The 46,077-nt window shown below is 67.1% G+C and carries 40 protein-coding genes; 21 read left to right on the forward strand and 19 right to left on the reverse strand.

The window, feature by feature from the left end; genetic code table 11:
• The 3 genes from LQV39_RS25095 to LQV39_RS25105 all read right to left on the reverse strand — a co-directional run.
• Positions 1-1,386: FGGY-family carbohydrate kinase (locus LQV39_RS25095; protein ID WP_230029918.1), on the reverse strand; the 1,386-nt coding region annotated here is incomplete at its 3' end.
• Entirely contained in the window at positions 1,383-2,960 is a 1,578-nt protein-coding gene (locus tag LQV39_RS25100) for a glycerol-3-phosphate dehydrogenase/oxidase (RefSeq protein ID WP_230029919.1), read from the reverse strand. The genes LQV39_RS25100 and LQV39_RS25095, both read right to left, overlap by 4 nt.
• A complete protein-coding gene (locus tag LQV39_RS25105) occupies positions 2,957-4,561 on the reverse strand; it encodes an FAD-binding oxidoreductase (RefSeq protein WP_230029920.1) in 1,605 nt (534 codons plus the stop codon). The genes LQV39_RS25100 and LQV39_RS25105 overlap by 4 nt, the downstream gene beginning before the upstream one ends.
• A 102-nt stretch (positions 4,562-4,663) precedes the next feature.
• Here LQV39_RS25105 and LQV39_RS25110 point away from each other — a divergent pair, with 102 nt between their 5' ends.
• Complete coding sequence (locus LQV39_RS25110) at positions 4,664-5,695, forward strand: AraC family transcriptional regulator (protein ID WP_230029921.1); 1,032 nt, start codon at positions 4,664-4,666, stop codon at positions 5,693-5,695.
• Here LQV39_RS25110 and LQV39_RS25115 read toward each other — a convergent pair.
• Positions 5,687-6,430, reverse strand: a complete 744-nt coding sequence (locus tag LQV39_RS25115) for a YoaK family protein (RefSeq protein ID WP_230029922.1) — start codon at positions 6,428-6,430, stop codon at positions 5,687-5,689. The two genes, LQV39_RS25110 and LQV39_RS25115, sit on opposite strands and share 9 nt — an antisense overlap.
• Before the next feature lie 127 nt (positions 6,431-6,557).
• Here LQV39_RS25115 and dapC point away from each other — a divergent pair, with 127 nt between their 5' ends.
• From dapC to LQV39_RS25130, 3 genes are all read left to right on the forward strand, one after another.
• Complete coding sequence (gene dapC, locus LQV39_RS25120) at positions 6,558-7,799, forward strand: succinyldiaminopimelate transaminase (protein WP_230029923.1); 1,242 nt, start codon at positions 6,558-6,560, stop codon at positions 7,797-7,799.
• A gap of 27 nt (positions 7,800-7,826) precedes the next feature.
• Positions 7,827-8,651: a 2,3,4,5-tetrahydropyridine-2,6-dicarboxylate N-succinyltransferase gene (dapD, locus tag LQV39_RS25125; RefSeq protein WP_230029924.1), complete on the forward strand. Its 825-nt coding sequence runs from the start codon at positions 7,827-7,829 to the stop codon at positions 8,649-8,651.
• Between the two features lie 229 nt (positions 8,652-8,880).
• Positions 8,881-10,029 (forward strand): PilT/PilU family type 4a pilus ATPase, encoded by a 1,149-nt coding sequence (locus tag LQV39_RS25130; RefSeq protein WP_230029925.1) that lies wholly within the window; start codon positions 8,881-8,883, stop codon positions 10,027-10,029.
• Between the two features lie 91 nt (positions 10,030-10,120).
• Here the strand turns inward: LQV39_RS25130 and LQV39_RS25135 are convergent, their stop codons facing one another.
• A complete protein-coding gene (locus tag LQV39_RS25135; protein WP_230029926.1) occupies positions 10,121-10,498 on the reverse strand; it encodes a hypothetical protein in 378 nt (125 codons plus the stop codon).
• Between the two features lie 150 nt (positions 10,499-10,648).
• Here LQV39_RS25135 and LQV39_RS25140 point away from each other — a divergent pair, with 150 nt between their 5' ends.
• The 4 genes from LQV39_RS25140 (at position 10,649) to LQV39_RS25155 (ending at position 15,199) form a co-directional block, all read left to right on the forward strand.
• Complete coding sequence (locus tag LQV39_RS25140) at positions 10,649-11,011, forward strand: ArsC family reductase (RefSeq protein WP_230029927.1); 363 nt, start codon at positions 10,649-10,651, stop codon at positions 11,009-11,011.
• Positions 11,008-12,159 carry a succinyl-diaminopimelate desuccinylase gene (gene dapE, locus LQV39_RS25145; protein ID WP_230029928.1) on the forward strand — a complete coding sequence of 384 codons (1,152 nt, stop codon included), beginning with the start codon at positions 11,008-11,010 and terminating at the stop codon, positions 12,157-12,159. The genes LQV39_RS25140 and dapE overlap by 4 nt, the downstream gene beginning before the upstream one ends.
• Positions 12,160-12,181: 22 nt before the next feature.
• The gene (gene prmB / locus LQV39_RS25150; RefSeq protein ID WP_230029929.1) at positions 12,182-13,075 is read left to right on the forward strand and encodes a 50S ribosomal protein L3 N(5)-glutamine methyltransferase; all 894 of its coding nucleotides are present in this window, start codon (positions 12,182-12,184) and stop codon (positions 13,073-13,075) included.
• 123 nt (positions 13,076-13,198) lie between these two features.
• A complete protein-coding gene (locus tag LQV39_RS25155; RefSeq protein WP_230029930.1) occupies positions 13,199-15,199 on the forward strand; it encodes an ATP-binding cassette domain-containing protein in 2,001 nt (666 codons plus the stop codon).
• 120 nt (positions 15,200-15,319) lie between these two features.
• Here LQV39_RS25155 and LQV39_RS25160 read toward each other — a convergent pair whose 3' ends face one another.
• A complete protein-coding gene (locus LQV39_RS25160) occupies positions 15,320-15,829 on the reverse strand; it encodes a chemotaxis protein CheW (RefSeq protein WP_307727873.1) in 510 nt (169 codons plus the stop codon).
• A 131-nt stretch (positions 15,830-15,960) separates the two neighbouring features.
• Here LQV39_RS25160 and LQV39_RS25165 point away from each other — a divergent pair, with 131 nt between their 5' ends.
• Entirely contained in the window at positions 15,961-17,028 is a 1,068-nt protein-coding gene (locus LQV39_RS25165) for an HDOD domain-containing protein (RefSeq protein WP_230029931.1), read from the forward strand.
• An 81-nt stretch (positions 17,029-17,109) separates the two neighbouring features.
• On the opposite strand, the gene LQV39_RS25170 is transcribed toward LQV39_RS25165, so the two are convergent.
• From LQV39_RS25170 to LQV39_RS25180, 3 genes are all read right to left on the reverse strand, one after another.
• A complete protein-coding gene (locus tag LQV39_RS25170) occupies positions 17,110-18,963 on the reverse strand; it encodes a M2 family metallopeptidase (protein WP_230029932.1) in 1,854 nt (617 codons plus the stop codon).
• Between the two features lie 37 nt (positions 18,964-19,000).
• Positions 19,001-20,902 (reverse strand): flagellar assembly protein A, encoded by a 1,902-nt coding sequence (locus tag LQV39_RS25175; protein ID WP_230029933.1) that lies wholly within the window; start codon positions 20,900-20,902, stop codon positions 19,001-19,003.
• 96 nt (positions 20,903-20,998) lie between these two features.
• Positions 20,999-21,316 carry a hypothetical protein gene (locus tag LQV39_RS25180; protein ID WP_230029934.1) on the reverse strand — a complete coding sequence of 106 codons (318 nt, stop codon included), beginning with the start codon at positions 21,314-21,316 and terminating at the stop codon, positions 20,999-21,001.
• 294 nt (positions 21,317-21,610) lie between these two features.
• Here LQV39_RS25180 and ompR point away from each other — a divergent pair, with 294 nt between their 5' ends.
• The 4 genes from ompR (at position 21,611) to LQV39_RS25200 (ending at position 25,247) form a co-directional block, all read left to right on the forward strand.
• The gene (gene ompR, locus LQV39_RS25185) at positions 21,611-22,369 is read left to right on the forward strand and encodes a two-component system response regulator OmpR (protein ID WP_230029935.1); all 759 of its coding nucleotides are present in this window, start codon (positions 21,611-21,613) and stop codon (positions 22,367-22,369) included.
• Positions 22,370-22,381: 12 nt separating this feature from the next.
• Positions 22,382-23,746 (forward strand): sensor histidine kinase, encoded by a 1,365-nt coding sequence (locus tag LQV39_RS25190; protein ID WP_230029936.1) that lies wholly within the window; start codon positions 22,382-22,384, stop codon positions 23,744-23,746.
• 20 nt (positions 23,747-23,766) lie between these two features.
• Complete coding sequence (locus LQV39_RS25195; protein WP_374199485.1) at positions 23,767-24,738, forward strand: threo-3-hydroxy-L-aspartate ammonia-lyase; 972 nt, start codon at positions 23,767-23,769, stop codon at positions 24,736-24,738.
• A gap of 98 nt (positions 24,739-24,836) precedes the next feature.
• Complete coding sequence (locus LQV39_RS25200; protein WP_230029937.1) at positions 24,837-25,247, forward strand: YXWGXW repeat-containing protein; 411 nt, start codon at positions 24,837-24,839, stop codon at positions 25,245-25,247.
• 25 nt (positions 25,248-25,272) lie between these two features.
• Here LQV39_RS25200 and LQV39_RS25205 read toward each other — a convergent pair whose 3' ends face one another.
• Positions 25,273-26,802: a PAS domain-containing sensor histidine kinase gene (locus LQV39_RS25205; RefSeq protein ID WP_230029938.1), complete on the reverse strand. Its 1,530-nt coding sequence runs from the start codon at positions 26,800-26,802 to the stop codon at positions 25,273-25,275.
• 10 nt (positions 26,803-26,812) lie between these two features.
• Positions 26,813-28,348, reverse strand: a complete 1,536-nt coding sequence (locus tag LQV39_RS25210; protein WP_230029939.1) for an ATP-binding protein — start codon at positions 28,346-28,348, stop codon at positions 26,813-26,815.
• Positions 28,349-28,460: 112 nt separating this feature from the next.
• Between LQV39_RS25210 and LQV39_RS25215 the strand changes: the two genes are divergently transcribed.
• The 3 genes from LQV39_RS25215 (at position 28,461) to LQV39_RS25225 (ending at position 31,255) form a co-directional block, all read left to right on the forward strand.
• A complete protein-coding gene (locus LQV39_RS25215) occupies positions 28,461-29,891 on the forward strand; it encodes an aldehyde dehydrogenase family protein (protein WP_230029940.1) in 1,431 nt (476 codons plus the stop codon).
• Positions 29,875-30,819 carry an AraC family transcriptional regulator gene (locus LQV39_RS25220; RefSeq protein ID WP_230029941.1) on the forward strand — a complete coding sequence of 315 codons (945 nt, stop codon included), beginning with the start codon at positions 29,875-29,877 and terminating at the stop codon, positions 30,817-30,819. Before LQV39_RS25215 ends, LQV39_RS25220 begins: the two co-directional genes overlap by 17 nt.
• A gap of 88 nt (positions 30,820-30,907) precedes the next feature.
• Positions 30,908-31,255: a DUF4124 domain-containing protein gene (locus tag LQV39_RS25225; RefSeq protein WP_230029942.1), complete on the forward strand. Its 348-nt coding sequence runs from the start codon at positions 30,908-30,910 to the stop codon at positions 31,253-31,255.
• Positions 31,256-31,264: 9 nt separating this feature from the next.
• Here the strand turns inward: LQV39_RS25225 and LQV39_RS25230 are convergent, their stop codons facing one another.
• From LQV39_RS25230 to LQV39_RS25240, 3 genes are all read right to left on the reverse strand, one after another.
• Positions 31,265-34,219, reverse strand: a complete 2,955-nt coding sequence (locus LQV39_RS25230) for an EAL domain-containing protein (RefSeq protein WP_230029943.1) — start codon at positions 34,217-34,219, stop codon at positions 31,265-31,267.
• 99 nt (positions 34,220-34,318) lie between these two features.
• Entirely contained in the window at positions 34,319-35,029 is a 711-nt protein-coding gene (locus LQV39_RS25235; RefSeq protein ID WP_230029944.1) for a hypothetical protein, read from the reverse strand.
• A gap of 195 nt (positions 35,030-35,224) precedes the next feature.
• Entirely contained in the window at positions 35,225-36,067 is an 843-nt protein-coding gene (locus LQV39_RS25240; protein ID WP_230029945.1) for a PhzF family phenazine biosynthesis protein, read from the reverse strand.
• Positions 36,068-36,194: 127 nt separating this feature from the next.
• Between LQV39_RS25240 and LQV39_RS25245 the strand changes: the two genes are divergently transcribed.
• Positions 36,195-36,482, forward strand: a complete 288-nt coding sequence (locus LQV39_RS25245; RefSeq protein ID WP_230029946.1) for an autorepressor SdpR family transcription factor — start codon at positions 36,195-36,197, stop codon at positions 36,480-36,482.
• The gene (locus LQV39_RS25250; protein ID WP_230029947.1) at positions 36,479-37,123 is read left to right on the forward strand and encodes an SdpI family protein; all 645 of its coding nucleotides are present in this window, start codon (positions 36,479-36,481) and stop codon (positions 37,121-37,123) included. Before LQV39_RS25245 ends, LQV39_RS25250 begins: the two co-directional genes overlap by 4 nt.
• A 61-nt stretch (positions 37,124-37,184) precedes the next feature.
• Here LQV39_RS25250 and LQV39_RS25255 read toward each other — a convergent pair whose 3' ends face one another.
• Both LQV39_RS25255 and fabF read right to left on the reverse strand, forming a co-directional pair.
• Positions 37,185-39,005 carry an amidase gene (locus tag LQV39_RS25255; RefSeq protein ID WP_230029948.1) on the reverse strand — a complete coding sequence of 607 codons (1,821 nt, stop codon included), beginning with the start codon at positions 39,003-39,005 and terminating at the stop codon, positions 37,185-37,187.
• Positions 39,006-39,087: 82 nt separating this feature from the next.
• Complete coding sequence (gene fabF, locus LQV39_RS25260; RefSeq protein WP_230029949.1) at positions 39,088-40,332, reverse strand: beta-ketoacyl-ACP synthase II; 1,245 nt, start codon at positions 40,330-40,332, stop codon at positions 39,088-39,090.
• A gap of 129 nt (positions 40,333-40,461) precedes the next feature.
• Here fabF and LQV39_RS25265 point away from each other — a divergent pair, with 129 nt between their 5' ends.
• The gene (locus tag LQV39_RS25265; RefSeq protein WP_230029950.1) at positions 40,462-41,493 is read left to right on the forward strand and encodes an AraC family transcriptional regulator; all 1,032 of its coding nucleotides are present in this window, start codon (positions 40,462-40,464) and stop codon (positions 41,491-41,493) included.
• A gap of 9 nt (positions 41,494-41,502) precedes the next feature.
• On the opposite strand, the gene LQV39_RS25270 is transcribed toward LQV39_RS25265, so the two are convergent.
• Positions 41,503-42,402, reverse strand: a complete 900-nt coding sequence (locus LQV39_RS25270; protein ID WP_230029951.1) for a LysR family transcriptional regulator — start codon at positions 42,400-42,402, stop codon at positions 41,503-41,505.
• A gap of 103 nt (positions 42,403-42,505) precedes the next feature.
• Here LQV39_RS25270 and LQV39_RS25275 point away from each other — a divergent pair, with 103 nt between their 5' ends.
• Together LQV39_RS25275 and dkgB are read left to right on the forward strand one after the other, a co-directional pair.
• Positions 42,506-43,720: an MFS transporter gene (locus tag LQV39_RS25275; RefSeq protein WP_230029952.1), complete on the forward strand. Its 1,215-nt coding sequence runs from the start codon at positions 42,506-42,508 to the stop codon at positions 43,718-43,720.
• A gap of 23 nt (positions 43,721-43,743) precedes the next feature.
• Positions 43,744-44,547, forward strand: a complete 804-nt coding sequence (gene dkgB / locus LQV39_RS25280; protein WP_230029953.1) for a 2,5-didehydrogluconate reductase DkgB — start codon at positions 43,744-43,746, stop codon at positions 44,545-44,547.
• A 122-nt stretch (positions 44,548-44,669) separates the two neighbouring features.
• Here the strand turns inward: dkgB and LQV39_RS25285 are convergent, their stop codons facing one another.
• Positions 44,670-45,392 carry a glutathione S-transferase gene (locus LQV39_RS25285; RefSeq protein WP_230029954.1) on the reverse strand — a complete coding sequence of 241 codons (723 nt, stop codon included), beginning with the start codon at positions 45,390-45,392 and terminating at the stop codon, positions 44,670-44,672.
• A gap of 354 nt (positions 45,393-45,746) precedes the next feature.
• Positions 45,747-46,077 (reverse strand): hypothetical protein (locus LQV39_RS25290; RefSeq protein ID WP_230029955.1); only part of this gene is annotated, 331 nt, incomplete at its 5' end.

The following is a 46,077-nucleotide window of genomic DNA, read 5'->3' on the forward strand; positions in this document are numbered from 1 at the left end:
GTGCAGGCCCAGCCCGACCGCCGCATCGATCGCCGCCCCCAGTCCCGAGGTCTCGTACACGTGCGGCCGCGCGGTCGGCAGGCCGAAGATGTCGGCCGTCAGCTGCATTGCGCAGTCGCTCTGCGAGCCGCCGCCGGACACGCGCAGCTCGGTGATCGCCACCCCGCCCCGCTTCTCGATCCGCTCCTTCCCCTCGCGCAGCGCGTAGGCCAGGCCTTCGAGGATGGCGCGGTAGACGTGGGCGCGGGTGTGGACGTCGCCGAAGCCGATGATGCCGCCCTTCGCTTCGCGCCCCGGCACGCGGATGCCGGGCGTCCAGTAAGGCTGCAGCATCAGGCCCATCGAACCGGGCGGCACGCTGCTGGCCATGCGGTCGAACAGCTGCTCCGGCGCGACATCCTCGGCCAGTGCGCGGATCTGCTCGTGGTGGCCGAACTGCTCCTTGAACCAGTTGACCATCCAGTAGCCGCGGAACACCTGCACCTCGTTGCTGTAGGCGCCGGGGATCGCTGCCGGATAAGGCGGAATGAAGGGCGTCACCTCGGTGTAGCGCGTGCTGGTGGTGTTGATTGTGGCGGTGGTGCCGTAGCTCAGGCAGCCGACGTGCGGCTCGCGGCAGCCGGCCCCGATCACCTCGCAGGCTTTGTCGGCGGCCGCGGCCAGCAGCGGCAGGCCTTGCGGGATGCCGGTGTCCATCGCAGCCTGGGCCGAGATCGTGCCGAGGCGCTCTCCCGGCTCGGCCAGTTCGGGCAGCATGTGCGGCTCGACGGCCAAGGCCTGCCACTTCCAGTCGTGGCGGGCGGCCCAGCGCCGGCGCTTGTAGTCGAAGGGCAGATAGGCCACCTGCGAGCCGCTCGAATCCGCAAAGCGGCCGCACAGGCGCCAGTTCAGGTAGCCGGACAGCAGCAGGAATTTGTCGGTCGCCTTCCAGACCTCGGGCTGGTGCGCCTTGATCCAGTTGATCTCGGCCTCGCCGCGGAAGTAATCGATGGTGCCGTCGACCCGCGCCAGCTTGAACGCCGCCTGCCACCACCAGGCGATGGGCGGATAGACGCTGGTCCTGCGCTGGTCGAGCCAGGTGATGGCCGGGCGCAGCGGCTGGCCGTCCTTGCCGAGGCTGACCACGGTGCCGCGCTGGGTGGTCACGGCCACGCCCTGCACCGCCGCCTTGTTCACGCCGGGCTGGTCCCACAGTCCCTGGCAGGCCTTGCACAGGGAAGTCCAGTAATCCTCGGGCTCGTGCTCGGCCCAGCCGGGCTGGGTCGAATAATAAGCCTCCAGCATGACCTGGGACTTGGCGACGATATTCCCCTGCAGGTCGAACAGCAGCGCGCGCACGCTCTGGGTGCCGTTGTCGATGGCGAGGATGGTCGGCTGCATGCTCATGTTGTCTCCTCCTGCGGCAGGCCATAGTGGGCGCGCCACAAGGCCGCGTAATCCTGTTCTTCTTTTGCCCAGCGGGCATCAATCCAGCCCAGCTCCGGCTGGCAGATGGCGCGGATGCGCGGCATCAGCGCCCTGCCGCCTTCCTTCAGCTGCAGGCCCAGGCGGGTGCGGCGCAGCAGCAGGTCGTCGAGGCGCTGCACCGCTTCCGCGCGCGCGGCCCAGCGCAGCTCGGCCCACGGGGTCTCGGTGCCGGGGACGATCTCGTATTCGCCCTCGCCGGCCGCGGCCAGCAGCACGCCGGCCCGGGCGCCGTGCCGGCCCTGCAGGCGGCGCAGCATGCCGGCCGGCGCTTGCGTGGCGGATGCCGCGGGCGGCGGCGCAAACACCCGGCAGGGCTGCAATTCGTCGCGCCATCCCGGCAGCTGGGCGCGCACCTGTTTCAGGGCGTCGAGGGCGATGGTGCGGAAGGTGGTCAGCTTGCCGCCGGCCACCGCCACCAGTCCGTCCTCGCTCCAGACGCTGTGCTCGCGCCCTTCGCGCGAGGCGTCCGCGTGCCCGCCGGCGATCACCGGCCGCACGCCGGCATAGGTCGACAGCACATCGCTTTCGCCGAGGCCGAGCTGCGGGAACTGGGCTTGCAGGGCCGCCAGCAGGTAATCGAGTTCCGCCCGCGAGATGCGCGCTTCGCTGTCCATCGTCTGTTCGTGATCGAGGTCGGTGGTGCCGACCAGGGTCGTCCCTTCCCACGGATAGGCGAACACCGGGCGGCCGTCATGCGGATGCATCAGGCTCACGGCCTGGGACAGCGGCAAACGCCAGGCCGGCAAAATCAAATGGCTGCCGCGAAGCGGACGCAGGCGCGGACCCTTGCCGTGCAGGGCGCCGGACCAGGCCCCGGTGGCGTCGACGACTACGCGCGCCTTCAGCTCGTGGGTGGCGTCTCCGATCTCGTCGTGCAGCACGGCGCCGGCCACGCGGCCGTCAACGCGGATCAGCGAGCGCGCCGCCACGTAGTTGAGCGCCGCTGCGCCGTGGTCCATCGCTTCGCCCAGCACGCGCAGCACCAGGCGCGCATCGTCGGTCTTGGCGTCCGTGTAGACGATGCCGCCGGCCAGGCCTTCGCGCGCCACATTCGGCGCCCGCTCGAGAAACGCCTCGGTAGGCAGCCAGTGCCGCTCGCGCCGTCCGGCCAGCAGGTCGTAGATGGCGAGGCCGGCCAGGAAGCTGCGCTTGCCACGTTGGCCTTCGTAATGGGCGAAGGCGAAGCCTTGCGGCTCGACCAGTCCGGGCGCATCGCGCAGCAGGCTTTCGCGCTCGCGCACCGATTCGCGCGTGAGGTGCAGGTGGCCGTCCTTCAGGTAGCGCAGGCCGCCATGCACCAGCTTCGACGAGCGGCTCGAGGTACCCCAGGCGAAGTCGCGCCGTTCGACCAGCAGGGCCTTCAGTCCACGCCGCGCCGCTTCCAGCAGGATGCCGGCGCCGGTGATGCCGCCGCCGATCACCAGCAGGTCCCATTCCTTCTGCATCAGTCCAGGCAGTTCCGCGCGCCCGTCGCGTCTCCAGAGGTCGTTCATGGCCGCGTCTCATCCAGCAGCAGTTTGCCGGGGTTCATGCAGCCGCTCGGGTCGAACTGGCGGAACAGCGCGCGCAGCGCCGCCATGCCCAGCTCGCCCTTTTCCGCCTGCAGCCAGGGCGCATGGTCCGAACCGACGCCGTGCTGGTGGCTGATGGTGCCGCCGCTGGCGACGATGGCCTCCGACACCGCCGTCTTGAGGCGGCGCCAGCGCGCCAGGTCGGCATCGAAGTCTCCGGCCAGGCGCCAGATGAAGGTCGTGTAGACGCTGGCGCCCTGCGCATACAGGTGCGACAAATGGGTGTAGGCGTGCACCTGCTCGCCCTCGGCGGCCAGGGCTGCCGTCGCCGCGCCTTCCACCGCGCGCATGGCCGGGCTCACGCGCGGCCAGTCGACAGCCGTCTCCACGGTGTCGATCGCATAGCCGCGCTCCCAGGCCGCATTGCGCAGGTAGACGTTGCGGAAGCGGTTCTTCTTCCAGCGCTCGCCGAGGCCGCGGCCCGCGTGCACGCCCTTGTATTTGCGTGCGATCTTCAATGCAGCAGCCAGCGCCGCGCGCGATTGCGGTTTCGCTCCGCTGACGCCGACCAGCAGCATGCACTTGCCCTCGCCCGCACCGCGCAGGCGCAGCAGGGTCTCGAGCAGCGCCACCTGCCTGGCATGGCCAGCGAGCGTCAGCATGGTCGCCGTCTCCACCGGGTTCGACAGGCGCAGCATCGACAGCCCCAGGCGCGCCTGCACGATCGCGCGCACGGCGGCCTCCGCGCGTTCCCAGTCGGGCAGGAACACGGCGTGGAAGGCTTCGAATTCCGGCACCGGAGTGATGCGTACGGTAGCCTCGGTGAGGATGCCCATCCTGCCCTCGGAGCCCAGCACCAGCTCGCGGAGGTCGGGTCCGGCGGCGGACGCCGGGAAGGTCGGGATATCGAGCCGGCCCTGCGGCGTTTCCATGCGGCCGCCGGCAAACAGCTGCTCGATGCGTCCATAGCGCAGCGACTGCTGGCCCGACGAGCGCGTGACCACCCAGCCGCCCAGGGTCGAGTACTCGAAGGATTGCGGGAAGTGGCCCAGGGTGTAGCCGTGGGCGCGCAGCTGGGCTTCGAGGTCCGGCCCCGCCACGCCGGCGCCGAAGCTAGCCAGCAGCGATTCGCGGTCGAGGTTCGTCAGGGCGCGCAGGCGGCGCATGTCGACCGACAACGTGGGCCGGCCAGGCGCCGCATCGAGGTGGCCGCAGACGCTGGTGCCGCCGCCGTAGGGCACGATGGCCGCGCCGGCATCGATGGCGTAGCGGAGCAGTTCGCGCACTTCGTCTGTGCTTTCCGGGAAGGCCACGCCGTCCGGCGCCGCGTCGACGCGGCCGTAGCGCAGGCGCAGCCAGTCCTGCAGGCTCTGGCCCAGCGCGTGATGCAGGCGCACTGCCGCCGTGCTGTCCACCAGCGGATGCGGCGGCAGCTTCGAAGGCGCCAGCTGCGCGCACACCGCGTCGAAGGTCGCATCCTGCGGCCCCGTCCCCGGCCCCAGCTTCTCGGCGAGGAAGCGCAGCGCGCCCTCGCCGACCGGGACCTCGATCGTGTCATCTCCCCAGCCGTTCCATCGTCTCATGGCGCCCTCACCCTTTCAGCCATTGCTTTTATTTACACTTTGCAAGAATATAAGCCATCGTCTCCCCTGTATTGCGGATTCATGCCAAGCGCTTGTTCGAACATGCCAACCGTGCTGCCCCGGGTTACCGGCTCCTACCTGCAACCGCTGCTGGAGACGGCGGCCGCGCGCGGCGTGGATGCGCGTGCGCTGGCGCAGGCGGCCGGGCTGGCGACACCACTCGATCCGCCGCCGGAGTCGCTGGCGGCGCGCGACTACATCGCCCTGCTGGCAACGGGCGCGGAACTGGCCATGGACCCGCATTTCGGCCTGCACGTGGGCGAGCGCATGCGCCTTGGCGCCTACAGCGTGTACGGCCTGATCCTGCTGGCCTGCGCCGACTTCGCGCAAGCCCTCGAACAGACGCAGCGCTACGAACAGCTGGCCCACGACCTGGGACGCTCGCAGCTCCAGGTCGACGGTGAGTCGGGCCTGGCTTGCTACACCTGGACCAGCCACTTCCCAGACGCCACCCGGCACCTGGCCGAAAGCGTCTTCGCCGGCATCCGCACTTTCGGTTCCTGGCTGGCCGGCCGCCCGCTGGCGCCGCGGCGCCTGGCCTTCGCCCACCACAGCGATGCCGATCCGGCCGAGTACGAGCGCGTGCTGGGCATGGTCCCGGCATTCGGCGCCAATGCCCACCTGGCCTGCTTCGATGCTTCCCTGCTGGCGATGCCGGTGCCGAACGCGGACGCCGGCATGTACCCGGTGCTGCAGCAGCACGCCGAGCGCCTTCTGCGCGAACGGAAAGATGAACGCGAGCGCCACGGCATCGTCGCCCAGGTGCGCGCCGCCGTGATCCGCAACCTGGCGAACGACCGCGTGCGCCTGGCCAGCATCGCCGCGGAACTGGGACTGTCCTCGCGCACCCTGCAGCGCAAGCTGGCGGACAGCGGCGCCAGCTTCCAGCAGGTGCTCGACGCGGCCCGCTACGCGCTCGCCCAGGACTATCTGCGCCAGCGCGGCCTGTCGCTGGCCGACATCGCCTTCCTGCTCGGCTACCAGGAGCAGAGCGCGTTCACGCATGCCTTCCGTGAGTGGTCGGGCTTGAATCCGGGGGCGTGGCGCGAGCGGGCGCTGGCCGGTTCAGCTTGAACTGACGCGGCGCAGGTCGTCCACCGCAGGGACGATCGCCAGCGCGCACAGCAGGCCCGCCAGCGGCAGCGTCGCCAGGTAGCCCGCATGCTTGAAGCCCAGCGCGCCGGCCACGGCGCCGATGAAGAAGCCCAGCAGCAGCGACACCAGCAGGCGCAGGCGCGCGCGGTTGGCGGCCACCTTCGGCTGCGCCGTGTCGCGGTTCCAGTACAGCATCCGGCCCAGTTCGATGCCGATATCGGTGACGATGCCGGTCATGTGCGTGGTGCGGATCTCGGCCTGCGAGATCTTGGTGATCAGGGCGTTCTGCAAGCCCATCATGAAGCACAGCAGCATCACCGTGCCCGGCACGAACAGCGCATCGATGCCGGCCAGGCGCGCGCCCAGCACGCCGAAGGCCAGCAGCAGCACGGCTTCGACCAGCAGCGGCAGCGCGAATTCGCTGGCCAAGCCGCGCCGGCGCCCGTAGTTGACGGCGAGCGCGGTGCAGGCGGCGCCCAGCAGGAAGCTCAGCGCCGCGCCGAGACCATTCAAGGCCAGCTCCCAGGCGCCCAGCGCCAGGTTGTCGGCGGCCGCGGAGATCGCGCCGGTCAAGTGCGAGGTGTACTGGTGCACGGCGAGAAAGCCGCCGGCATTGATGGCGCCGGCAACGAAGGCCAGCGCCACGCCGAGGTGGCGGTTGGCGCGCGGGCTGCGCGCAGGGCCGAGAAGGCTGCGGGCGTAGTGGAGAGGCACGGTTGAAGTCGCTAGTCTAAGGAGCAGATTCCTGCGGTTAATATTACTGCATTCCAAGCCGCAGCAGCATCGGGCCGGCCTCGCTATAATTGATCTTCTTGCATAGCCTCTCCGACCTGGTAAAGCCGTGAATCCACATCTCGAAAGACTGCACCCCTACCCCTTCGAAAAGCTGCGCCAGCTGTTCGCCGGCGTCACCCCGAATCCCGAGTACGCCCATATCAGCCTCGGCATCGGTGAACCCAAGCATCCGACCCCGGCCTTCATCCAGAAGGCCCTGACGCAAAGCATGGCCGGGCTGGCGAACTATCCGAGCACGCACGGCGGCGAGCCGCTGCGCACGGCGATCGCCGGCTGGCTGGAGCGCCGCTACGGGGTGCCGCCGCTGGATGCGAACACGATGGTGCTGCCGGTGAACGGTTCGCGCGAGGCACTGTTTGCGATTGCCCAGTGCGTGATCGATCCGCGCGCAGCCTCTGCCAACGCCAACGGCGGCGCGCTGGTGATGTGCCCGAACCCGTTCTACCAGATCTACGAAGGCGCGGCCTATCTGGCCGGCGCCGAGCCTTACTTCGTGAACTCGGTCCCGGCCCGCAACTTCGCCCCGGACTACGCCAGCGTGCCTGATGATGTCTGGGCGCGGGTGCAGCTGCTCTACCTGTGCTCCCCGGGCAACCCGACCGGCGCGGTGCTGACCCTGGACGACTGGCGCGAGCTGTTCGAGCTGGCCGACCGCCACGGCTTCGTGATCGCCGCCGACGAGTGCTATTCCGAGATCTATTTCGGCGCGACCCCGCCGCTGGGCGCGCTGGAAGCGGCGCACCAGCTGGGCCGCAGCGCCGGCCTGCGCCCCTACGCCAACCTGGTCGTGTTCTCGAGCCTGTCGAAGCGCTCGAACGTGCCGGGCATGCGCTCGGGCTTCGTGGCCGGCGATCCGGACGTGCTGAAGAAATTCCTGCTCTACCGCACCTACAGCGGCGGCGCCATGTCCCCGCCGGTGCAATCGGCCTCCTGCGTGGCCTGGAACGACGAGGCCCACGTGCAGGAGAACCGCAACCTGTACAAGGAAAAGTTCAACCTCATCACCCCGCTGCTGAAGCAGGTGATGGACGTCGAACTGCCCGACGCCGGCTTCTACCTGTGGGCCGACGTGCGCGCCAGCGGCCTGTCGGACACCGAGTTCGCACGCGGCCTGTACGCCGAATATAATGTGACGGTTTTGCCCGGCTCCTACCTGGCGCGCGACGCGCACGGCAGCAATCCGGGACGCAACCGCATCCGCATGGCGCTCGTCGCCGAAGTGGACGAAGGACTGGAAGCGGCCAACCGCATCGTCCAGTTCTGCAAGGATTTGAAGTCCTCCTCCTGAAAAAGCATCGTAACCATCCAGATCATCATGACCCAACAACTCCAGACCATCATCGACAACGCGTGGGAACAGCGCGCCGAGATCAGCCCGACCAGCGCCGCCGCTGAAGTCCGCGACGCCGTCGCCCACGTCCTTGCCGGCCTCGACGACGGCAGCCTGCGCGTCGCCCAGAAAGACAGCGGCAGCTGGGTCGTGAACCAGTGGATCAAGAAGGCGGTCCTGCTGTCGTTCCGCCTCGAGAACAACGTGCCCGTGGAAGGCGGCGGCATGCAGTTCTACGACAAGGTCCCGACCAAGTTCGCCAACTACTCGCCGGAAGACTTCGCCAAGGGCGGCTTCCGCGTGGTGCCGCCGGCCGTCGCCCGCCGCGGCTCCTTCATCGGCAAGAACGTGGTGCTGATGCCGTCCTACGTGAACATCGGCGCCTACGTCGACGAAGGCACCATGGTCGACACCTGGGCCACCGTCGGCTCCTGCGCCCAGATCGGCAAGAACGTCCACCTGTCCGGCGGCGTCGGCATCGGCGGCGTGCTGGAACCGATGCAGGCCAACCCGACCATCATCGAAGACAACTGCTTCATCGGCGCCCGCTCGGAAATCGTCGAAGGCGTGATCGTCGAAGAGAACTCGGTGATCTCGATGGGCGTGTACATCGGCCAGTCGACCAAGATCTACAACCGCGAAACCGGCGAAGTCAGCTACGGCCGCGTGCCGTCGGGCTCGGTGGTGGTGTCGGGTTCGCTGCCGTCCGCCGATGGCAAGTACAGCCTGTACTGCGCCGTGATCGTCAAGCGCGTGGATGCGCAAACGCGTTCGAAGACCGGTATCAACGAGCTGCTGCGCGGCGTTTAAGATTTGCCCGTCGTGCCGGGCATTGCCCGACACGACTTCCCGCGGAGGCGGGAACCTAAGTTTGCATGCATTTCGACTGCTCACACAAACTTGGGTCCCCGCCTGCGCGGGGACGACGCATTATGTATTTCCCCCACACCGAGTGTCCTCCACCTCACCGCAATCCCCCCGCAAACAGGTAGAATCCCCAAAACGCAAAAAATTACCGCGAAGCAAGGGAGAGAAAACCATGATGATGGAACGCCTGTTCCAGTTGATGAAGGAAAAGAACGCGTCGGATATGTTCTTCGCGGTCAATTCTCCCGTCCACATCAAGATCAACGGGAACCTCATCCCGATCAACCAGAACAAGCTCGAGCCTGAAAACATCCAGGTGCTGCTGGCGGAGATTGCCTCGGAAGAGCAGATGGCCGAGCTGGAGCGCACCAACGAGCTGAACATGGGCATTTCGGTGCCCAACCTGGGCCGCTTCCGCTTATCGGCGTTTCGCCAGCGCGGTTCGATCTCGGCCGTGTTCCGCTTCGTGCCGGCGAGTATCCCGCCGCTGGACGAGCTGGGCCTGCCGCCCGTGCTGTCCGAGCTGATCATGGAAAAGCGCGGCCTGCTGCTGATCGTCGGCGCCACCGGCTCCGGCAAGTCGACCACCATCGCCTCGATGCTGGACCACCGCAACGAACAGCGCCCCGGCCACATCCTGACGCTCGAAGACCCGATCGAGTACCTTTTCAAGAACAAGAAATCCATCGTCAACCAGCGCGAGATCGGCAGCGACGCCACCAGCTTCGACGTCGCCCTGCGCAACTCGATGCGCCAGGCGCCGGACTGCATCCTGATCGGCGAGATCCGCGACAAGGACACCATGGCCGCTGCCCTCGCCTACGCGCAATCCGGCCACCTGGTGCTGGCGACCCTGCACGCCAACAACAGCTATAACGCGCTGAACCGCATCATCAGCTTCTATCCGATCGAGAACCGCCCCGCCCTGCTGCAGGACCTGTCCTCGGCGGTGAAGGCGATCGTCTCGCAGCGCCTGGTGCGCTCCAAGGCCGGCGGCAAGCGCCAGGCTGCGGTCGAGATCATGGTCAACACCCGCTACGTTGCCGACCTGATCGAAAAAGGCGAGATTGGCCAGATCAAGGAAGCGATGGACAAGAGCCTGTCACCGGGTTCGCAGACCTTCGAAAAAGCCCTGCTGGAACTGTTCCAAGCCGACCTGATCACCCAGGAAGAAGCGCTGGCGAACGCGGACTCGGCCACTAACCTGCTGTGGCTCATCAATAATGGGCCGGACAGCCAGATGGCGAAAACGGATGAGCCCGCCAAGCCAGCGGAAGAGCCAGCCGGACCTTCGTTCACTGAGTTCACGCTGGACAACTGACTAGCAGCAACTAATAGCCCGACAGTACAGGCGTGGATTTGTGACTCGGCGTCACAAATCCACCCGCAGCCCCAAAAGGCAGCCAGCCGCACTACCGGCGGCACACCGGTGGCCCGCTCGCCTGCCCATCCAGCCCCGTGATCACGACGTCGGTCGCAAACGCCTCGCGCTCGAAAGCCAGCTGCACCGGACCATTGCGCTGCACGAACACATCCTGGTCGACCGGCACGATCTCGATGCGTCCCGTCGTGGGCATTTCCGCGTAATAGCGGTTCGCCACGCGGTTGACGCGCATCAGCTCGCCGTTCGAGAGGTCGTAGGCGCCGGTCAGCTGGGCCGTCAGTAGTGGATCGACGAAATAGCGGTAGCGGCAAGCCTGCCCGTCGCGATCCGCGCCCGACGCCAGCGGCGCCAGCACGGCCAGTGCGACACCACACGCGGCCAGCGTGAGGGTGCTCATCCTGGACATATTGCCTCCATTTCAGCATCTGCCACGGTAAGACCGCCCGCTCAGCGGATGGTTCGCCAGTTCGGCGACAGCCTTGACATGGCATTGCTAAACTATGCTCTGGTGATGGCGGCCTGTGCTATCCTTCGCGGCTTTCCATAGAGCTAAACCATGAAGAAAACTCTCTACGGCATTCCGAACTGCGACACCGTCAAGAAAGCCCGCACCTGGCTGGCCGAGCATGGCCAGGACGTCGAGTTCCACGATTTCAAAAAGCAAGGCCTGTCCCGCGACACCGTCGCCGGGTGGCTCGAGCAGCTGGACTGGGAAGTCCTGGTCAACCGCAAGGGCACGACCTGGCGCAATCTGCCGGAAGAACGCCGCGCGCAGATCGTCGACAAGGCCAGCGCGCTGGAACTGATGCTGGAGAACCCGTCCGTGGTCAAGCGTCCGGTGCTCGAAGGCGCCGGCCCGCTGAAGGTCGGCTTCTCGACCGACGAATACGAGCGCAGCTTCGGAGACTGGCCTGCATGAAAACCTCGCGCACACTGCAGCTGACCGAGGAGCTGATCGCGCTCGATTCGATCACCCCGCAGGACAAGGGCTGCCAGCAGAAGCTTCAGGCGCTGCTGTCCCCGCTCGGCTTCCAGTGCGAGACCATCGAATCGAACGGCGTGACCAATCTGTGGGCGCGCCGCGGCACCGAATCGCCGGTGTTCGTGTTTGCCGGCCACACCGACGTGGTGCCGGCCGGCCCGCTCGACCAGTGGCATTCCCAGCCCTTCGCCCCGACCCGGCGCGACGGCAAGCTGTACGGCCGCGGCGCCTCCGACATGAAGACCTCGATCGCGGCCATGGTCGTCGCCGTCGAGGAGTTCGTCGAGGCGCACCCTGGCCATGCAGGCTCGATCGCCTTCCTGATCACCAGCGACGAGGAAGGCCCGGCCGTCGACGGCACCGTGGTCGTCTGCGAGATGCTGGAAGAGCGCGGCGAGACCCTGGATTACTGCCTGGTCGGCGAACCGACCTCCAGCCACGTGCTGGGCGACATGATCAAGAACGGCCGCCGCGGGTCGCTGTCCGGCTGCCTGAAGGTCAAGGGCGTGCAGGGCCACATCGCCTATCCGCATCTGGCGCGCAATCCCATCCACCAGGCAGCGCCGGCCCTGGCCGAGCTGGCCGCGGAAAAATGGGACGACGGGAACGAGTACTTCCCGCCGACCAGCTGGCAGATCTCGAACATCCACGCCGGCACCGGCGCCAACAACGTCATCCCCGGCGAGATGACGGTCGACTTCAACTTCCGCTTCTCGACCGCCAGCACGGCCGACGGGCTGGAAGCGCGCGTGCACGCCATCCTCGACCGCCACGGCCTGGACTACGACATGACGTGGACCCTGTCCGGCGAACCCTTCCTGACGCCGAAGGGCACGCTGTCGGATGCCATCTGCGCCGCCATCGGCCATGAACTCGGCGTGAAGACCGAACTGTCGACCACCGGCGGGACCTCGGATGGGCGCTTCATCGCCCGCATCTGCCCCCAGGTGATAGAATTCGGGCCACCGAACGCCAGCATCCACAAGATCGACGAGCACATCGAACTGCGCTACATCGATCCACTCAAGAACATCTATCGCCGCACGCTCGAGGCCTTGCTGGCGCCCTCGCCGCCTGCGGCCTAACCATTTCCGCGAGATCCCAGCCATGGCCACGACCACGCCCAATTTCTGCACGCCGCGCGACCTGCTGCGCTACGCCGTCACCCGTTTCAACACCGCCAAGCTGTTCTTCGGCCACGGCAGCGCCGAAGCCTTCGACGAAGCCGCCTACCTGATCCTGCACACCCTCAAGCTCCCGCTGGACAAGCTCGAGCCCTTCCTCGATGCGCGCCTGTTACAGGAAGAGGTGCTGCAGGTGCTGGCCGTGATCGAACGCCGCGTCAGCGAGCGCGTGCCGGCCGCCTACATCACCAACGAAGCCTGGCTGGGCAGCTACAACTTCTACGTCGACGAGCGCGTGCTGGTGCCGCGTTCCTTCATCGCCGAGCTGGTGCCGCAGATGTTCAGCCCATGGGTGGCGGATCCGGACAGCGTCGAAAACGTGCTCGAACTGTGCACGGGCTCCGGCTGCCTGGCGATCATGCTGGCCGACGCCTTCCCGAACGCCCTGGTCGACGCGGTCGACATCTCGAAGGACGCGCTGGCCGTGGCCGAGCGCAACATCCGCGACTATAAACTGAATGGCCGCGTGAACCCGATCGAGTCGGACCTGTACGAGAACGTGCCGTTCAAGAAGTACGACCTGATCATCACCAACCCGCCTTACGTCAACAGCGATTCGATGGGCAAGCTGCCGCCGGAATACCTGCGCGAACCGCAGATCGCCCTGGCCGGCGGCGAGGACGGCATGGACCTGGTGCGCAAGATCGTCGACGGCGCCGCCGAGCGCCTGACGCCGGAGGGCGTGCTGATCGTCGAGATCGGCAACGAGCGCGAGTATGCCGAGGCGGCCTTCGGGCATCTGGGCCTGACCTGGCTGACGACCAGCATTGGCGATGATGCGGTGTTCTTGCTGACGGCTGAGCAACTCGCGAAGTAATACTGGCCGCACACTAAAAACCGTCGTTCCCGCGAAGGCGGGAACCCAAGTTTCTGTGGTCCGCCACGAACTTGGATTCCCGCCTGCGCGGGAACGACGGATCAAAAGATAACTGGTTTCCCGATGATCCGATTCTCCAACGTCAGTCTGATGCGCGGCACCAAGCCGCTGCTGATAGACGCCGACCTCACCCTCAATCCCGGCGACAAGATCGGCCTGATCGGCGCCAACGGCGCCGGCAAATCCAGCCTGTTCGGCATGCTGCGCAACGAGCTGCACCCGGACCAGGGCGCGATCGATTTCCCGCAGCGCTGGCGCATGGCTTACGTGGCCCAGGAAACTCCGGCGCTGGACCGACCCGCGGTCGAGTACGCGATCGACGGCGACGTCAACCTGCGCAATCTGCAGGCCGAGCTGGAACGGCTCGAGGCGGCGCCGCATACGACTGAAAACGGCATCGCGCTGGGCGAGATCCACAGCCACCTCGCCGACGCCGATGCCTACACCGTGCAGTCGCGCGCCGAGCAGCTGCTGATCGGCTTGGGGTTCACGCTGGACCAGATGCAGCAGCCGGTGGCCAGCTTCTCGGGCGGCTGGCGCATGCGACTGAACCTGGCGCAGGCGCTGATGTGCCCTTCCGACCTGCTGCTGCTGGACGAGCCGACCAACCACCTGGACCTGGACGCCATCATCTGGCTGGAAGACTGGCTGAAGCGCTATGCGGGCACCCTGATCATCATCTCGCACGACCGCGACTTCCTCGACGAAATCGTGAACGTGATCGTGCACATCGATGAACGCAAGCTGAAACGCTACTCGGGCAACTACAGCGGCTTCGAGCGCCAGCGCGCCGCCGCACTGGTGCTGGCCGCCGCGGCCTTCGAAAAGCAGCAGCGCACCCGCGCCCACCTGCAGTCGTTCGTGGACCGCTTCAAGGCCCAGGCCACCAAGGCGCGCCAGGCCCAGAGCCGGATCAAGGCCCTGGCCAGGATGGAAGAGCTGGCCCCGCTGCGCGCCGCCGCCGAATTCTCGTTCGAGTTCCGCGACCCGCTGGCGGCCCCGAATCCGCTGCTGGTGATGGACGGCGTCGATGCCGGCTATCCGGTCCTCGACGAGCATGGCGACAAGGTCGGCGCCAAGTCCATCGTGCATGGCATCACCTTCTCGCTGACCATCGGCCAGCGTATCGGCCTGCTGGGCGTGAACGGCGCCGGCAAATCGACGCTGATCAAAACCATCGCCGGCGAACTGGCGCCGCTGACGGGCGACGCGACGCTCGGCAAGGGTCTGGTGGTCGGCTATTTCGCCCAGCACCAGGTCGAGATGCTGCGCCATGACGAGTCGCCGCTCTGGCACATGCAAAAGCTTGCGCCGACCGTGCGCGACCAGGAGCTGCGTAACTTCCTGGGCGGCTTCAACTTCCCGGGCGATATGGTAACCAGCCCGATCAAGCCCTTCTCCGGCGGCGAAAAGGCGCGCCTGGCGCTGGCCCTGATCGTGTGGCAACGTCCGAACCTGCTGCTGCTGGACGAACCGACCAACCACCTCGACCTGGAAACGCGCGAGGCGCTGACGCTGGCGCTGGCGCAGTTCGAAGGCACGCTGATCGTGGTCTCGCACGACCGCCACCTGCTGCGCGCCACCACCGAGGAATTCATCATCGTCGCCGACGGCCGCCTGCAGCCCTTCGATGGCGACCTGGACGACTACAAGGACTGGCTGTTCAAGACCAAGCTGGGCAAGGCCAACGAGGCTGCCGGCCTGCCGGCCAAGGACAAGGGCGCCGGCAAGCCATCGCCCGCGGCGCCGGTTCCGGCCGCACCCGTGCCCCCCGCCGACCGCAAGGAACAGAAGCGCGCCGGCGCCGAGGAGCGCCAGCGCCTGGCCGCCCTCAGGAAGCCGATCGAAAACCGTATCAAGCGCCTGGACGAGCAGATGGCCAAGCTGAACGCCCGTAAGGCGCTGGTCGACGCGCGTCTGCTGGAGCCGGCGGTCTACGAGGCGGACAAGAAGGAGGAGCTGAAGGCGCTGGTGGCAGACCAGGCTTTCCTGGTGCGGGATCTGGGGACGCTGGAGGAGGAGTGGCTGGCGTTGCAGGAGCAGCTGGAGGCGCTGGCGGCCTGAGTTAGCTTGTCAACGTCGTCCCCGCGAACGCGGGGACCTAAGTTTGCATGAGCTACCGAAACGCTAAAAAACTTGGGTTCCCGCCTTCGCGGGAACGACGGAATAGGTGCGGGAACGACGTTACGCCACCTGCCTTGAAGCCGCCGGCCTGTTCACCGACATCAGCTTCTCGATATCCACCAGGATCAGCCGCCGCCCGCCCGCCTGCCCCAGGCCGAGCAGGTAATCCGGCCGCGTGCCCTCGCCCCCCGCGGCCGGCAGCGGCGCCACCTGCTCCGGCAGCAGCGTCACCACGCCGGTCACGCCATCCACCACCATCCCCATCACGCAACTGGACAGCTTGAGGATGATCACATCGGTCATCGGATCGGGCGCGTCCGGGCTCGTGCCGCAGGCCACGCGCATGTCGACCAGGGGGATGATCACCCCGCGCGACACGGCCACACCGCCGATGATCTCGCCGCTTGCCGCAAAACGCTCGAGCGCTTTGAGCACGCGCAATTCCTGCACCTTCGCGAAGTCGATACCGTATTCGAGCCCGCCGAGCGTGAAGCTCAGGAACTGGGTCGTCTGGAGGCCGGAAGAAGTCGTAGTGTCATGCATGGCGCGTCCTTTATTCAAGAATGTCATGCTAAGGCGGACATCTGTTTTCACAATTGAGTACAGTCAACATTTCCAACAAGCAGCAGCCGTTTGCTTAAGCATTCTGCGCCGGTACAATGTCCGCCCATGTGCGCAAGCGAATTGAAGAGGAACTGATCATGTACCGGTGGCTGCGACTTTTGATTTCCGGCCCGGCTGCGGCCCGGGCGCCCGAGCCGGCTTCGTCTCCGGAACCCGGCCCCGCGGCACCTGCCGTCCCGGCGGCGGCGCCCTCTCCCGCTGCCGCCGCGCCTTCGGCCGATACGCGTCCGGCCCGTGCGCCCGTGCCCTTCGAACTGCTCGACCTGGTCGGCACCGCCTGGAACGCCTGGCTGTTCGAGCGCGCCGACGAAGGCGGCCTGGAACTCAACGCGCATGAAGCCCAGGTGCTGGAGACGCTGGCCGCGATCCTGTCCTCGCAGCAGTCGGGCGCCGCGCTGGTGCGCCGCATGCCCGGCCTGATCCCGCAGCTGCTGCAAAGCCTGCGCAGCGAGACGTTTTCCGGCAGCGCGCTGTCGCGCACCATCTCGTCCGACGTGGTGCTGGTGGCGGCGGTGATCCGCCTCGCCAACAGCTGCTACCAGACGACCGGCGCCTCCGTCACCAGCGTCGAGCAGGCCGTGATCCTGATCGGCCAGGAAGGCCTGCGCCAGCTGATCACGACGGTCGCCTTCCGCCCCATCATCGACGTCCACTCCGGCTATTACGTGCGGCGCCTGGCGCCGATTCTGTGGGAGCACTCGGAGCGCTGCGCCATCGCTGCGCGCAAGATGGCGCCGGCGCTCGGCATCGAGCCCTTCGACGCCTTCCTGGCGGCCCTGCTGCAGAACGTCGGCCTGACCGTGGCGCTGCGCAGCATGGACCAGGTGACCAAGGGCGAGCCGCAGCTCGGCTCCGGCGTGTTCTGGGCCCAGCTGGCGCGCGACACCCGCCGCCTGAGCGTCAGCATCGCGCGCGAGTGGAACTTCCCGGAGAGCGTGGTGCGGGCGCTCGATGAACAGGGTGGGATGCGCAAAGGGGCGCAAATGTCGCCGCTGGGGCGCTTGCTGATGCTGGTGGATTACCTGGGGAAGCTGCGGGTGCTGGTCGAGCAGGGGGTGCTTGAGGATGGGGATGGGCTGTTTGCTGGCCTGCCGGGGGATGCGGGGGAGTGTTACGCGCTGCTAGAAGGGACTCGCAACGCATAAACGTCGTCCCCGCGGAGGCGGGGACCCAAGTTCGTGGCGGTTCGAAAAACTTGGGTTCCCGCCTGCGCGGGAACGACGAGTTCAGGGCTTCACCGAAGCATCCGTCTTCGCCAACTCCCGATTCTGCGCATCCAGCCACTGCTTCAATGGCGCAAAATAATCCAGCATCGCCGTCGCATCCATCTTGTCCTCGCCCGTCACCGCCTTGAGCGCTTCCGGCCAGGGCTTCGACTTGCCCATCGCCAGCATCTGCTGGAACCTGGCGCCGGCGGCCTTGTTGCCGTAGACCGAGCAGCGGTTCAGCGGGCCGCTATAGCCGGCTTCGCGGCACAGCGCGCGGTGGAACTGGAACTGCAGCACGTGGGCCAGGAAGTAGCGGGCGTAGGGGGTGTCGCTGGCGACGTGGAACTTGGCGCCGGCGTCGAAGCCCCCCTCCGCGATCGGGCCCGGACGGCCCACGCCCTGGTACTGCTCCTTCAGCGCCCACCAGGCTTTGTCATAATCCGCTGGCTTCACCTGGCCGGAATACACCTGCCAGCGCCACTTGTCGACCATGTAGCCGAAGGGCAGGAAGGCGACCTTCTGCAGCGCGGTGTAGAGCAGCGGGCCGATATCCTGCGACGGGTCCGGCTCGCTCTTCATCAGGCCCACCTGCTTCAGGTAGGCCGGGGTGATCGACAGCGCCACGGTGTCGCCGATGGCTTCGTGGAAGCCGTCGTTGGCGCCGTTCTTGAACAGCGGCGACTGGCCGCTGTAGGCCAGGTCGTAGTACAGGTGGCCCAGCTCGTGGTGGATGACGCGGAAGTCCTCGGCGGTCGGGGTGATGCACATCTTGATGCGCACGTCGTCCTTGCCGTCCAGGTCCCATGCCGATGCATGGCAGACGACTTCGCGGTCGCGCGGCTTGGTCAGCAGCGAGCGTTCCCAGAACGTGTCAGGCAGCTTGCGCATGCCGAGCGAGGTGTAGAAGCCCTCGGCGTAGCGGGTCATCGCCTTGGCGTCGGTCTTGCGCTCTTCCAGCAGCGCGGTCAGGTCTTCGCCGCCGTCCCTGGTGGCGGGCTTCAGCAGCGGATACAGGTTGTCCCAGCTCTGCGCCCACATATTCCCCAGCAGGTGGGCCGGGATCGGGCCTGTTGCCGGCACCACCGAGGCGCCATAGGCCTGGCGCAGCTTGAAGCGGGTATAGGTGTGCAGCGAGTCGTACAGCGGCTTGACCTGCTGCCACAGGCGCTCCATCTCGCTTGAAAAGGCTTCCGGGCTCATGTCGTAGCCCGAGCGCCACAGCGCGCCGGTGTCGGCATAGCCCATCGCGCGGGCCCCCTTGTTCGACACCTCGACGTATTTCACGTAGTCGTCCTTGTAGGCCGGCGATTGCGCGTGCCAGCCGAGCCAGACTTCCTTCAGGCGGTTCGGATCGCGGCTGGTGGCCAGCACCTTTTCCAGTTCGCCGAGCGGCATGCAGTCGGTTTTACCGGGCGGGCAGTATTTGGCCGAGCCGTAGGCGCCGGTCATGTGGGCCGCCAGGCGCGCATAAGTGGCGCGGTCTTTCGCGTCCGGCAGCATCAGGGTCTGCTGCAGCAGCATCAGCTTGCGCGCGCTGGCTTCGGGCAGCTTCAGGTCCTTGTAGCGGCGCGCCTTCAGGGCGGTCTCGCCGCTCAGGGTCAGGAAGCCTTCGTTGGCCTGCGCCGTCATCGACTGCGTGTCGAGCGTGATGAAGTTCTCGGCCACCCACTCGGCGCGCTGCGCGTCCAGGCCCAGCTGCTCGAGCTTCTCTTCGGCGTCGGCGATGAAGCGCTCGGCCTCAAGCACGGTCGGCTTGCCCTGCGCCTTGGCCGGCGTCGCCTTGGTGGCTGCCGCGGCCGGCAGCGCCACGAAAGCGCCGGCCACCAGCGTCGCCACCAGGCTGCGGCGGCAATTCGGATACATCATGTTCATCGGGTCCCCTCTCTCGGTATTGTTGTCGGGCCGCGCATCACGCTGCGCCGGCCTGCTCGCTGCTCCATGCAAAGCTGCCCTGGGAACCGGAGAACAGCAATTCGCCGTTCTGCGGTCCGCGCAGGCGTGCCTTGATTTCGCGCGGTGCAATGATATACGGAGTCCCGGCCGCCGGGCTGAATCCGAGCACGCGCACCAGGGTATCGCCCTGCACCTGGTGCACGGTGACGGCCGACACGCAGGAGGCGTCCAGGCGCTGGCGTTCGAGGTCGGCCAGCACCTTGCGGCCCTCTTCCTGGTCGGCTTCGAGCTGCTTGATCTTGCCCGACACCTCGCCGACCGCCTTCAGCACCGGCGCCACTTCCTGGGCCATGCGCTGGAACTGGCGCGCCTGCTCGGGCGTGAAGCTGATCTCGTTCTTGCGCAGCCGAGAGGCCAGCAGCAGGTAGCGGCGCACTTCCGGCTGCGCCGTCAGGGTTTCCATCTGCGCCTTCTGGCGCGCCGCAAGTTGTCCGAACTGCGCCAGGCGCGCGCCGATCGCGGCGATGATTTCCTCGACCTTCGCGCCTTCCGGGCGCAGCACATAGACCAGCATCTCGCCCTGCTTGCGCGGCATCGCGAATTCGATCGTCACGCGCCGGCCCGCGATGGCGCTGCCCTCGGCCTGGCCGATGTTCACTTCATCGCCGATCACCTCGCAGTTGACCGCGTGCGCGATCGTGATGCGGGCGCCGGACACCACGCAGTTCTCGGCGCGGTCCAGCACGATGGCGCCATCGTCGGCGTGCAGGATGGCGCCCGAGGCCACGCCGAACACGCGGATGTCGCCCTTCTTGTTATGGGCGCTCCCGCCCACCAGGTTGGCATGCAGCAGGATCTTGCCGCCGCGCGAAGCCAGGACCCCGAACACGTCGCCGTGCACGGTGATGCTTTCGCCTTCGATGACGCGCTTTTCCTGGACCTCGCCGAACTCCTCGTAGTCGCCGGTGAGCTGCAGGTTGCCGGTGGTCTTGGCGCTGACCCCGTCGCGGCTGACGATCTTGTCGCCCACCGAGATCTTGCTGGTCGAAGACTCGACCGTCAGGAAGCCGGCCTGCTGCGAGACCAGGAATTCCCCGTCCCTGCCTTTCTCCACCCTGGTGCCGGGGCCTGCGTATTCGCCCAGGTCGAGGTCGACGCCGGGCTTGGCCGGCAGCGGCGTGCCGGCCATCTCGAAGCCCTGGGTGCCTGCGGTCAGCGGGATCTTCTGCAGCAGGCGCACGCCGGGCTGGATTTGCGGGAAGCGGTTCTGGAAGCTGTTCAGGTCGAGGCGGCCGTTGGCCAGCTCGCGCGGCGCGTCGTTGCGGTGGATGTCGTCGGAGACTTCGGCGATGCGGGCGTCCTGCCCCTGCACCGGCTCGAGGCAGCGGGCAACGGTGACGCGGTCGGCCTTGTTCGACGCGATCGCGGCGCGGATGGCGTCGAGCTCGAGCCCGAAGCGGATGCCCTTGACCCACATGTCGGCCACGAATTCGTCGACGTCGAGTTTTGCCGGCAGGCCGGGGCCGCCCGGGTCGGCGGCATCCGGCAGCCAGACCGGCTCGAAATAATATTCGGCGTAGCCCTTGCCGATCTTGACCGCGCGGTACAGCTCGCGGCGGGCGGGATCGAAGGGAAGGATGTCGTCGGCGATGCGCACCCGGGTCTCGCCGTCCGCGGCCTTCGGCAGCGCCGGACCATGGTCGAACAGGGCCTTGAGGAGAACGGGATAATCGACGCCGGCGAGGTAGTGGCCGCCGCGGAAGATGCTGTCGATGGCGGCGACCAGGGTGGTGCCGAGCACGGCGGGATCGGCATACACGCCGTCAGGGCGCTTGGCGATGCAGTGTTCGGGGCCGGCGGATGCAAAGCGGGCCCCTTGTGCTTGCGCCGATGAAACGGCTGCAAAATCCGTAGACACGTGAACTCCCAGTCCAGATTGGCCCCGGCGAAGTTTTGGCCAGGGTATGACTGGCTAGCGTATCACGTAGATTGCAAGGCGGAAAGACTTTTGCGCTCAGCGGCGCGGCCGGTACAGGTCCATGCCCGCTTCGTTGATCTGGCGGCGCAGGTCGCGGCGCTCGTCCGGCGTCATGCGGCCGCTGCCGCTGTTGCGGCGCTCGCGCTGTTCCTGCTGCTGTTGCTGGTATTGCTGCTGCATGCGGCGCTGCTCTTCGTAGGCCCGCACGTCGTAGCGCGGATCGCGCTCCGGCGACAGGTAGCGACCGCCGCGGTCGGCGCCACGGTCGGACTGCATGGAGGGATTGTCGCGCCGGTCGTCCTGGCGGTCGCCATACTGCTGTGCAAACGCGGCGCCCGATGCGCCCAGAACCAATGCGCACGCCAACGCACTGCGAAGCGCGCGGCGGACAAATTGCCCGGTCCTCGTTCCTGCATGATGGTTAGTGACGCTGTTCATGGTGTGCCTCTTCCGCGATGCCAAGTAAGGAGATAAGCTAAGCTGGTGATTCAGTTTCGACGTGAATCCAGTGTATTTGGAATCCACTGCAGGTATAAGGCTAATTGGGTAAAGTTTGTAACACAATGTAATGCCTCAGCAATATCTCCTGTCCGCGAAGGAATATGAAGTTACCATAGCGACATCAATCTGACAAATCCTGACAGACTCATGAATGCAACAAGCTCGAATAACGCAGGCCAGAACAACGGCCATTCCGCGAAAATCATGGTGGTCGACGACGACGTGCGCCTGCGCGACCTGCTGCGCCGTTACCTGACCGAGCAGGGCTTCCAGGTGGTCACGGCGGAGAGCGCGCCGGCCATGAACAAGCTGTGGCTGCGCGAGCGCTACGACCTGCTGGTGCTGGACCTGATGCTGCCCGGCGAGGATGGCCTGTCGATCTGCCGCCGCCTGCGCGGCGCCGGCGACCAGACCCCGATCATCATGCTGACCGCCAAGGGCGAGGACGTCGACCGCATCGTCGGTCTCGAGATGGGCGCCGACGACTACCTGCCGAAGCCCTTCAACCCGCGCGAACTGGTGGCCCGCATCAACGCGGTCCTGCGCCGCAAGGGCCCGGACGAGATCCCCGGCGCGCCGTCCGAGACCCCGCAGACCTTCGAGTTCGGCGACTTCGTGCTCGACCTCGGCACGCGCACGCTCAAGAAAAACGGCGAGACGGTTCCCCTCACCACCGGCGAATTCTCGGTGCTGAAAGTGTTCGCCCGCCATGCGCGCCAGCCGCTGTCGCGCGAGAAGCTGATGGAACTGGCGCGCGGCCGCGAGTACGAGGTATTCGACCGCTCGCTGGACGTGCAGATCTCGCGCCTGCGCAAGCTGATCGAGCCGGATCCTTCCAGCCCGCTGTACATCCAGACCGTGTGGGGCCTGGGCTACGTGTTCATTCCGGAAGGCCAGCCGCGCTAAGTGTCCCCGCCGATGTCCGAAGCGCCACGCACGCGCCTGTTCGGCCGCATGAAGAGCGGCCTGTTCTGGCGCACCTTCCTGCTGCTGTCCTTCCTGACGGGCCTGTCGATGGCCTCGTGGATCGGCATGATCAACGTGTTCCAGCGCGGCCCGCAGGCGGAACAGACGGCGGAGCTGCTGGTCTCGGTAGTCACCCTCACCAAAGCGGCGCTGACCCACTCGGCGCCCGATCTGCGCACCGAGCTGCTGTTCGAGCTGGTCTCGAACGAAGGCATCCGCATCCTCACGCTGGAACCCGACGACAAGGTCGAACCGCCGCCTTCCAACGCGCTGATGCCGGAGATCGCCGCCATGGTCCGCCAGCGCCTCGGCAAGGACACCCGCTTCTCGCGCAAGGTCAACGACATGCCGGGCTTCTGGGTCAGCTTCGACATCGACGGCGACAAATACTGGCTGATGCTGGAGCGCGACCGCCTGGCCGGCCTCACCCGCGTGCAGTGGCTGGGCTGGGCCACGGTGGTGGGCGCCCTGTCCCTGCTGGGCGCGGCCTTGATCTCGACCCTGATCAACCGGCCGCTGGCGCGCCTCACCGCGGCCGCGCGCTCGATCGCCCAGGGCAAGCGCCCCGCCCCGCTGCCTGAAAAGGGCTCGCAGGAGATCATCGAGGCCAACCGCAGCTTCAACCAGATGGTCGACGACCTGCAGCAGCTCGAGAAGGACCGCGCGATCATCCTGGCCGGCATCTCGCACGATTTGCGCACGCCGCTGGCGCGCATGCAGCTGGAGGTCGAGATGGCCAACCTGTCGCAGGAAGCGCGCGAGGGCATGCAGTCCGACATTGCGCAGATGGACGCCATCATCGGCCAGTTCCTCGACTTCGCGCGCCCCACCGAGACCGCCACCTTCGTGCCGGTCGACCTGTCCGAGCTGCTCGACGATTGCGCGCATACTGCCGCCCGCCTGCCGGACGTGCGCATCGCCACCGCCATCGAGCCGGGCATCATCCGCGTGCCGGCCAACGCCACCGACCTGCGCCGCGTCTTCAACAACGTGATCGAGAACGCGCGCCGCTACGGCAAGACGCCCGGCACCGAGATCACCCAGATCGACATCGCCTGCCAGGTCAAAATGACGGGCCACGGCCGCCGCGCGGTGGTCGAGATCGGCGACCATGGGGTCGGCGTGCCCGACGACCAGATCCAGCTGCTGCTGCGTCCCTTCACCCGCCTCGACACCGCGCGCGGCCAGGCCAACGGCGCCGGCCTCGGGCTGGCCATCGTCGAGCGCGTCATCACCCGCCACAACGCCGAGCTGCAGGTGCGCAACCGCGACGGCGGCGGGCTGGTGCTACAGTTTTCCTTCCCGCTCGCCGCCTGAGCCTTCGCTATACTATCGCCATGAACGATACCACCACCCCACTCTCGTATTCCGACGTCGAACAGGCCGCCGCCCGCATCGAAGGCGCGGCCCACCGCACGCCGGTCCTGACCTCGCGCACCGCCGACGCCATGGCCGGCGCGCAGCTGTTCTTCAAGGCCGAGAACTACCAGCGCATGGGCGCCTTCAAGTTCCGCGGCGCCTACAACGCCATTTCAAAGTTCAGTGAGGCGCAGCGCCAGGCCGGCGTGTTGACCTTCTCGTCAGGCAATCACGCGCAGGCGATTGCACTGTCGGCGAAGCTGGCCGGCATCAAGGCTGCCATCATCATGCCGAAGGATGCGCCGGAACTGAAGGTGCGCGCCACCCAGGGCTATGGCGGCGAAGTGATCTTCTACGACCGCTACACCGAAAACCGCGAAGAGATCGGCGCCCGCCTGGCCCGGGAGCGCGGCATGACCCTGATCCCGCCCTATGACCATCCGGACGTGATCGCCGGCCAGGGCACGGCCGCGAAAGAGCTGTTCGACGAGGTGGGCGAGCTGGACATCCTGCTGGTGCCGCTCGGCGGCGGCGGCCTGCTGGCCGGCTGCGCGCTGGCGGCCTCGAAGCTGTCGCCGAACTGCACCGTGATCGGCGTCGAGCCGGAAGCCGGCAACGATGGCCAGCAATCGCTGCGCAGCGGCCAGATCGTCGACATCGGCGTGCCGCAGACCATCGCCGACGGCGCCCAGACCAGCCACCTGGGCCAGCACAACTTTGCCGTCATCAAGAAGCTCGTGTCGGACATCGTCACCGTCAGCGACGCCCAGCTGGTCGAGACCATGAAATTCTTTGCCGAGCGCATGAAGATGATCGTCGAGCCGACCGGCTGCCTGGCCGCGGCGGCTGCCATGCATGGCGTGGTACCCGTGGCCGGCAAGAAAGTCGGCATCCTGATCAGCGGCGGCAACGTCGACCTGGCGCGCTTCTCGAAGCTGGTCTCGGCCTGAGCCTGCCGGCGGGGGCGGGCGGCGTTAATCGGCGCACAGTCGCGTTCGCAGCATGGGCGTAGAGTTGACCTGCAACATAACTCTATAAGGAGGACACCATGACCAAGATTCAGAAACTCCTGATCGCCAGCCTGCTCGCCGGCTCTTTCGGCACCTTTACCATCCCGGCCGTGGCCGACACCCTGATCATCCGCGAGGCGCCGCCGGCGCCGCGCCACGAGCGCGTCCCGGCGCCGCGCCGCGGCTACGTCTGGGCCCCGGGCCACTGGGAATACCGTCACGGCCGTTACGTGTGGACCCGCGGCACCTGGCTGCGCGAGCGCCACGGCTATGCCTACAATGCCCCGACCTGGGTCGAGCGCGACGGCCGCTGGGTGATGGAACGCGGCGGCTGGCGCCGTGGCGACCGTGACGGCGACGGCATCCGCAACAGCCGCGACCGCGACCGCGATGGCGACGGGGTACCGAACCGGATGGACGACCGTCCGAACAACCCGAACCGCCACTAAGGCTTTTTAAGCCAGAGAGCTGCTCTCAAACAGGGACCGTGGCAAGGCTGACCGTGAATGTGCTGCCCTTGCCCGGTCCCTGGCTGTGCGCGGCCACGGTGCCGCCGTGCAGGACGACGATGTTCTGCACCAGCGCCAGGCCGATGCCCAGGCCGCCGCGGATTCGTTCCGGCGCGTGATCGCCGCGGCTGAACAGGTCGAACACGTGCGGCAGCAGCCGGGGCTCGATGCCGGCGCCGTCGTCGCGCACGGCGATCCTGACCGCTGGCGCCTTGAGCGTCACCGACAGCACGATCCGCCCGCCCGGCGGCGTGTACCTGGCCGCATTGTCGAGCAGGCTCACGAGCACCTGCACCAGGCGCCTGGCGTCGCCGATCACGGCCGCATTGCCCGCTTCCTGCTCCACCACCAGCGCATGGCCGCGCGCCTCCATCAGCGGCCGCACCTGCGCGACCGCGTCGGCGACGATGGCCTCGACCTCGACCCGCGTCCGTTCCAGCTGAATCTGGCCGCGCATGACGCGCGACACGTCCAGCAGGTCGTCGACCAGCGAGCCCAGGTGCCGCACCTGACGGCCGATGTCTTCGCTCGCCTTCAGCACCCGCAAGTCGCCGGCGCCGGTGGTCTTCAGCACGTCCATCGCCAGCGCGATCGGCGCCAGCGGCACGCGCAGCTCGTGCGCCAGCGTTGCCAGGAATTCGTCCTTGCGCCGGTCCTGCTCCTGCAGCGAGCCATACAGGCCCGCGTTCTCGAAGCCGTTCGAGGCGATCGAGGCCAGCTGCACGAGGATGGCCTCGTCTTCGTCGCTGAACTCGCCCTGGTGCTTGTCCCAGGCCTCGATCAGGCCGATGTTGTTGCCCTTGCGGTCGACCAGCGGCACTGCCAGGCGCGCGCGCATCGGCGGCGGCTCGGCGGCGCCCGCGGCGCGCGAGACCGCCTTGACGGCCTGGCGCAGATGCGAACCCTCGCTCAGCGACACGCCCGCATGGCGCACCTCCAGGATCGCCCGCACCTCCTCCACCAGGGCCTCGGCGATCTGCTGCGAGGACAGCGCGGTGTTCAGGGTGCGCGAGGCCTGGGCGACCTTGGCCAGCAGGGCCGAATTGCGCTTCTCGCGGTCGAGGCGCTGGGCCAGCTCGGTCTGGGCCTCCACCTGCTCGGTGATATCGTCGTGCATCAGCATGACTTCGACCACCTTGCCATGCTCGTCCTTGACCGGGTGGGCCAGCGCCTTCACCCAGCGCGCCTGGGCCGCGCCGTCGAAGCGCGAGACGTCGAAGCGGATCGGCGGAATCTCGACCGATTCGCCGTCCAGCGCGCGCCGCAGGTAAGCCGTGACGCCGCTGGCGACCAGCTCCGGATCGGTGAGGACGTTCAGCTCCCCGCTGAGGAACATCTGCTTGACCGGGTGGTCGTCGTGGAACTGGAACAGGTTCTCCCAGGCCTTGTTGACGGCCAGCGTGCGGCCGTCAAGCGCCAGGATCTGGATGCTGACAGGGGCCTGCTGGAACAGGGTCTGGTAGCGCTGCGCCGGGATGGCGGATTCGTCGTGCATGGCGTGTGCGTTATGAGGTTTCGGGACTGAGCGCGAGGCTGATCGTGAAGGTGCTGCCCTGGCCCGGCCCATCGCTGTGCGCGCTCACCGTGCCGCCGTGCAGGACCACGATGATGCGCACCAGCGCCAGGCCGATGCCGAGACCGCCCTGGGCGCGGTCCGGCGTGCGTTCGGCCTGGGTGAAGAGGTCGAACACCTGCGGCAGCAGGCGGGCGTCGATGCCGATGCCGTTGTCGCGCACGGCGATCTGCACCCGTCCGTTTTCACAGGCGCTCGACAGCACAATGCGTCCGCCGCGCGGCGTGTACTTGGCCGCATTATTCAAGAGGTTGACCAGCACCTGCACCAGGCGCTTGGCGTCGCCGGTCACGGTGGGATCGCCTGCCGCCGGCTCGATGTCGAGAACCTGCTCGCGCGCCTCGAACAGGGGCCGCGCCTGTTCGACGGCGCTGGCGACGACGGCGTCGACCTCGACCCGCGCGCACTCCAGCTGGATCAGGCCGCGCGTGACGCGCGAGACGTCCAGCAGGTCGTCCACCAGGGCCGTCATGTGGCGCACCTGGCGGCCGATGACTTCACTGGCCCTGGCCACCCTGTCCTCGCCGGCGCGGCCGAACTTCAGCATGTCCGCCGCCGCCGAAATCGGCGCGAGCGGATTGCGCAGCTCGTACGCCAGCATCGCCAGGAATTCGTCCTTGCGCCGGTCCTGCTCCTGCAGCGAGGCCAGCAGGCGCATGCGCTCGGCCTGGGACATGACCATGTCGTGGATGTCGGTGTTGGCGCCTATCCATTCGCGGACCGCGCCGTCCTCGTCGGCGATGGGCACGCCCTTCACCGCGGTCCAGCGCCAGGCGCCGTCGGCGCGGCGCAGGCGGTACTCGGTCTCGAACACACCGCGGGTCGCCACGCAATGCGCCCACAGGCGGGCGGTGGTCTCGCGGTCGTCCGGGTGCAGGGCGTCGAGCCAGCCGTATTCCTTCCACTCCTCGTAGCTCTGGCCGGTGAAGGCGCGCCACGAGGGCGAGTCCTCGAGCACGCGGCCGTCGGCGGCGCTGGTCCAGACGATCTGCGAGGTCGCCATCACCAGCGAGCGAAAGCGCTCTTCGCGCACACGCAGCGCGCTTTCCGCCGTGACGCGGTCGGTGATGTCCTCGTGCATCAGCATCACTTCGAGCACCGCCCCGTTGTCGTCCTTGATCGGGTGGGCGCGCGCCGTGACCCAGCGCGCGTGCGCGGCGCCGCCCTCGAGCCGGCCGACGTCGTAGCGGATCGCCGGAATCTCGACCGCCTCCCCGGCCAGCGCGCGCCGCAGGTAGCCGGCGACGCCGCTGGCGACCAGTTGCGAGTCGGTCAGGACGTTGTACTCGTCCAGGATGAAGGCATGCAGCTCGCTGCCTGCGTGGATCTGCCACAACGCTTCCCAGGCTTTGTTGACGCGCAGCGTACGGCCGCCGGGAGCGAGGATCTGGAGGCTGACGGGCGCTTGCCGGAACAGTTCGCGGTAGCGCAGCTCCTGGGTGGCTGTGTTGTCTGGGTCGGATTGCATCCGGGCATGATGGCATGTAAGGCAGGATCAGGCAATCTTTGGACGGGATCCTGCTACCGCCTTCCGAGCGGCCGCTCCTACCATGGAAGCATCGTTCAACAGGAGAGCCGGCATGCGCATCATAGCCAACGTTTACATCGACGGCGAATTCGCCGTACCGCACGGGCGCGAAGCGCTGGTGCTGGTCGATCCGGCCACCGAACGCGAGACCACCACCGTCATCCTCGCCGACGAACTAGATGCCCGCCGCGCCATCGCCGCGGCGAAAGCGGCCTTTCTGGCATTCTCGCAAACCAGCCGCGCCGAGCGCATGGAATGGCTGCAGGCTCTGTCCAATGCGGTGGCGGCGGCCGAAGCGGACATCGTCGAGGTCATGGTGGCCGAATACGGCGGCACCATGGCCATGGCGCAGGGCACCGCCAGGCGCGCCGCCGCCTCCTTTTCGCTGGCGCGCAAGGTGTTGGCGGACTATGCCTTCGAACGCGAAGTGGGCGGCGCGCGCATGCGCATGCTGCCGCACGGCGTGGTGGGCATGATCACGCCCTGGAACGCGAACACCGGCTTCATCGCCAGCAAGCTGGCCATGGCCATCGCGTCCGGCAGTACCTCGGTGATCAAGCCCAGCGAATTGAGCGCGGCGCAGACGGAACTCATCACGCGCGTGCTGCACGGCGCCGGCCTGCCGCCGGGCGTCTTCAACATCGTCACCGGGCGCGGCGACACGGTCGGCGCCGAGATCGCGCGCCATCCGGACATCGCCAAGATCTCCTTCACCGGCTCGACCGCGGTCGGCAAGGCGATCGCCCGCACCGCCGTCGACAGCATGAAGCGCGTGACCCTGGAACTGGGCGGCAAGTCGCCCACTGTGTTCCTGGACGACGCCGACTTCGCCAAAGCGATGCCGCTGGCGGCGATGGCGGCGGTCATGAACAGCGGCCAGGCCTGCATCGCCGGCACGCGCCTGCTGGTGCCGCGCAGCCGCCTGGCGGAGGCGTCGGAACTGGCGGTGCGCGCTTTCGACGCCCTGGTGGTCGGCCCGACCCACGATCCACGCGTGAACGTGGGCCCGATGGTGACCCGCAAGCAGTGGGAGCGCGTGCAGGGCTATATCGAGCGCGGCGTCGCGGAAGGCGCGACCCTGCTGGCCGGCGGCCCGGGGCGCCCGGCGGGACTGGAGCGCGGCTGGTTCGTGCGCCCGACCGTGTTCGGCGAGGTGCGCAACGACATGGCGATCGCGCGAGAGGAGATCTTCGGCCCGGTCCTGTGCATCATCCCCTACGACAGCGACGAAGACGCGCTGGCGATCGCCAACGACACGCCCTATGGCCTGCATGGCTACGTGTTCGGCGCCGACCCGGCGCGTACGCGGAAAATCGCCGACGGGATCCAGGCCGGGCGGGTGTTCATCAATGGGCTGTATGATATTCCGGAGGCGCCCTTCGGCGGCGTCAAGCAATCCGGCCTGGGGCGCGAGTTCGGCGTCTTCGGCTTCGAGGAATACCTGGAACCGAAAGCCATCATGGGCCATGACACAAGACTCTGACATCGCTGCCGTCGCTGCCGTCGACACCCTGCGCGCGCTGGTGGAAGCCCGCATGGCCGGCAAGCCGGCCGGCGCGCTGGACCTGGCCACCGCCCTGCCCTGGCTGTCGCTGATCCGCCGCCCGGCGCCGACGCCGGCCGGGCGCGGCATCCTCACGCCCTCGGCCTGCCTGCTGGTGCAGGGCGAAAAGGAGATGCTGGTCGGGCAGCAGGTGCTGCGCTACGGGCCGGGCTGCTATGTGCAGGCTGGGGTGGCGATGCCGGTGTCGGGCCAGGTCACCCGCGCCAGCGCGGATGCGCCCTACTACGGCATCCGCATCGACCTCGACCCCAGGGAAATCGCCGCCTTCCTGCTGGAGATGCAGCCCGCGCTGCCTGCGCCACCATGCGCAGGCGCCGACGCGCAGGTAGTCAGCGTCGAGCGCGCGGACAAGGCCATGCTGGAGGTGTTCGTGCGCGTTCTGCGCCTGCTGGAGCGGCCGCGCGACCTGCCGGTGCTGGGCCGGCTGGCGAAGCAGGAACTGCTCTACCACCTGCTCACGGCGCCCGGCGGCGCGGCCCTGGTCCAGGGCATGGGCGGGCAGCGCGAACGCGCGGTCGGCGACGCCATCGACTGGATCCGCACCCACTACAACGAGCCGCTGCGCATCGATGCGCTGGCGCGTGCGGTGCACATGAGCCCATCGGTGCTGCACCGCCGCTTCAAGGCCGCCACCGTGATGAGCCCCCTGCAGTACCAGAAACAGGTACGCCTCCTGGAAGCGCGCAAGCGCCTGATGAGCGGCGAAGCGGAGGCGGCCAGCGTGGCCTACGAGGTCGGTTACGAGAGCCCGTCCCAGTTCAGCCGCGAATACCGGCGCCTGTTCGGCGCGCCGCCGCTGAAGGATGCACAAGCTTTGCGCGGACGGCAGGAAGTCCTACAGCCCTAGGGCCAGGCGGCCTACGGGCAAGGTGAGGAAGATAACAGAGTCCGGCGGGCTCGGCGCGCACACTGTGGCCATACCACAGGAGAACATCATGAAGCGCCCCGTCAAACTGCTGAGCATTTTCGCCGCCGCCGCGTTGTCGGCATCGATGGCATCCGCACTGGCCGGCAACGAAATCGTGAAGTGCGTCGATTCCGCCGGCCACGTGACCCTGACCGACCAGCCCTGCGACACCGGCGCGTCGACGGTAAAACTGTCGAGCGAAACGCCGCAGCCGCAACGCCACGTCGTGACGCCGGCCGAACTGCGCCATGCCAGCTGGAAGCGCCCGCAGGAAGTGCGCCCCGCCACGCTGTCGCGCGATATCGCTACCCTGAAGGAAGCCCGCCGCACCTTGATGCTGCAGGAAACCAAGCCGCGCCTGGCCGGCCTGAATTAATCTTGAGATTTAGTGGAGGTCGCGCAGCGGCGTGACGTCCATCAGGGCCGGCTCGTTGGCCGACGCCCCCAGCGTACGCACCAGCTGCAGCACGTCCTCGCCCTTGATGAAGCTGGCCGAGGAACTCGCCGCCAGCAGTTTTTCCGGCGGCTGCGAACGCGCGATCGCATAGCCCTGCACATAGTCGACGCCGATGTCGGCCAGGGTGCGCACCGTCTCCGCATCCTCGGCCCACTCCGCAATCGTCTTCATGCCCAGGTTGACTGCCAGGTTGACGATCGCCTCGACGATGGCGACGTTGGCAGGATGGGCGTTGATGTTGACGATGAAGTTACCGTCGATCTTCAGCACGTCGGCCGGCAGCTCCTTCAGGTAGGAGAAGGAGGTATAGCCTGCGCCGAAGTCGTCCAGCGCCACCTTCACGCCGAAGGCGCGCACCTGGTCGATGAAGCGGCGCGTATTGTTCAAGTCGTGCAGCGCCACGCTTTCCGTGATCTCCATGCACAGGCGGCCGGCCACGTGCTCGTGGCGCGCCAGGATCTCCAGCGTGTCCTGCACGAAGCGCTCGTCGTTCAGCGAGGCGCCCGACAGATTCATGCAGACGAAGCGGGTATTGGTCAGCGAATCGACGTGGTCTTCGATCCAGGCCAGGGTGGTCGACAGTACCCAGCGGTCGATGACGCCCGCGCGCCCGCTCTTCTCGGCCGCGGCGATCAGCGGGCCGGCCGGCGATACGCGGCCATCCGCCTCGCGCATGCGCAGCAGTACCTCGAAGTTCAGGGATTCGTGCGGCGAGCGCAGCGACATGATCGGCTGCATTTCGAGGAACATGCCCTCGGTCGCGTTCGGGCCGTTCAGGCGCGCGACCAGGTTCAGCTCGGCCTCGCGCTCGTGGAAGGCGCTCGAGCCGCGCTTGTACACCACCAGCCCTTCGGTATTGCCGTCCTTGGCTTCGCGGCAGGCGCGGTCGGCGGTCGAGACGGCGTCTTTCATGGCCATGCCCGGCGCCACTTCGATCAGGCCCACCGAGCCGCGCACATGGAAGGCCTTGTCGCCGACGCGGTAGGGCGAACCGCCGATGCGGTCGACGATGCTGCGGCAGATCAGCGATGCCAGCGAGATCGCCGTATCCGGCATCACGATCACGAATTCGTCGCCGCCCACGCGGCCGATCTGCTGGCCGCCGGCCAGGGTCATCGCCACGCGCTCGCAGACCTGCTTGAGGACTTCGTCGCCGGCGGCGTGGCCGAACAAATCATTAATCAGTTTGAACCGGTCGAGGTCGAGGTAGGCCAGGGTCAGCGGACGGCCCGGCGCCGCGCCGACGGCAACCGACTCGAACATCTTCTCGATGCCGCGGCGGTTGAAGACCTTGGTCAGCGGGTCGTTGTTGGCCATGAAGCGCAGCTGCTCGGTGGCGCGGGTCTTTTCGGTGATGTCTTCGAGGACGCCTTCGATGCGGCCGTGCGCCAGGGTGGCGCGCACCAGGAAGCGGCGCTCGCCCTCGCGCGGGTCGATCTCGAGTTCGACGCTGAGCTGGGACTGCACCTGTTCGCGCATGTGGCTCCAGGTGGCGTCGCTGAAGAACTGCTGCCAGCGCGTACGGCCCGGCGCCAGCGCCTCGCAGGCGAGCATGCGCAGCAGCGCCGGGTTGGCGGACAGGAAGCCGCCGTACTGGTCGAGCGTGAACAGGCCGACCGGCATCGCCTCGTAGGCGTGTTCGAGCTCGGCCTGCGCCGCGATGCGCTTCCTGGTTTCGATGCGCATCTGCTCCGCGATGGCCAGCGCCGCCAGCAGGCTGGAGGCCAGCGCCGCAGTGACGCCGTTGGCCAGATTCAGCAACTCGCGCATGCCGAGCGCCGCAGCGACCACTTCGGCCAGGCTGGACAGGAAGGTCACGCCGAACGAGGCCGCGAACCACATCGCCACCCTCGCACGGTCACGCAACATCAGGTTGATCAGGCCGGCCGTCATCAAGGTCAGACCGGATGCCACGATCACCCACATCACCGGCAGGTAGTAACCGAAGGGCAGCCAGATCGAGAACGGCAGCAGCGCCAGCGCCAGCCACTGCGTCACCCGCAGCGGATGGGCGAAGCGGGTCTTCGCCAGGTCCGCGCCGAACAGCGTCATGTACAGGGTCAGGGTCGAAATCGCGTACAGGGCCGTTGTAACGGCCTTGCTCGGCACCAGCCATCCGGGCGGCAGCGCCTGGCCCAGCCACTGGATGTCCCAGCCGGCCGAGATCGCACCGACGCGCAGATTCAGGATCAGCCAGGCCGCAAACTCGAGGTAGAGCAACTGGCGGTTGATCAGGGCGGTGATCAGGATGAACAGGCTCAGGACGATCATACCGCCGTCGAGCAGGCCCGACTTGCGGTGGAACTGCTGGATCGACCGGGTCATCTCCGTGGCCGGCCATTGCACCGCGCTCAGGCGCGCCGGGCCCGTGAAGCGCGCACGGCACAGCACTTCGGACGAGGCGTAGAGCGGACGCAGGGCGAAGCCGGCCTTGGCGGCCGACAGCGCGCCGGTGGCCGCCTCATGGGAGGCGCTGCCCAGCGATGCCAGGCTGGCGGCATCCCAGCAGCTGATATCGATCGCGTGACGCGAAGGGAACTCGATGACCTGGGGCCCGCCTGGCAAGTCCTGGGACCGCACCGTAAACCAGACGGGGGTTTCGGACAGATGGGTGTCGTAGCGCTCGACCGCGGGCACGCCGGCCAGCTTGCGCAGCGCGGATGCCGGGTCGAGCGGGGCGCCGCTCTCGGCGAGTACACGCACCGGCAGCACGACATCGCCACTCGCGGCGTAATGGTTATTCCAGGAAGCGTAGGCCAGGACGGAGACCAGCAGCACCCCAATCGGCACGAAGTAGACCGACAGCAGGCGCATCATGGCCCGCAACAGGCGGTCAGGATAGGCGGAGATCGGTATTCGTGCAGAACTGGGCGGCTGTGACATAAACTGTATCGGTCGGACGAACGGGCGCCGGCTGCATGCCGGCGCCTGACATTTCCGTAAGGATACAGCCTGCCACTGATGCGGTCAGCAATATTTTGATCAAGCGGCAGCGAACTGGCTCAGCGGCATTGCCACGGGCATGTGCATGGCGCTTTGTGTGGTGGGCAGACCACGCTGTGGCAGGACCAGGCCGATGTCGATGTCCGGATGGTGGGTCTCGCGGAAGAACTTCAGCAGCGGATGGTTGGCGGCGCGCCAGCGTTCCTCGGCGGTAGCGATCTCGAAGGCCATCACGCGATGCGGGATATTGCCCGTATTGCGCAGCGGGACCATTTCGTTCGCGCCAAAGACATCCTTGAACAGCAACTGCTCGTATTGGCGGTCGACCGGGCTGCGTCCAGCAACCACGGCGAAGTCGGTGCCGCTCTGCTCCCAGTAATCGAAGAACGCCTTCATCAACGCGACCTTGACCATATGGCCGATGCGGCCTTCGCCCACGCCCAGGCGCTCGACTTCGCACAAGGCGCGGCCTTGCAGCCAGTCGGGCAGCTGCACGGACTCCTCGAGGTGCAGCGGACGGTAGATATTGGTTTGCAGGCGGGCGGTGCCGATCGCGGTGCCGTCGAGTTTGGACTCGGCCAGCAGCACGACGGTATCTTCTTCGTAGTCGCAGGCTTCCGGCACCATCAGGGTGCGCGCGAACTCGGGAACGTGGCGCGCATAGGCCGCATGGCGGATCGCGACGGCCTTCTTCAGAGCTGCCTCGGTTTCGACGCGGCGGACGGTGAACGGCAGGCGTTCAGTCTTCATCCCTTCGCGGAGAAATTTTGCAGACAGGGCGGCGGGTGGGCGCATTTCCATGGCGGGCTTCCTTGAATAATCGGATAACGTTTTTTCGTTTAGAGAATTATCAAACCTTCAAATGAAAACCTAAGCTTTAAGGAAAGACCCTTTTTACCCCCTATTCATGAATTTCCGAACATCCGTACGTTTAGTTCCCAGGCATTACATGAAGCGGGCCGTGCCTGCCACCCGGATCGAGCTGCCGGGTTCAAGGCCGATGTCTGCGTGCAGGCGCGAACGCACCCCCATGTCCTCGCCCTGCACCACGTCGATGGCGCCGCCGTGCGGCCAGCCGATATCGCGCAGATAGCCGGCCAGGGCCGCGGTGCCGGAACCGGTGGCCGGGTCCTCGTAGACGCCGCCGAAAGCGAAGGGGTTACGGGTATGGAACAGGCGCGCGCTTTCCGCCCAGACCAGCACGATGGTCGGCATGTTCCAGGTCCGCATCAGCTTGCGCCCTGCCTCCAGGTCGTAGCGCATCGCGGCCAGCAGGTCGCGGCTTTGCAGGGCCAGCACCAGGTGGTCGTTGCCGGCGTGGGCCAGGCCGGGCGGGATGCGGCTATCGAGGTCGGCCTCGCCGTAGCCGAACAGGGCCAGCGCCTCGGCCACCAGTTGCGGATCGGCCGGTGCGCTGCGGGTCAGCGGCGACTGCAGGGCCGCGGCGCTCAGGCCGCCCTCGCGCCGGCCTTCGACGGTAATGCTCGCCTGGTTCAGGGCCAGCGGATACACGCCGTCGCCGACTTCGCGCGCCAGCGCGGCGCCAAGGGCGATGGTGGCATGGCCGCAGAAGGGCACCTCGGCCTCGGGCGAGAAGTAACGCACGCGGAACGCCTCCCCGCTGCGCGCGGCGAAGGCGGTCTCGGAAAAGCCCACTTCATGCGCCAGGCGCTGCATCTCCGTCTCGGGCGGCAGCGCCGGGCCGATCCAGACCCCGGCCGGATTGCCGCCCTGGTCGCCGTCGGAAAAGGCGGCGATGCGCAATACCTCGGTGATCGATACGGTCATGGAAGGCTCCTCGAACTGTTGAAAAGAAGAACATGATAAAGCCCCGCCAAAAAGCTTGCCGGGGGCTTGACGGTCGCGGGGGTCCCGCCTATAGTTAGACAATCATCTAATTAGAGAAGAATCGAATATGACGGGCAAGCTTACCGGCGCCTTCAAGGCCATCGCCGATCCGACGCGCCGCGAGATCCTGCATCTGTTGCGCAAGGAAGAGATGACGGCCGGCGACGTCGCCGCCCACTTCGACATGACCAAGCCGACCATGTCGCACCATTTCTCGGTGCTGAAGGATGCCGGCCTGGTCAGCAGCCGGCGCGAGGGCCAGACCATCTGGTACGCGCTGAACACGACGGTCCTGGAGGATGTGCTGGCCTGGACCCTGGATATGGCGCGCGGCGCCAGGGGAGAAAAAGAATGAAGAAGCGGTTCCTGCTGTGGTCTGTTCTGATCTGCGTGCTGGTGGTGGCGGCGACGGTGCTGGTCTACCGCCAGCTGCCCGAGCTTATTCCTTCGCACTGGAACGCGGCCGGCGAGATCGACCGCCACGGCCCGCGCGGCTGGATCTTCACGCAGCCGGTGGTGCTGGTGGTGCTCACGCTGCTGTGGCTGGTGCTGCCGGCGGTCTCGCCGGAGAAGTTCCGCGTCGCCGAATTCAGCGACACCTACTGGTACTGCGGCCTGGTCACCGCCGGCCTGCTCGCCTACATCCAGGCGGTGATCCTGTGGGGCGTCACCGGCGGCACCCTGGACTTGGGACGCGCCCTCCCCGGCGGCATCGGCCTGGCCTTCATCCTGCTGGGGAATGTGCTCGGCAAGGTGAGACGCAACTTCTGGCTGGGCGTGCGCACGCCCTGGACGCTGGCCAGCGACCGGGTCTGGTATGCGACGCACCGGGTGGCCGGCAAGACCATGGTGGTGGGCGGGCTGGTGACCATGCTTGCGGCGATGATGGGATTGCCGGCGTATGTGACGACCGGGGCCTTGATGGCCGGGGCGCTGGTGCCGGTGGTGTTTTCGCTGGTGTATTACAAGCGGCTTGAGCGTACCGGCGGCGCGTAAACGTCATCCCCGCGCAGGCGGGGATCCAGCTTGTGCGCGTTCCGGCAGTGCCCGGAATGACTCAGAATCCCGGCGGCCTTTCGCCCGCCACACCCGCCACCTTCTCCAGCGCCATCCCCACGCGCCCTATCGTCCCCTCATCGAACAGGCGCCCGATCAGGGTCACGCCATGCGGCACGCGCCGCGGCGGCGAGAAGCTCGCCAGCGGCTGCGCCGGATTCGGCGCCCAGTCGGACCTGGCCTGCGCCACCTCCACCGAGCCGGTACGCAGGGTCAGCGACGGGTGGCCCGTGAAATTCGAGATCGTCAGCATCTCGTCGCGCAACGAAGGCACCAGCAGCAGGTCGACCTGCTGGAAGATGCGCGCCATCTCCAGCGCCACCTTGCGCCGCATGCGGTCGCCCTGCACGAAGTCCACCGCCGACAGGAAGCGCGCCTCGCGGAACAGGTTCGGCCAGGCATCCGGCACCTGGGCCTTCAGGCGGTCGACGCGGTGGTCCAGCGTGATCTCTTCGAAGGCCGCCGCCGCTTCCGCGAACAGCACCGCATTCAGCGACTGATAGGGCCAGTCCGGCAGCGTCACCGGCACCGGGGTCAGGCCCAGCTTCTTCAGGTTCTCCAGCGCGGCGCGGTCGACGTCCGTGGCCGGCGCTTCCTTCATCCAGTCGGCAAAGTAGCCGACCTTCAAACCAGATACCTTGGCACTCGCGTCGTAGTCCAGCTTCGCCGGCACGCTGGCGACATCGCCGGCGTCGACGCCGGAAATCGCCTTCAGCACCAGCATCGCATCCTCGACGCTGCGCGTCATCGGACCGAGTTTATCCAGCGACCAGCACAGGGTCATGGCGCCGGTGCGCGGCACCCGGCCGTAGGTCGGGCGCAGACCGGTCACGCCGCAGCGCATCGATGGGCTGACGATGCTGCCGCCGGTCTCGCTGCCGATCGAGAAACCGACCAGGCCCGCCGCCGTGGCCGCACCCGGGCCGGCGCTCGAGCCCGAGGCGCCCTCTTCCAGCAGCCACGGATTCATGGTCTGGCCGCCGAACCAGATATCGTTCAGCGCCAGCGCGCCAAGGCTCAGCTTCGCGATCAGCACGGCGCCGGCAGCGTCCAGCTTCGCCACCACGGCGGCATCCTGCGCCGGCACACGGTCGTGGTAAAAGTCCGCGCCCCAGGTGGTGCGGATGCCCTTCGTGTCCAGCAGGTCCTTCACGCCATACGGAATGCCGTGCAGCGGGCCGCGGTATTTGCCGGCGGCGATCTCCCTGTCGGCCTGGCGGGCGCGCGCCATTGCGTGCGCCTCGGTGAGGGTGATCACGCTGCGCAGCTTGCCGTCATGGCGCTTGATGCGCTCTATATAGATGCGGGTCAGGCGCTCGGAAGTGATGGCGCGGCTCTCGATCCAGCGCGAGAGTTTCGTCACCGGGGCAAAGGCGATGTCCTCGTCCTTCTTCGGCAGCTGGCCGGCGTCGTTGCGGCTGCGGATGAAGCGCTCATGCGCAGGGCCGGCCGGCGCGCCCACCGCGGCTGCTTTCGCCCCGACTGTCGCCGGGGCCCAGACCGTGGCCGGCGCCACGCTGTCCTCGATCGCCAGCTTGCGCGGGCCGGTGCGGCGCTCCATCGTCGATGCCAGCGACACGCGCCAGCTGCCGGCCGCCATCTGGCGCTCGGCCGGCGTCAAGGACACCTGCATCAGCTTTTCGGCTTCCGCAAAGGTCGCGGGCGTGACGTCCGGTCCGACCGGCGGGGTGGCGCCGAAGGTGGGCGGGGCGCCGGGCGTGTCGGCGACCTGGGGTTCGGAACCGAATGTGGACGATGAGGCGCCGGCAACGGCGAGCAGGCCGAGCGGCGCATTGATCAGGAACTGGCGGCGTTGTGTCATGGATCCTCTGCTGGTTGGCATATTGGTCTGGCCAAAGGATGCTAACTCAAGCATGAGCAAAACAACAAGCCGCCCCGGGGTTTTACAGCCGCCCGAACACCAGGCTGGCGTTCACGCCGCCGAAGCCGAAGCCGTTCGAGATCGCGTAGTCGGTCGCGATCCTGCGCGCTTCGCCGGCGACGATGTCCACGCCCTCGGCCGCCGGGTCGGGCTGGCTGAGGTTCAGTGTCGGCGGCGCCATCTGGTCGCGCAGCGCCAGCAAGGTGAAGATCGCCTCGACGCCGCCGGCCGCGCCCAGCAGGTGGCCGGTGGCCGACTTGGTGGCCGACACCGCCGGGCCGCGGCCGGCGCCGAACACTGCCTTGATGGCCGCGAGCTCGCTGGCGTCGCCGGCCGGGGTCGAGGTCGCGTGCGCGTTCAGGTGCCCAATCATGGCGGGGGCGATACCCGCCTGGCGAATCGCGGCCTGCATCGCGCGCCGTCCGCCGTCGCCGTCATCAGGCGGTGAGGTCATGTGCCAGGCGTCCGCGCTGCTGCCGTAGCCGAGCAGTTCGGCGAGCGGCACGGCGCCGCGCCGCAAGGCATGTTCGAGGTCTTCGATGACCAGCATGCCCGCGCCCTCGCCCATCACGAAGCCGTCGCGCGCCTGGTCGAAGGGCCGCGAGGCCTGCGCGGGATGCTCGTTGAAGCCGGTCGACAAGGCCCTGGCGGCGGCAAAGGCGCCCAGACTGACGCGGTCGATGCAGGCCTCGGTGCCGCCGCAGACGGCGATATCGGCCTCGCCGGCGCGGATCAGGCGCGCGGCATCGCCGATGGCTTGCGCGCTGGCGGCGCAGGCCGTGACCGGCGCGCCGATCGGGCCGCGCAGGCCATGGCGGATCGAAATCTGGCCGGCCGCCATGTTGGCCAGGAAGAGCGGCACCGTGAAGGGCGACAGGCGCTTCGGCCCGCGCGTATCGGTGGTGCGCACCGCCTCCGCGATCGTGCCGAAGCCGCCGACGGCGGAAGCGACGATGGTGGCGGTGCGTTCACGCTGCTCGTCGGTCCCGGGCTGCCAGCCGGCCTGCTCCAGCGCTTCGCGCGCCGCCGCCAGGGCGAACAGGCTGAAACGGTCCATCTTCTTCAGGTCCTTGGCGTCGACGATCGACGCGGGATCGAAATCCTGCACCACCCCGCCGACCCGGGACGGGATGCCTTCGACCAGCGCCTCGTCCAGGGGAGCCAGTCCCGAACGGCCCTGCAGCAGATGGGCCCAGGCGGTCTCGACCCCGCAGCCCAGGGGCGAAACCATGCCCATGCCGGTCACCACGATGCGTTTCGCGTTCATTTCATGCTCCTTCCAAATTGGCAAATAATGCGCAAAGCGCGCCACAAGTGAGGGCAGTATAGGAGCGCTGCGTTGCGGTTGTTGCCGCATCGCGCCAATGAATGTGCAAAATGCGCCATAATCGGCGGCATGACTCCATCCTGGCAAAACCACGTCACGGTCTCGGCCCGCGTCCTGCACGAGATGCTGCACGCCCTGCGCGGCAGCCGTGGCAAGGAAGTCGCGGAACGGACGCTGGCCAGCGCCGGCATTCCGCGCCCGCTGCTGCACCGCGCCGACGCGCGCATCACGCGCCAGCAATACGGCGCGCTGTACCGGGCCATCGCGGCCACGCTCGACGACGAGATGCTGGGCCTGTGGTCGCGGCCGATCCGCAGCGGCACCCTGAAATACCTGATGCTCAGCGTGCTCGATGCGCCGACCGTGCTGGTGGCGCTGAACCGCTTCGTCCGTTTCTGGAATCTGCTGCTGGACGACTACCGCCTGTACATCGCGATCAGGCAGGACACGGTCCGCATCGCCCTGCTGGAAAGGACGCCTGGCCTGGACGTCAAGCCGCTCGGCCACGCGCTGATGATGAAGCTGATCCACGGCGCCGCGTCCTGGCTGCTGGGCCGCGAGATCGAACTGCTCGAAGCTGCCTTCCGCTTTCCGAAGCCCAGGCATGTCGAGGACTATGTCTTCATGTTCCCGGGCGCGGTGCGCTTCGACTCGGAGGCCACCGGCATCATTCTCTCATACGCGGATTGCGCGGCTGCCTTCAAGCGCGAGAAGCACGAGTTGTGGGCCTTCCTGAAACGCGCGCCCGAAGACTGGGTCTTCCGTCCGGTGGAAAGCGGCACCATCGTCGCCAGGACCCGCGCTCAGCTCGAGCAGGCGCTGTCCGAGCCGCTCACGATACAGGGCCTGGCCGCGGCCCTGCACATGTCGGTGCGCACGCTGAACCGCCGCTTTGTGGAAGAAGGCACGCACTTCCAGCAGGTGAAGGATGGCCTGCGGCGCGACATCGCCGTGCATCGCCTGACGCACTCGAATGTCCCGGTGGCGGCGCTGGCCTTCGACCTGGGATTCGCCGACGCCACCGGGTTCTGCCGCGCCTTCCGGCACTGGACCGGCAGCAGCCCGGGCGACTATCGCAGGGACGCGCGCGAGGAAGAGTGAAGCCTGGCCTCAACGCGTTTCAAGCATGGTGGACAGACGCTGCGCCAGGAAGTCGACCAGGGCCGCCACGCGCGGCGCCAGCGCCTCCTGTTTGTAGAACACCGCCCACACCGGCTGGCTCCAGGGCAGCGCGCTCTGCTCCAGCACCGGCACCAGGCGGCCGGCGGCTATGTCCGCTCTGGTCAGGAAGTCGGACAGGCTGACAATGCCGGCTCCTTCCAGGGCCAGGTGGCGCAGGGTCTCGCCGCTCGACACCGTCACCTGCGGCTTGGCTGCCCAGCCTTCGTGCCCGCCGTCGCTCAGCGGCCAGGTGTTCAGCGTGGCCGGCGCCGTGAAGCCCAGCAGGCGGTGTTTTGCCAGGTCGGCCACTTTGCCTGGACGGCCGTGGCGCTCGAGGTAGGAAGGCGCGGCCAGCACGCGAATGCGGCTGTGGCCCAGCAGGCGCGCGTTCAGGCTGGAGTCGGGCAGGATGCCGATGCGGATCGCGACGTCGACCTTCTCCTCGATCAGGTCGATATAGGTCTCGCCGCTGGTCAGCTCCAGCGACACTTGCGGGTACTGGTCGAGGAAGTCCGCCACCAGCGGCGCAATCAGATGGTCGAGCGTGGGCGTGGCGGCGTTCACGCGCACCAGTCCCGCCGGATGGCCACGCCTTGCCGCCGCCTGGGCCTCGGTATCTTCCAGTTCCGCCAATACCCGGCGCGCGCGTTCCAGCAGCCAGGCCCCTTCCGCCGTCAGGTCGAGGCGCCGCGTGGTGCGGTGCATGAGGGTCATCCCCAGCTCTTTTTCGAGCCGCGACACGGTGCGCGAGACGCCCGAGGGGGTCTGACCCAACTGCTGGGCGGCGGTCGAGAACGAGCCCGTTTCGGTGACGGTGACGAAGGTAATCAGGGCGCCGACATCCAGCATTTGTGACTCCGAGTCAAAAGTCTATTGTACGACGGCATGTTTTTCTTGCACGCCGGGGTCGGCAGAATGCTGGTTTCGATCAAAGGCTTCGGGAGATTTTGATATGCCACTCGCACTCTGGGCGCTGACACTCAGCGCCTTCGCCATCGGGACGACCGAATTCGTGATCGTCGGCCTGATCCCCACCATCGCCGCCAGCCTGCAGGTGTCCGTGCCCTCGGCCGGCCTGCTGGTCAGCCTGTACGCGCTGGGCGTCGCCATCGGCGCGCCGGTGCTGACCGCCCTCACCGGCCGCGTGCCGCGTAAACTCCTGCTGCTCGGCCTGATGCTGTTGTTCACCGCCGGGAACCTGGTCGCCTGGATGGCGCCCGGCTACGAAGCGCTGATGGCCGCGCGCGTGCTGACCGGCCTGGCGCACGGCGTGTTCTTCTCGATCGGCTCGACCATCGCCACCAGCCTGGTGCCGAAAGAGAAAGCGGCCAGCGCCATCGCCCTGATGTTCAGCGGCCTGACCGTCGCCCTGGTGACCGGCGTGCCGCTCGGGACCTTCATCGGCCAGCATTTCGGCTGGCAGATGACCTTCCTGGCCGTCGCCATGCTGGGCGTGATCGCCTTCATCGGCATCGCCCTGCTGGTGCCTTCAGGGATCGCGCGTGGCAAGCCGGCCTCGCTGCTCACGCAGATGGCGGTGCTGAAGAAGCCGCGCCTGCTGCTGGTGTATGCGATGACGACGCTCGGCTATGGCGGCACCTTCGTCGCCTTTACCTACCTGGCACCGATCCTGCAGCAGGTGGCCGGCTTCTCGGCCGGCGCGGTGGGGCTGGTGATGCTGGTGTACGGCGTCTCGGTCGCCTTCGGGAATATCTGGGGCGGCAAGCTGGCCGACCGCAAGGGTCCGGTGCGCGCGCTGCAGATCGTGTTCGCGCTGCTGGCCGCCGTGCTGCTGGTGCTGCAGTTCACCGCCGCCAACAAGATCGCCGTACTCGTCACCGTGCTGGCCTGGGGCGCGGTCGCCTTCGGCAACGTGCCGGGGCTGCAAGTCTACGTGGTGCAGCGCGCCGGCCGCGATGCGCCGCAGGCGGTGGACGTGGCCTCGGGCCTGAACATCGCCGCCTTCAACGTCGGCATCGCGCTGGGCGCCTGGGGCGGCGGCATCATCGTCGACCGCATCGGCCTGATGGCCACGCCCTGGATCGGCGCACTGGTGGTGCTGGGCGCGCTGCTTCTCACCACCCTGGCCGGCCGCCTGGACCGGCGCGACGCGGCGCGCGGCATCGCGGCGCCTGCCGCTTCGGATACCGCCATCCTCACTCACTGAATACGCTTTTTGGAGAATTTGACATGAACACGATTCCACAACTCGGCCTGGGCACCTTCCGCCTGCAGGGCCAGCAAGCCATCGACTCGGTCCGCAACGGCCTCGAACTGGGTTATCGCCACGTCGACACCGCCCAGATCTACGGCAACGAGGCCGAGGTCGGCGAGGCGCTGCAGGCATCCGAGGTGCCGCGCCGCGAGGTCTTCGTCACCACCAAGATCTGGACCGAGAACCTGGGCGGCGACAAGCTCATTGCAAGCCTGAAGGACAGCCTGCACAAGCTGCGCCTCGAACAGGTCGACCTGACCCTGATCCACTGGCCTTCGCCGCAGGACGCGGTGCCGGTGGCCGAGTCGATGCAGGCTTTACTCGAAGCACGCGCTCAGGGACTGACTGCGGCGATCGGCGTGTCGAATTTTACGAAGGCGCTGCTGGCGCAGGCGATAGCTGCCGTCGGCGCGTCGAATATCGCGACGAATCAGGTGGAGCTGCATCCGTTTTTGCAGAACCGTGGCGTGGCTGATTTTGCGCGCGAACGCGGGATCCATGTGACGGCCTACATGCCGCTGGCGTATGGGAAGGTGCTGGCCGATCCTGCGGTCCTGTCGATCGCTGCGCGGATGAATGCGGCGCCGGCGCAGGTGGCGCTGGCGTGGTCGATGGCGAAGGGGTTTGCGGTGATTCCTTCGTCGACGAAGCGGGAGAATCTGGCCGCGAATCTGGGGGCGCTGGAGGTTCGCTTGTCGGCCGAAGATATCGCGGTGATCGATGGGCTGGAGCGTGGTGAGCGCCTGGTCAACCCGGACTTTGCGCCGGCCTGGGACTAACCCGTCATCGCTAACACGTCATTCCCGCGAAAGCGGGAATCCATACTGAGCGTCCTTGATCACCTTAGTATGGGTTCCCGCTTTCGCGGGAAGTCAAGTCGGGCAATGCCCGGCATGACGATTTACTTCTCCTGCCGCTCCAACTCCGGATAATGCCGGAAAATCCCCTCCTCATTGAACGCAATCCGCCGTTCGGACTTGAGATAAGCCGCAATCCGCGGCCGCGCCGCCACGCGATCACGCAAGGCCCCAAGCAGCGGATAGCCCGCATCGATCCGCCCCATGGTCGCCGGGAAGGCATAGCGCAGGCCTTCGACCAGCTGGAACAGCGACAGGTCCGCATAGGTGAGCGTGTCGCCCGTCAGGTAATCCTTGGGCTCCGGCCGTGCCAGGATGCCTTCGAAATAATCGAGGAACTTCGGGATGCGGGTCTCGATGAAGTCGGCCGAACGGCGCTTGGCTTCCGGGCGCTGGTCCTCGTAGTACAGCGAGGTCGCGATCGGATGGTGGGTCTCGTGCACTTCGGCGACCAGGTCGGCGATCGTCAGCTGCAGCTGGTGCACCCACAGGCCGCCGGCCTCCTCGCTGGGCGCCAGGCCGTGGTGCTGTCCGAGGAAGAGCAGGATGTTGGCGGTCTGGCCTATCGTCAGTCCATTCGCCTTCAGGAAGGGTGGCGCGAAGGGCGGATGATCCGGGCCATCCATCGCCGCCAGCATGCGCGCCATGCCGCCCGGCTCGCGGGCCACGTCCACGTAGTCGACGCCGGCTTCCTCCAGCGCCAGCCGGACGAATTCGCCGCGTCCCTGGATCGTCGGCCAGTAAAAAAGTTCGTAGGGTCGCACCATGATGAAAGTCTTCCTCGTATGGTTGGGAGGCCATAGTAGACCGCTACACCATTTTGCGAGGCACGACAGGCTTGAGATCGTATGTGGAATAACACCACAGCAATCTGAGTCCTCTAACTAGTCAGAGCGAAGGCGGAACACCTAACGCGCGAAGACCCCAGACGGCAACCTAGTCGTTGGCAAAGAGGTTCTTGATGCGTATAGGAAAATTACGGAAACTACCGTTGTCTGAGTAAGGCCCGACTTTTACTGGCGGTTGCGAGTGGCGGAAGATGAACCAGGACGCGAAGCTCAGGGGTAGCACGAAGGGCGACGTAAGCTGCCCTTTTTTTACAATGAACGAAATTCTGCAGATTACCGTTGCTTGCGAATTAACACTATGGATGTAACGACTGCCGATCCGATAAATGCGGCGAAAAGAATGTTGAAAGCCTTCTCTGCATACATAGTTGGCGCTAGGACGAGTATCGCAAAATAGGTAATCACTGCCGTCAGGAAGGCAGCACCAAGAGAAATGAGGGCTGTCCGCATCATGCAAAAGCCTCCGCTCGAGGGCAGTTGAACCGCCCCGGGTTTTGTAGAGGCTCCATTGTTTGAGAAAATGGAGTCATGAAGAAGCAACCGAAGTATTCCCCCGAAGTCATCGAGCGCGCCGTGCGCATGGTCAGCGAAGCTGCCAGCGAGT

This window comes from Massilia sp. Bi118, assembly GCF_918697865.1.
Taxonomy (GTDB): Bacteria; Pseudomonadota; Gammaproteobacteria; order Burkholderiales; family Burkholderiaceae_D; genus Telluria.

Excerpts from the sequence above, each read along its gene's own strand:
- LQV39_RS25100 (WP_230029919.1), bottom strand. The coding sequence starts at position 2,960 with ATGAACGACCTCTGGAGACGCGACGGGCGCGCGGAACTGCCTGGACTG.
- LQV39_RS25105 (WP_230029920.1), bottom strand. The coding sequence starts at position 4,561 with ATGAGACGATGGAACGGCTGGGGAGATGACACGATCGAGGTCCCGGTC.
- LQV39_RS25110 (WP_230029921.1), top strand. The coding sequence starts at position 4,664 with ATGCCAACCGTGCTGCCCCGGGTTACCGGCTCCTACCTGCAACCGCTG.
- dapD (WP_230029924.1), top strand. The coding sequence starts at position 7,827 with ATGACCCAACAACTCCAGACCATCATCGACAACGCGTGGGAACAGCGC.
- LQV39_RS25130 (WP_230029925.1), top strand. The coding sequence starts at position 8,881 with ATGATGATGGAACGCCTGTTCCAGTTGATGAAGGAAAAGAACGCGTCG.
- LQV39_RS25135 (WP_230029926.1), bottom strand. The coding sequence starts at position 10,498 with ATGTCCAGGATGAGCACCCTCACGCTGGCCGCGTGTGGTGTCGCACTG.
- LQV39_RS25140 (WP_230029927.1), top strand. The coding sequence starts at position 10,649 with ATGAAGAAAACTCTCTACGGCATTCCGAACTGCGACACCGTCAAGAAA.
- dapE (WP_230029928.1), top strand. The coding sequence starts at position 11,008 with ATGAAAACCTCGCGCACACTGCAGCTGACCGAGGAGCTGATCGCGCTC.
- prmB (WP_230029929.1), top strand. The coding sequence starts at position 12,182 with ATGGCCACGACCACGCCCAATTTCTGCACGCCGCGCGACCTGCTGCGC.
- LQV39_RS25155 (WP_230029930.1), top strand. The coding sequence starts at position 13,199 with ATGATCCGATTCTCCAACGTCAGTCTGATGCGCGGCACCAAGCCGCTG.
- LQV39_RS25160 (WP_307727873.1), bottom strand. The coding sequence starts at position 15,829 with ATGACATTCTTGAATAAAGGACGCGCCATGCATGACACTACGACTTCT.
- LQV39_RS25165 (WP_230029931.1), top strand. The coding sequence starts at position 15,961 with ATGTACCGGTGGCTGCGACTTTTGATTTCCGGCCCGGCTGCGGCCCGG.
- LQV39_RS25170 (WP_230029932.1), bottom strand. The coding sequence starts at position 18,963 with ATGAACATGATGTATCCGAATTGCCGCCGCAGCCTGGTGGCGACGCTG.
- ompR (WP_230029935.1), top strand. The coding sequence starts at position 21,611 with ATGAATGCAACAAGCTCGAATAACGCAGGCCAGAACAACGGCCATTCC.
- LQV39_RS25190 (WP_230029936.1), top strand. The coding sequence starts at position 22,382 with ATGTCCGAAGCGCCACGCACGCGCCTGTTCGGCCGCATGAAGAGCGGC.
- LQV39_RS25195 (WP_374199485.1), top strand. The coding sequence starts at position 23,767 with ATGAACGATACCACCACCCCACTCTCGTATTCCGACGTCGAACAGGCC.
- LQV39_RS25200 (WP_230029937.1), top strand. The coding sequence starts at position 24,837 with ATGACCAAGATTCAGAAACTCCTGATCGCCAGCCTGCTCGCCGGCTCT.
- LQV39_RS25205 (WP_230029938.1), bottom strand. The coding sequence starts at position 26,802 with ATGCACGACGAATCCGCCATCCCGGCGCAGCGCTACCAGACCCTGTTC.
- LQV39_RS25210 (WP_230029939.1), bottom strand. The coding sequence starts at position 28,348 with ATGCAATCCGACCCAGACAACACAGCCACCCAGGAGCTGCGCTACCGC.
- LQV39_RS25215 (WP_230029940.1), top strand. The coding sequence starts at position 28,461 with ATGCGCATCATAGCCAACGTTTACATCGACGGCGAATTCGCCGTACCG.
- LQV39_RS25220 (WP_230029941.1), top strand. The coding sequence starts at position 29,875 with ATGACACAAGACTCTGACATCGCTGCCGTCGCTGCCGTCGACACCCTG.
- LQV39_RS25225 (WP_230029942.1), top strand. The coding sequence starts at position 30,908 with ATGAAGCGCCCCGTCAAACTGCTGAGCATTTTCGCCGCCGCCGCGTTG.
- LQV39_RS25230 (WP_230029943.1), bottom strand. The coding sequence starts at position 34,219 with ATGTCACAGCCGCCCAGTTCTGCACGAATACCGATCTCCGCCTATCCT.
- LQV39_RS25235 (WP_230029944.1), bottom strand. The coding sequence starts at position 35,029 with ATGAAGACTGAACGCCTGCCGTTCACCGTCCGCCGCGTCGAAACCGAG.
- LQV39_RS25240 (WP_230029945.1), bottom strand. The coding sequence starts at position 36,067 with ATGACCGTATCGATCACCGAGGTATTGCGCATCGCCGCCTTTTCCGAC.
- LQV39_RS25245 (WP_230029946.1), top strand. The coding sequence starts at position 36,195 with ATGACGGGCAAGCTTACCGGCGCCTTCAAGGCCATCGCCGATCCGACG.
- LQV39_RS25250 (WP_230029947.1), top strand. The coding sequence starts at position 36,479 with ATGAAGAAGCGGTTCCTGCTGTGGTCTGTTCTGATCTGCGTGCTGGTG.
- LQV39_RS25255 (WP_230029948.1), bottom strand. The coding sequence starts at position 39,005 with ATGACACAACGCCGCCAGTTCCTGATCAATGCGCCGCTCGGCCTGCTC.
- fabF (WP_230029949.1), bottom strand. The coding sequence starts at position 40,332 with ATGAACGCGAAACGCATCGTGGTGACCGGCATGGGCATGGTTTCGCCC.
- LQV39_RS25265 (WP_230029950.1), top strand. The coding sequence starts at position 40,462 with ATGACTCCATCCTGGCAAAACCACGTCACGGTCTCGGCCCGCGTCCTG.
- LQV39_RS25270 (WP_230029951.1), bottom strand. The coding sequence starts at position 42,402 with ATGCTGGATGTCGGCGCCCTGATTACCTTCGTCACCGTCACCGAAACG.
- LQV39_RS25275 (WP_230029952.1), top strand. The coding sequence starts at position 42,506 with ATGCCACTCGCACTCTGGGCGCTGACACTCAGCGCCTTCGCCATCGGG.
- dkgB (WP_230029953.1), top strand. The coding sequence starts at position 43,744 with ATGAACACGATTCCACAACTCGGCCTGGGCACCTTCCGCCTGCAGGGC.
- LQV39_RS25285 (WP_230029954.1), bottom strand. The coding sequence starts at position 45,392 with ATGGTGCGACCCTACGAACTTTTTTACTGGCCGACGATCCAGGGACGC.